Below are 57,671 nucleotides of genomic sequence, written 5' to 3'. Positions count from 1 at the left end.
CCATGAATAATGGTAAAGTGGAAGCAGCAGAAGTTGTAAAACCATAACATTAGAATAGTAGCTGAAATAGGGAATGAGCCTTTGACTCACTCCCTGTTTCGGTGTTTATGAACTTGTGAAAATTGAGAAATTTTCTAAAAATAACAATAGAAAAGAGTGAATGCTATGATCCAACAACTTGTGAATGGTTTAATTCTGGGTAGTGTTTATGCACTTTTGGCTCTGGGTTATACCATGGTTTATGGAATTATCAAACTCATCAACTTCGCCCACGGTGATATTTATATGATGGGAGCCTTTATTGGTTACTTTTTGATTAATTCTTTCCAAATGAATTTCTTTTTAGCTTTGATTATTTCAATGGCAGGAACCGCACTACTTGGTGTCGTGATTGAGTTTCTTGCCTACCGTCCTTTGCGACACTCTACACGTATTGCTGTTTTGATTACAGCTATCGGAGTGTCTTTTCTACTGGAATACGGGATGGTTTACTTAGTCGGTGCCAATACTCGTGCCTTTCCTCAAGCCATTCAAACAGTTCGCTATGATTTGGGGCCAATCAGCTTGACAAATGTTCAGTTAATGATTTTAGCAGTTTCCTTACTCCTGATGATTCTATTGCAAGTGATTGTTCAAAAAACAAAAATGGGGAAAGCCATGCGTGCTGTATCAGTTGATAGTGACGCGGCGCAATTGATGGGAATTAATGTAAATCGTACAATCAGTTTCACTTTTGCCTTGGGTTCAGCCCTTGCTGGAGCGGCAGGTGTCCTCATTGCGCTTTACTACAACTCTCTTGAACCGTTGATGGGCGTGACTCCAGGTCTAAAATCATTCGTTGCGGCCGTACTGGGTGGTATCGGGATTATTCCTGGTGCAGCTCTAGGGGGATTTGTGATTGGCTTGTTGGAAACTTTTGCTACTGCCTTCGGTATGTCTGATTTCCGTGATGCTATCGTATATGGAATCTTGCTTTTGATTCTGATTGTTCGACCTGCAGGTATCCTTGGTAAGAATGTGAAAGAGAAGGTGTAAACAATGAAGACAAATTTTAAAGTAAATATTCTATGGTTATTCCTTCTGTTAGCAGGTTATGGATTGATTAGCGTATTGGTTTCTGCTGGTGTTCTCAATCTATTCCATGTCCAAATTTTAGAACAAATTGGGATTAATATCATCCTTGCAGTAGGTCTGAACTTAATTGTTGGTTTTTCAGGACAATTCTCACTCGGTCATGCAGGTTTTATGGCGATTGGGGCTTATGCAGCAGCGATTATTGGTTCAAAATCACCAACCTATGGTGCTTTCTTTGGAGCAATGGTCTTGGGTGCCTTGATTTCTGGTGCAGTCGCTTTGCTCGTTGGGATTCCAACACTCCGTTTGAAGGGTGACTACCTGGCTGTTGCGACACTAGGTGTTTCAGAAATTATTCGTATCTTTATCATTAATGGTGGAAGCTTGACCAACGGTGCTGCTGGTATCTTGGGTATTCCAAACTTTACCAACTGGCAAATGGTGTATCTTTTTGTGGTGATCACAACTATTGCGACTCTTAACTTCTTACGTAGTCCAATTGGACGTTCTACTCTATCTGTTCGTGAGGATGAGATTGCCGCAGAGTCTGTTGGAGTAAATACTACAAAGATCAAGATTATCGCTTTTGTCTTTGGTGCTATTACAGCAAGTATTGCGGGTTCACTTCAGGCTGGTTTTATCGGATCTGTTGTCCCAAAAGATTACACCTTTATTAATTCCATCAATGTGTTGATTATCGTTGTATTTGGTGGACTTGGATCGATTACTGGTACCATCGTTTCAGCGATTGTTTTAGGAATTTTAAATATGCTCCTTCAGGATGTAGCAAGCGTACGTATGATTATCTACGCTTTGGCTCTTGTATTGGTCATGATTTTCAGACCAGGTGGACTTCTTGGGACATGGGAATTGAGTCTATCACGTTTCTTTAAAAAATCGAAGAAGGAGGGACAAAACTAATGGCATTACTTGAAGTTAAACAGTTAACCAAACATTTTGGCGGTCTAACAGCTGTTGGAGATGTCACTCTTGAATTGAACGAGGGAGAGTTGGTTGGTCTGATTGGACCAAACGGGGCTGGTAAAACAACTCTTTTCAATCTCTTGACGGGTGTTTATGAACCAAGTGAAGGTACGGTGACACTAGATGGTCACCTCCTAAATGGGAAAACTCCTTATAAGATTGCTTCACTTGGACTCAGTCGTACTTTCCAAAATATTCGTTTGTTCAAGAATCTGACAGTTTTAGAAAATGTTTTGATTGCATTTAGCAATCATCATAAACAACATGTCCTTGCGAGCTTCCTACGCCTACCAGCTTTTTATAAGAATGAGGAAGAATTAAAAAATAAAGCTTTGGACTTGCTGAAGATTTTTGATTTGGATGGTGACGCAGATACTCTAGCTAAGAATCTGGCCTATGGTCAACAACGTCGATTAGAAATCGTTCGTGCTCTGGCAACTGAACCTAAAATCCTCTTTTTGGATGAGCCTGCAGCTGGGATGAATCCACAAGAAACAGCTGAATTGACAGAATTGATCCGTCGTATCAAAGATGAATTTAAAATTACCATCATGCTCATCGAACACGACATGAATTTGGTTATGGAAGTCACTGAGCGTATCTATGTTCTTGAATATGGTCGGTTGATTGCTCATGGGACTCCGGATGAGATCAAGAACAACAAACGTGTTATCGAAGCTTATCTAGGAGGTGAAGCCTAATGTCTATGTTAAAAGTTGAAAACCTATCTGTACATTACGGTATGATCCAAGCAGTTCGTGATGTAAGTTTCGAGGTTAATGAAGGTGAAGTTGTTTCCTTGATTGGTGCCAATGGCGCTGGTAAAACAACCATTCTTCGCACCCTTTCAGGTTTGGTTCGTCCAAGTGCTGGTAAAATTCAGTTTTTAGGAAAAGAAATTCAAAAGATGCCAGCGCAAAAAATCGTGGCAGGTGGCCTTTCACAAGTCCCTGAGGGACGCCATGTTTTTCCAGGCTTGACTGTTATGGAAAACTTGGAAATGGGAGCCTTTTTAAAGAAGAATCGTGAAGAAAATCAAGCTAACTTGAAAAAAGTTTTCTCACGCTTCCCACGTCTTGAAGAACGCAAAAACCAAGATGCGGCGACCCTTTCAGGTGGTGAACAGCAGATGCTGGCTATGGGACGCGCTCTCATGTCTACGCCTAAGCTTCTTCTCTTGGACGAGCCATCAATGGGACTTGCTCCTATCTTTATCCAAGAAATTTTTGATATCATTCAAGATATTCAGAAGCAAGGAACAACGGTTCTCCTAATTGAACAGAACGCTAACAAGGCCCTTGCTATTTCTGACCGTGGCTATGTACTTGAAACAGGAAAGATTGTCCTATCAGGAACAGGAAAAGAACTCGCAGCATCAGATGAAGTCAGAAAAGCATACCTAGGTGGCTAAAACAATCCAGTGGATTGTTTTAGTCGGTGGATGAGAGTTGCGGAAGCAATTCCCCTATAGTCCGGGGGCCCTTTTTAGTCGGCGGATAAGAATTGCCCAAGCAATTCTCCTCTAGTCTGGGAGACTAGTTTAGGTTGCAGATGGAGATTGGGTAAGCAATTATCTAATTCAGTGGATTATTTTGTAGATGAATTTGAAGAGCTCCAAATTTGGGGCTCTTTTTTCGTTTGGTCCCTATTTTGATGGGCCTGATTTGAGCATCCGTTTTCTTAATATAGAATCTAACTTGACAAAAGCACGTGTTCATCATATAATTAAATAAACAAAAATATTGAACAAAGAGGCTGAAGATATGCTATCAGAAAAACAATTTAAACTTTTACGTTTTTTGTTGACTCACAAAGACGAAAACTTTACGCAGAGACAATTGGCTGAACAGCTAGATATCGCTTTGGGGACGGTAAATAATCTTCTCAAGGAATGTAAAGAAGAGAAGTGGATCAGTGAAGAAAATCACTTAACTGACTTAGGTGAGGAGGCTTTAGCTCCGTATCAGGTGAAGAATGCCATTATCATGGCTGCAGGTATGAGTAGCCGCTTTGCTCCTTTGTCTTATGAGCTACCTAAAGGGCTTCTCCAAGTTAAAGGTGAGCGTTTGATTGAGAGAGAAATCAAGCAATTACAAGAAGCTGGGATAGAGGATATTACAGTTATTGTAGGCTATCTGCAGGAAAAAATGTTCTATCTAGCAGAAAAATTTGGTGTTAAAATCGTTGTAAATAATGATTACTACAAGTACAACAACTGTTCTTCTCTCATGCTAGTCAGAGATCAACTTTCTAACACTTATATCTGCTCTTCGGATAATTATTTTGTAGAAAATCCGTTTGAGCGATACATTTACAGAGGTTACTATTCTACAATATTTGCAGAAGGAGACACAGACGAATACTGCTCTAAGGAAGACTCCAATCACACGATTATCGATATTCAAATCGGTGGGACGAATACTTGGGCTATGGTGGGGCACGTTTATTTTGATCGTGCATTTAGTGAAAAATTCGTAGACATTTTAGAAACTGAATTTAAGCACGAACCATATCGCGAACAGCTCTGGGAAGATTATTATAGTCGTCACGTCAAGGAGCTTCCTTTGGAAGCTCGGCATTATTCAGCAGATATTGTTAAGGAGTTTGATTCACTAGATGAGTTGCGTCAGTTTGATCAACACTATTTGGTGAATACTAATTCGGAAATCATTGATAATATCTGTAAGACATTAGGATGTGTGGCTTCAGATATTGTCAATATCAAACCTCTAAAAGATGGTCTGACCAACACTTCGTTTTCATTTGACTGCCTAGGAAAGAAATATGTTTACCGTCATCCGGGTAGGGGAACGGAGAATTATATCGATCGTGCTAGTGAAGCGGCTTCCATGGAAATTGCTGCAAAATTGAAGATTGACCGTACTTTTGTCGCTATGAACAAGGATGAGGGCTGGAAAATTTCAGAATTTATCCCTAACGCCAAGCAACTAGATTATGATAATTGGGATGATGTAGCAAAAGCAATGGAGCTCTTGAGACGCTTGCACCAATCTGGAGAAAAAACAGATCATTCCTTTAATCAATTTGAGGGAATTGATGATTTTAGACAAAAATTAAAGGCCAGCAATCGTTTTGAATTTGATGGACTTGAAGAGTTGGATAAGAATGTCTCAGTTCTCGAGAAGCTTTTACAAGAAGAACAAGCGAAAGAGGTTCTCTGCCATGGAGATTCTTATAGCCCAAATTTCTTGTTGAATGAAGCTGGAGAAATGAGCCTGATTGATTGGGAATATTCTGGTATGGGAGATCCAGCAGGAGATTTAGGAACCTTTATCGGGTGTTCAAATTATACAGTGGAAGAAGCTGAAAAGGTACTTGAAATCTATCTACAAGAAGTTCCAGATAAGAAAACCAAACGTCACTATTTTGCCTATGTATCAGTAACTTCATATTATTGGTTTTTGTGGGCCCTGTTCCAAGAAAGTGTTGGAAAACCCGTAGGTGAATTTCTTTATATCTGGTATCGTTATACCAAGCAGTATGGAAAACTTGCATTAGATTTATATTTGGAGGAGAATTGAGATGAAGCCGACATCTGAAATTGAAGAATTAATAGCAAATGAAACGAAAAGAAGGCTAGAAGAAATGGAATCACCAAACTATGTGTTTGCTCAGCCATTTCTAAAAAGTGATTTTACTATAGTCATTGGCTTGGTTCTAATTAACCTTATTCTGATTATTTTAGCCATGACAGGAGGTATTCAATAAAATGTCCAAGATGAATGACTTTATTCAACAGGAGACGATAACGGGAATTGTTCCCATGACCAATAAGGATCGTCAGTATTCTTTCTGGGATCTCTTTCTGTCAACAAGTGGTTTTGCCATTGCTACTTGGTGTTATACCCAAGGGGCTTATGTGGCTCAATATTTGACCTTTAATCAGATGTTGATTAATATTTTTAGTTTCAACATTATCTGGGTCTTTATTGAATGTCTCCCAATTCTGTTTGCGGTTAAATATGGAATTGATTTGTGGATTTGGTTGAGGGCTGTCCTCGGAAAAAAAGGAGTGGCCTTGCTATCAACCATTATTAGTTTGGCTAACTTTGGCTGGTATGCCGTTGCGGCCAATCTTTTTGCTAGCTCCATGATTCATTTGGCAAATAATTTCGGTCTTGGTTTGGACAAGGGAGTATGGGCACCTATTCTTGGTACACTCTGTGTTCTTCTTGGAACGCTGATTGCTCTTGGAGGCCCAGAAGTGATTAAATGGACCAATCGATTCTTGGTAATTGCCTTGTTGATTGTCGGTCTCATTATCGTTGGAATCTGCTTTGTAGCCGTGCCTATCACTGACATTATGAACATTCAACCGGCTACCCAAGGAGATTTGACGCCATTAGAACGCTTCATGCTTTCTGGAGAAGGAAATGTTGCCTTTGCCTTTTCTTGGTCTACACAGGCATTAGTTTTACCGCGTTTAGCAAAATCAGAACGTAGTGGCTATTGGGCTACAGCTTTATCATACGGAGTTGTTGCGCCATTCTTTGTTGCGACAGGTGGAGTCATGGCTCTAGCCATGTTTGTTAAAACAGGTGTTTATGAAAGTGATCCAACAACCATGCTTTCAACTCTAAGCACCCCGGCCTTTGCACTCTTAAGTTTACTACTAGTAGCCTTTGCCAATATTGGGACCCAAGGGACAGGATCATACGTGAACTGTATGATTGTAAAAAGTGGGATGCCCAAAGTAAGCTATAAACTAATGGTTTGGATTGCCATGGTATACGTGAGCCTACTTACAATCTGGGGGGGAGTGGAAGAGTACTTCGGTTCCTTCATCTCACTAGCTGCTTATATTCAGGGACCAATTATTGGTATGATCGTTGTTGACTACTTTATCTTAAGAAAACGAAAACTCGACTTGCGTTCAGCTTATTTCCTTGAAGGACACGATGCTTACGAGTTTACCAAAGGATTTAACGTGGTTGGCTTGTCTTGCGTATTTATCTCCTTGTTGGTTGCAGTACTATTTGTTTATAACCCTGTAACAGCACAGATTCAAAGCCCAATCTTTTTAATCACAACGGGTAGTGGCTTTACTGCGATTTTTGGAGGTTTATTGTACTGGTTAGCTAGCTTAACTCCGTTAAAACGCTATATGATCAATGATCGGGACTCTGTTACGATTTAAGGATAGAGGATTGATTAGAAACGTCCCCCTTACTAGAGAATTTAGAAAATCTTTATTGATACGGTAGAATAGGCTGAACAGGTATTTGAAATTTCTGTAGAAGAAATTCCAAACGTGAAAACGAAATACAGCTATCTAGCTCAGGCGTTTGGAACATCATACTATCACTCTTTTGTGAGGGTTATTTTAAGTAAATCTATTAGGAAAGTTTCTCTATATTTAGTACAACTATAGTGGGCAGTATGGTCAACTAAAATTAATTTTTAGTCGGAGGACTGACAAAATGAGAATTGGTATTGAACTTGAACAATTAGTTGTAGGTGAAACTAAAAAATGAAAGCCTTAATCTATGTGTATTTATCCCCCCTTTCTTAAAAGTTTATTTTACATAAGTAATTGATATGATTCTAGTCAATCATATTCTGATTATCCTAGCCATGACAGGAGGTATTCAATAAAATGTCCAAGATGAATGACTTCATTCAACAGGAGACCATAACGGGAATCGTTCCCATGACCAACAAGGATCGTCAGTATTCTTTCTGGGATCTCTTCTTATCGACAAGTGGTTTTGCTATCGCAACTTGGTGTTATACCCAAGGAGCTTATGTGGCTCAATATTTGACCTTTAATCAAATGTTGATTAATATTTTTAGTTTCAACATTATCTGGGTCTTTATTGAATGTCTCCCAATCTTGTTTGCGGTTAAATATGGAATTGATTTATGGATTTGGTTGAGAGCCGTTCTAGGTAGAAAAGGGGTGGCCGTTCTATCAACCGTGATTAGTCTGGCAAATTTTGGTTGGTACGCCGTTACCGCCAATCTTTTTGCCAGCTCCATGATTCATTTGGCAAATAATTTTGGACTTGGTTTGGACAAGGGAGTATGGGCACCGATTCTAGGCACTCTCTGTGTTCTCCTTGGAACGCTGATTGCTCTTGGGGGGCCAGAGGTGATTAAAGGCACTAATCGCTTCCTGGTGGTTGCCTTGTTATTTGTTGGGCTAATCATCGTTGGAATCTGTTTTGTTGCGGTTCCGATTAGGGATATTATGAATGTCCAACCTGCTATCCAAGAAAATTTGACACCGATTGAACGTTTTATGATGTCAGGGGAAGGAAATGTGGCCGTAGCCTTTTCTTGGTCTACACAAGCCTTTGTCTTACCACGTTTGGCAAAATCAGAACGCAGTGGCTATTGGGCTACAGCCTTGTCATACGGGGTTGTTGCGCCATTCTTTGCTGCGACAGGTGGAGTCATGGCTCTAGCCATGTTTGTCAAAACAGGTGTCTATGAAAGTGACCCAACAACCATGCTTTCAACTCTAAGCACACCAGCCTTTGCGCTTTTAAGTTTACTATTAGTAGCCTTTGCCAATATTGGAACTCAGGGTACAGGATCGTATGTGAACTGTATGATTGTAAAAAGCGGGATGCCCAAAGTAAGTTATAAACTAATGGTTTGGATTGCCATGGTTTATGTGAGCCTACTTACGATTTGGGGAGGAGTGGATGAATACTTCGGTTCCTTCATCTCGCTGGCGGCCTATATTCAAGGACCCATTATCGGAATGATCGTTGTTGACTATTTTATCTTAAGAAAACGAAAACTCGATTTGCGTTCAGCCTATTTCCTTGAAGGACATGACGCCTATGAGTTTACCAAAGGATTTAATCTGGTAGGATTATCTTGTGTAATCATTTCCTTGTTAGTTGCAGTACTATTTGTTTACAACCCTGTAACAAAGCATATCCAGAGTCCTATGTTCTTGCTCACAACTGGTAGTGGCTTTACTGCGATCTTTGGTGGTCTATTGTACTGGCTAGCTAGCTTAACTCCTTTAAAATGCTATATGATTAAGGATAGAGATTCAGTTACTATTTAAGGATAGAGGGAACTTTGGTTCTCTCTTTTTTGTGATTGAATGTTACAAAATCTTGAAAAAGAGATGAAAGCGTTTGATAGTTTTTGTAAGAAAGTGTATAATTATAGTAGCAATAAAGAAGGAGAAGTCTCATGGCAGTTAAAGATTTTATGACCCGCAAGGTAGTTTATATCAGTCCAGATACGACTGTAGCACATGCAGCAGATTTGATGCGCGAGCAAGGCTTGCACCGTTTGCCTGTTATCGAAAATGATCAATTGGTTGGTCTTGTAACAGAAGGAACCATTGCTGAGGCCAGTCCGTCTAAAGCAACCAGTCTCTCCATCTATGAGATGAATTATCTTCTCAATAAGACCAAAGTCAAAGACGTCATGATTCGGGATGTCATCACAGTGTCAGGTTATGCAAGTCTAGAAGATGCGACCTATCTCATGTTGAAGAATAAGATCGGTATTCTTCCAGTTGTGGACAACCAGCAGGTTTACGGTGTGATTACAGATCGTGATGTTTTTCAAGCCTTTCTAGAAATTGCTGGCTACGGCGAGGAAGGAATTCGTGTTCGGTTTATTACGGAAAATGAAGTCGGGGTTTTGGGCAAGATTGTGACCTTGATTGTAGAAGAAAATCTGAATATTTCACACACAGTCAATATTCCGCGCAAGGATGGTAAGGTCGTGATTGAAGTTCAAATTGATGGGATGATTGATTTAACCTTTCTGAAGGAGAAATTTGAAGCGCAAGGTATCCAAGTAGAGGAGATTGCTCGAACCTCTGCTAAAAAGTTATAAATATGGAGGGTGAAAGCCCTCTTTTTTGTATACAATTTGAAATAACAAGCAAAATATGGAAAGAAATGAGAGAATGTGGTATAATGAAACGATGTGAATAAAGGAGTATTTATGGACATTTCAGAAATTCGTCAAAAAATTGACGCAAATCGTGAAAAATTAGCTTCTTTTAGGGGGTCTCTTTGACCTCGAAGGCTTAGAGGAAGAAATTGCCATCTTGGAAAACAAGATGACAGAACCTGATTTTTGGAACGATAATATCGCGGCCCAAAAAACGTCGCAAGAATTAAATGAATTAAAAAACACCTACAACACCTTCCGTAAAATGGAAGAATTGCAGGATGAAGTTGAGATTTTATTGGACTTTTTAGCAGAAGATGAGTCAGTCCATGATGAACTGGTCGAACAGTTGACAGAACTGGATAAGATGATGACCAGCTACGAGATGACCCTTCTCTTGTCAGAACCTTATGACCATAATAATGCCATCTTGGAAATCCATCCAGGTTCTGGAGGTACAGAGGCTCAGGACTGGGGTGATATGTTGCTCCGTATGTACACTCGTTATGGGAATGCAAAAGGCTTTAAAGTAGAAGTCTTGGATTACCAAGCTGGTGATGAAGCGGGCATCAAGTCTGTGACCTTGTCCTTTGAAGGTCCTAATGCTTACGGTCTTCTCAAGTCGGAAATGGGTGTTCACCGTCTGGTACGTATTTCACCATTTGACTCTGCCAAACGCCGCCATACTTCATTTACATCCGTTGAGGTTATGCCTGAGTTGGACGATACCATCGAAGTGGAAATCCGTGAAGATGATATCAAAATGGATACCTTCCGTTCAGGTGGTGCTGGTGGACAAAACGTCAATAAAGTTTCAACAGGTGTGCGTTTGACACACATTCCTACGGGAACTGTCGTCCAATCAACGGTCGATCGTACCCAGTATGGAAATAGAGATCGTGCTATGAAGATGTTGCAAGCCAAGCTCTATCAGATGGAGCAAGAAAAGAAAGATGCGGAAGTCGACTCCCTCAAAGGTGAGAAAAAAGAAATCACATGGGGAAGTCAGATTCGTTCTTATGTCTTCACACCTTATACCATGGTAAAAGATCACCGTACGAGCTTTGAAGTTGCCCAGGTAGATAAGGTCATGGATGGAGATCTTGATGGTTTCATCGACGCCTATCTCAAGTGGCGAATCAGCTAAAAATAGAAAGGAACTCACATGTCAATCATTGAAATGCGAGATGTTGTCAAAAAATACGATAACGGAACGACTGCTCTTCGTGGAGTCTCTCTTAGTATTGAACCAGGAGAATTTGCCTATATCGTTGGGCCTTCTGGAGCAGGGAAGTCAACCTTTATTCGAGCTTTATATCGAGAAGTAAAGATTGAAAAAGGGAGCCTAACAGTTGCAGGCTTTAATTTGGTTAAAATCAAGAAGAAAGATATCCCTCTGCTCCGTCGCAGTGTTGGGGTAGTCTTCCAAGATTACAAACTCTTGCCCAAGAAAACCGTTTATGAAAATATTGCTTACGCAATGGAAGTTATCGGAGAGAACCGTCGCAACATCAAAAAACGTGTTATGGAAGTCTTGGACCTGGTTGGTTTGAAACATAAGGTTCGCTCTTTCCCTAACGAACTCTCAGGTGGAGAGCAGCAACGGATTGCCATTGCCCGTGCGATTGTCAACAATCCTAAGGTATTGATTGCCGATGAGCCGACAGGAAACTTGGACCCAGATAATTCATGGGAAATTATGAATCTGTTGGAACGCATCAATCTCCAAGGTACGACTGTCTTGATGGCGACTCACAATAGCCAGATTGTAAATACCTTGCGCCACCGTGTCATTGCCATTGAAAATGGCCGTGTCGTTCGTGACGAAGCTAAAGGAGAATATGGATACGATGATTAGTAGATTTTTTCGCCATTTATTTGAATCACTCAAAAGTTTAAAACGAAATGGCTGGATGACAGTGGCAGCAGTGAGTTCGGTTATGATTACCTTGACACTCGTTGCCCTGTTTGCATCTGTAATTTTTAATACAGCGAAACTGGCTACCGATATTGAAAACAATGTTCGTGTCATGGTTTACATTCGTAAGGATGTAGCAGATAATAGTGAAACGATTGAAAAAGAAGGTCAGACAGTTACCAATAATGACTATCACAAGGTTTATGATGCCTTAAAAGCCATGCAAGGTGTTAAGAGTGTCACTTTTTCAAGCAAGGAAGAGCAGTATCAAAAATTGACTGAAACGATGGGAGACGATTGGAAGGTCTTTGAAGGAGACGCTAATCCTCTCTATGATGCCTATATCGTTGATACCAATACTCCGAGTGATGTTCCTAAAGTAGCAGAAGAGGCCAAGAAAATTGAAGGGGTATCTGAGGTTCAAGACGGTGGTGCCAACACTCAACGACTTTTCGAACTGGCTTCCTTCATCCGTGTTTGGGGCTTAGTTATTGCAGGGCTTTTGATTTTCATTGCGGTTTTCTTGATTTCCAATACTATCCGTATTACCATTATTTCTCGGAGCCGTGAAATTCAAATCATGCGTCTAGTAGGAGCTAAAAACGGCTATATTAGAGGACCATTCTTGCTAGAGGGTGCCTTTATTGGCTTACTAGGTGCAGCGATTCCTTCAGTCCTTGTATTCTTTATCTACAATATGGTTTATCAATCTGTCAATAAATCCTTGGTGGGGCAAAACTTGTCAATGATTACACCAGATGTGTTTATTCCTTTGATGACAGTCCTATTGTTTGTGATTGGTATTTTCATTGGGGCAATCGGATCAGGTATTTCAATGCGTCGATTCTTGAAGATCTAGTTGGATATAAATGCAACTTGCAGACCAAATCAGAAATAATACAATTTTAAAAGAGAAGTTTTCTGGCTCTTTGTCAACTGTAGTGGGTTGAAGTCAGCTAAGATCGAGAAAGGACGAATTTCGTCCTTTCTTTTTTGATGTTGAGAGCGATGAAAATTCTTTTATTGAAGTTTTCAAAATTCCGAAAACCAAAGGCATTTCGTTTAATGAGTTTAATAAGATTATTCGTTGCTTCCAATTTGGCGTTGGAATAGGGTAATTGGAGAGTGTTGACGATCTTTTCTTTATCCTTGAGGAAGGTTTTAAAGACAGTCTGAAAAAGAGGATGGACCTGCTTTAGATTGTCCTCAATGAGTCCGAAGAATTTTTCAGCTTCCTTATTCTGAAAGTGAAAAAGCAAGAGTTGATAAAGATTATAGTGGTGTTTCAGGTCTTCTGAATAGCTAAAAAGCTTATCTAGAATCTCTTTTATCCTGTTGAATGAGCTTCTCGTAACGTTTGATAGCCTTGTATTCATGGGATTTTCGTTCAAATTGATTCATGATTTGGATACGCACACGACTCATGGCACGGCTTAGATGTTGAACGATGTGAAAGCGATCTAGTACAATTTTTGCATTTGGGAGTGAAACAGTCTGGTAGACTGTTTCAGCCTGAGCCTAGAAATTCGAAAGCGAAGTCGTTTAGCCAAGTCATAGTAAGGACTAAACATATCCATAGTAATAATTTTTACCTGACAGCGAATAGCTCTATCGTATCGAAGAAAGTGATTTCGGATGACAGCTTGTGTTCTTCCCTCAAGGACAGCGATGATATTGAGTTTTTCAAAGTCCTGAGCAATAAAGCTCATCTTCATCTCCCGATTGAAACAGTCACTCCCCTGACTGTTTCAACATCCCAAGACATAATCTCTGGAAGACGAGAAAAATCATGTTTAAAACGGAAGTCATTGAACTTTCGGAGAACAGTTGAAGTTGAAATGGAAAGCTGATGGGCAATATCGGTCATAGAAGTCTTTTCAATCAACTTTTGAGCAATCTTTTGATTGATAATACGAGGAATTTAGTGATTTTTCTTGACGAGAGAAGTCTCAGCCACCGCCATTTTCGAACAATGATAGCACTTGAAACGACGCTTTTTTCAGAAGAATTCTGGTAGGCATACCAGTCGTTTCAAGGTAAGGGATCTTAGACGGTTTCTGGAAGTCATATTTCTTCATTTGATATCCGCAATCGGTGCAAGATGGGGCCTCGTAATCCAGTTTAGCGATGATTTCCTTGTGTGTATCTCTATTGACGACATCTAGAATCTGGATATTGGGGTCTTTAATATCGAGTAGTTTTGTGATAAAATGTAATGGTTCCATATGATTCTTTCTAATGATGGTTTGGTCGCTTTTCATTATAGATCTTATGGGACTTTTTTCTACAACAAAATAGACTCCATCATATCTATAGGGGATTGACCCACTACAAATATTATAGAGCCAAATAAACAAGCAAGATCTGGGAAGACATTTCCAGATCTTTTTGATAGAATGAAATCAAAGAAAACGTTATTAAAAAGAGGTGTGTGATGGAGAAATTTTTTATATTATTGCTTTTATCACCCTACTTTTACTTTTTCCATTGGATTGAGAAGGCGGACAAAAATAGGAAATATTTCGCGTTTTTCTATTACTTTTACTGGATTTATCTTCCTCTGTGGGCTTTGTTCAGTATCGCTTTTACCGTTTTTTCATTTTTAATTTTCAATATTGTCTTGAAAAATCCTGCTGATTTAACAATTTGGGGGATATGGTTCCTTTTAGTTTTTTTGTCTCTTGTGAATGACTGGAAAATATATGCCTGTTTAAAGAGAATGTTCAAGCTGAAACAAGAGAACAAAACGAGGACATCCATCAACAGCTAAAGTTTAGAGGAGGTTCTGATGTTCAAAATAAAGCAGTTCATTCATCAATACTACAAAACCTACATTCTTACGATTTGCTTGTTATGGCTGCTGGTCTTTTGTCTTCCATGGGATTTGCAAATAGGAGGAGTTTCGGTTTATTTCTTCATCATGAAAAAACTCTTTGTCGTCTTTGGTGTATTGGCAATCTTTTTCTCAGTACTGACTAAAAAGATGAGTCTCTTCCTCTTTGGAGTGCTATTTTGCATGGCCTTCTGGATCAATCTTTTCCTGATTTTTGGAATTTTGCCAGCTCTGCTTGGCAATTAAATTTTTGTGTGAAGTGTAGTCCATAAAAAGCTAAGAGGCTGACCTAGAAGTCAGCCTCTTTTCCCTTTTGAAACGCGGATTCTTTCTTGAAAATTAAGAGCAAATGTGCTAGAATTAAAAGAACATTCTAAAATATTCAGAATCTAAAGTAAGGAAAATAATGGCTAATATTTTAAAAACGATTATCGAAAATGATAAAGGAGAACTTCGTCGTCTGGAAAAGATGGCAGACAAGGTTCTCAAATATGAAGATCAGATGGCAGCCTTGACGGATGACCAGCTAAAAGCAAAAACAGATGAATTTAAGGAACGTTACAATAAGGGTGAATCGCTGGATTCATTGCTCTATGAGGCTTTTGCGGTAGTTCGTGAAGCTGCAAAACGTGTCCTTGGACTTTTCCCTTATAAGGTTCAGGTCATGGGTGGGATTGTTCTTCACCATGGTGACGTTCCAGAGATGCGTACTGGTGAAGGGAAGACCTTGACAGCGACGATGCCTGTATACCTCAATGCCCTTGCAGGTGAAGGGGTTCACGTAGTAACGGTCAACGAGTATCTAACGGAACGTGATGCGACTGAGATGGGTGAATTGTACTCATGGCTTGGTTTGTCAGTAGGGATTAACTTGGCTGCTAAGTCACCAATGGAGAAGAAAGAAGCTTATCTTTGCGATATCACCTACTCAACCAACTCAGAGATTGGTTTCGACTACCTTCGTGACAACATGGTTGTTCGGGCAGAAAACATGGTACAGCGTCCGCTCAACTATGCTTTGGTCGATGAGGTTGACTCGATCTTGATTGATGAAGCTCGTACTCCTTTGATCGTTTCAGGAGCCAATGCTGTGGAGACTAGTCAGCTGTATCATATGGCGGATCACTTTGTCAAATCTTTGGACAAAGATGACTATATCATCGACATTCAGTCTAAGACCATTGGTTTGTCTGATTCAGGGATTGATAAGGCTGAAAGCTACTTCAAACTGGAAAATCTCTACGATATTGAAAATGTGGCTCTTACTCACTTTATCGACAATGCCCTCCGTGCCAACTATATCATGATTCTTGATATTGACTATGTGGTCAGCGAAGAGCAGGAAATCTTGATTGTTGATCAATTTACAGGTCGTACCATGGAAGGTCGCCGTTACTCTGATGGCTTGCACCAGGCGATTGAAGCCAAGGAAGGTGTGCCAATCCAAGACGAAACTAAGACTTCAGCTTCTATTACCTACCAAAACCTCTTCCGTATGTATAAGAAATTGGCAGGTATGACAGGTACTGGTAAAACAGAAGAAGAAGAATTCCGTGAAATCTATAACATTCGTGTCATCCCAATCCCAACCAACCGTCCAATCCAACGTATCGACCACTCAGACCTTCTCTATGCTAGCCTTGATGCAAAATTCAAGGCCGTGGTTGAAGATGTGAAGGCACGTTATCAAAAGGGTCAGCCAGTCTTGGTAGGTACTGTTGCCGTTGAAACGAGTGATTTCCTTTCTAAGAAATTGGTCGAAGCAGGTGTTCCTCACGAAGTCTTGAATGCGAAAAACCACTACAGAGAAGCTCAAATCATCATGAATGCTGGTCAGCGTGGTGCGGTTACCATCGCAACCAATATGGCCGGTCGTGGTACCGACATTAAGCTTGGTGAAGGCGTTCGTGAGCTTGGTGGACTTTGCGTCATTGGTACAGAACGCCACGAAAGTCGCCGGATCGATAATCAGCTTCGTGGACGTTCAGGACGCCAAGGAGATCCAGGTGAGTCGCAGTTCTACTTGTCTCTTGAAGATGATTTGATGAAACGTTTCGGTTCAGAACGTTTGAAAGGTGTTTTTGAACGTCTCAATATGTCTGACGAAGCCATCGAATCTCGCATGTTAACGCGTCAAGTTGAAGCAGCTCAAAAACGTGTCGAAGGAAACAACTACGACACTCGTAAACAGGTCCTTCAATACGACGACGTTATGCGTGAACAACGTGAAATCATCTATGCACAACGTTATGATGTCATTACTGCAGATCGTGACTTGGCCCCAGAAATCCATGCTATGATCCGTCGTACCATTGGCCGTATCGTGGATGCACATGCTCGTTCGAAAGAAGATGAAAAATTGGAAGCAATCTTGAACTTTGCTAAGTACAACTTACTTCCAGAAGATTCAATCAGCCGTTCAGATCTTACCGATCTGTCAGATCAGGCCATCAAAGATGAGCTGTATCAACGTGCATTGAAGGTTTATGATAGCCAAGTTGCTAAACTTCGTGATGAAGATGCAGTGAAAGAATTCCAAAAGGTCTTGATTCTACGTGTTGTAGATAACAAGTGGACAGATCATATTGATGCTCTTGACCAGTTGCGAAATGCTGTTGGTCTTCGTGGATATGCCCAAAACAACCCTGTTGTAGAATATCAAGCAGAAGGTTTCCGCATGTTTAACGACATGATTGGATCGATTGAGTTTGATGTGACCCGCTTGATGATGAAAGCACAAATCCACGAACAAGAACGTCCGCAAACGGAACACAATATCAGTACAACTGCGACTCGTAATATTGCAGCACAGCAGACTCATCTTCCAGCAGATGTGGACTTGAGCCAAATCGGACGAAATGACCAATGTCCATGTGGATCTGGTAAGAAATTCAAGAACTGTCATGGTAAGAGACAATAATATGTGATAAGATACAGGCGGATACCTGGTGAAAATACATTTTTGCTTGGTGTCCGTTTGCTTTATAAGGAGATGAATCATGGTATTTACAGCTAAAAGTCCTAAAATTAACATTGAAGAAGTTCGCGCCTTGTCTAAATTAGAAGGAGCAGCTCGTGCGAGAAAAAACCGACGTGATCAGGAATTAGAAGCCATCATTCGTGGGGAAGACCAGCGTATTCTCTTGGTGATTGGACCGTGTTCATCTGATAATGAAGAGGCAGTCCTCGAGTATGCCAAGCGCTTGTCTGCTTTGCAAGAAGAGGTCAAAGACCGTATTTTTATGGTCATGCGTGTTTATACGGCTAAACCTCGTACCAATGGAGATGGCTATAAGGGCTTGATTCATCAACCAAATGCGACAGAAGCTCCTAGCTTGATCAATGGGATTAAGGCTGTTCGTCAGCTACACTATCGTGTGATTACGGAGACAGGCATGACAACAGCTGATGAGATGCTTTATCCTGAAAATCTTCCGCTGGTAGATGATTTGATTTCTTATATGGCTGTCGGAGCTCGTTCTGTAGAGGATCAACAGCACCGTTTTGTAGCGAGTGGAGCAGATTTCTCAACGGGATTTAAAAATCCAACATCTGGAAATCTCAATGTCATGTTTAACGGGATTTATGCAGCGCAAAATAAACAGAGTTTCCTCTTTCTCGGTAAAGAGGTGGAAACAACAGGGAATCCATTGTCCCATGCCATTCTTCGTGGAGCCTTGAATGAATACGGGAAAAATATTCCTAACTACTACTATGACAATTTGATGGATACCATTGCCCAGTATGAAAAGATGGGCTTGGAAAATCCCTTTATCATCATCGATACCAATCATGACAATTCAGGCAAGCAGTACATGGATCAAATCCGTATCGTTCGTCAGACCTTGATTAACCGTGACTGGAATGAGAAAATCAAAAAATATGTTCGTGGTTTTATGATTGAGTCCTATCTAGAAGATGGACGTCAAAATGAGCCAGAAGTTTTTGGTAAGTCCATTACAGATCCGTGTCTCGGATGGGACAACACAGAAGCACTTGTTCGCGAAATTTACCAAACGCTAGGAGAATAAGATGGCATTTATCGAAAAAGGTCAAGAAATAGATATTGAAGCAATCAAGGCTGCAACTCAGCTGTCACCTGAAGTCTTGCGTTATAAGGAAGCACGAGATCGAGAGTTGGCAGCCATCATCTCGGGTGAGGATGACCGAATTCTTTTGGTGATGGGGCCTTGCTCTTCGGACAATGAGGAAGCTGTGCTCGAATATGCTCATCGCTTAGCAGACTTGCAGAAAAAAGTTGCGGATAAAATCTTTATTGTGATGCGTGTCTATACAGCAAAACCTCGTACCAATGGAGATGGCTATAAGGGCATGATTCATCAACCAAATACCAGCGAAGCGCCTAGTCTCATCAATGGTTTACAGGCTGTTCGTCAGCTTCACTACCGTGTGATTACGGAGACGGGCTTGACGACAGCTGATGAGATGCTTTACCCGTCAAATCTCGTTTTGGTTGACGATCTGGTCAGCTACCATGCTGTAGGGGCTCGTTCGGTAGAAGACCAGGAACACCGCTTTGTAGCCTCTGGGATTGATGCTCCAGTTGGGATGAAAAATCCAACATCTGGGAACCTTGGGGTCATGTTTAATGCCATCTATGCGGCTCAAAACAAGCAAACCTTCCTATACCACGGTCAAGAAGTAGAAACTTCAGGAAATTCTTTGGCCCACGTTATTCTTCGTGGTGCCATGAACGAATATGGTAAAAATGAACCCAATTTCTACTATGAAACCCTCTTAAATGCCATCAATCGCTATGAGACCATGGGGCTTGAAAATCCCTTCATTATCATCGATACCAATCATGACAATTCAGGCAAGCAGTATATGGAACAAATCCGCATTGTTCGCCAAGCCTTGCTGAATCGTGACTGGAATGAAAAGATTAAAAAGACCGTTCGAGGCTTTATGATCGAATCTTACCTAGCAGATGGTCGACAAAATCAACCAGAGGTCTTTGGTTGTTCCATAACTGACCCTTGTCTAGGTTGGGAAAATACAGTAGCCTTGGTAGAAGAAATTTATACTACCTTAACAAAATAAGTGAAAAGGATGGAGTTGGGGGAATCTCAGCTCCTTTTATGAGTATGATAGTTGGACACGGAATTGACATTGAAGAATTGGCTTCGATAGAAAGTGCAGTTACACGACGTGAGGGCTTTGCCAAGCGTGTGCTGACCGCTAAAGAAATGGAGCGCTTTACCAGCCTCAAAGGGCGCAGACAGATCGAATACTTGGCAGGCCGCTGGTCGGCTAAGGAAGCCTTTTCCAAGGCTCTAGGAACTGGTATTGGCAAACTGACCTTTCAGGATTTGGAAGTTTTGAATAATGAACGCGGGGCTCCCTATTTTAGTCAGGCACCATTTTCAGGAAATATTTGGCTATCTATCAGCCATACAGATCAGTTTGTGACAGCCAGTGTCATTTTGGAGGAAAATCATGAAAGCTAGTCCACATAGACCAACCAAGGCTCTGATTCATCTGGGAGCTATTCGACAAAATATTCAGCAAATGGGGGCTCATATCCCTGAAGGAACGCTCAAGTGGGGAGTGGTCAAGGCCAATGCTTATGGGCATGGAGCTGTTGCCGTTGCAACGGCGATCCAGGATGATGTTGATGGATTTTGCGTTTCCAATATTGATGAAGCTATTGAACTTCGTCAGGCTGGACTTAGCAAGAAAATTCTCATCTTAGGAGTTTCTGAAATCGAAGCTGTTTCTCTTGCTAAAGAATACGATATCACCTTGACAGTGGCTGGACTGGAATGGATTCAAGCACTGTTAGACAAGGAAGCAGATTTAACTGGCTTGACTGTCCATCTCAAGATTGACTCAGGAATGGGACGGATTGGTTTTAGAGAGGTTGGTGAAGCTGATCGGGCTCGAGACTTGCTCCAACAACATGGTGCTCGCGTTGAAGGAATTTTTACCCACTTTGCGACTGCAGATGAAGAATCAGATGCCTATTTTAATACCCAGTTAGAACGATTTAAAGCTATTTTGGCAAGTATGAAGGAAGTCCCAGAGCTGATTCATGCCAGCAACTCGGCAACGACCCTCTGGCATGCAGAGACTATTTTCAATGCGGTTCGTATGGGAGATGCCATGTATGGCCTGAATCCTAGTGGAGAGATCTTGGACTTGCCCTATGATTTGACTCCAGCCTTGAGTTTGGAGTCTGCCCTTGTTCATGTCAAGACAGTTTCAGCTGGAGCTTGCATGGGCTATGGAGCAACTTATCAAGCGAATAGTGAGCAAGTCATTGCGACGGTGCCAATCGGCTATGCGGATGGTTGGACACGTGATATGCAGAATTTCTCTGTCTTGGTAGATGGTCAAGCTTGCCCAATCGTCGGACGAGTATCTATGGACCAAATTACCATTCGTCTGCCTAAGGTTTACCCGCTAGGAACAAAAGTAACCCTGATCGGCACAAACGGGGACAAGGAAATCACGGCTACTCAGGTAGCGACCTACCGCGGGACTATTAACTATGAGGTGGTTTGTCTCCTCAGCGACCGCATTCCGAGAGAATATCATTAAACTAAAGAAAGGAGTGGAGCATGAATCTACATCAACCCTTGCATGTCTTGCCTGGTGTGGGACCAAAGTCAGCAGAAAAATACGCCAAACTAGGAATTGAAAACTTGCAAGACCTCTTGCTCTACTTTCCTTTCCGTTACGAAGATTTCAAGAGCAAACAGGTACTGGAGCTGGAAGACGGTGAAAAGGCGGTCCTGTCTGGTCAAGTTGTGACTCCTGCCAGTGTCCAGTATTATGGTTTTAAGCGCAATCGCCTGCGTTTTAGCCTCAAACAGGGAGAAGTCGTTTTTGTGGTGAATTTCTTTAACCAACCCTACCTAGCTGATAAGATAGAGTTGGGAGCAACCCTTGCTGTCTTTGGAAAATGGGACCGTGCCAAGGCCAGTCTGACAGGGATGAAGGTCCTGGCTCAGGTGGAAGATGACCTCCAGCCTGTCTATCGTCTGGCTCAGGGAATCAGTCAGGCCAGCCTGGTCAAGGTCATCAAGACGGCCTTTGATCAGGGGCTGGACCTCTTGATTGAGGAAAATCTTCCCCAGTCTTTGCTGGATAAATACAAACTCATGTCCCGCTGTCAGGCAGTTCGTGCTATGCATTTTCCTAAGGATTTGGCAGAATACAAGCAGGCCCTTCGCCGCATCAAGTTTGAGGAACTCTTTTACTTTCAAATGCAGTTACAGACGCTCAAGTCTGAAAATAGAGTTCAGGGAAGCGGTCTGGTTCTGAATTGGTCTAAGGAAAAGGTGACAGCTGCTAAAGAAAATCTGCCTTTTTCTCTGACCCCAGCTCAGGAAAAGAGTTTGCGGGAAATTTTGGCCGACATGAAGTCTGACCACCACATGAATCGTCTCCTGCAAGGAGATGTGGGGAGCGGAAAGACAGTTGTTGCAGGTCTAGCTATGTATGCTACTGTTACGGCTGGCTACCAGGCAGCCCTCATGGTGCCAACAGAAATCTTAGCAGAGCAGCATTATGAGAGTTTGAAGAGCCTTTTTCAGGGCTTGAAACTCGCTCTCTTGACAGGTTCCTTGAAAGCTGCAGAAAAAAGAGAAGTCTTGGAGACCATTGCCAAGGGTGAGGCTGATTTGATTATCGGAACCCATGCTTTGATACAAGATGGGGTGGATTATGCTCGTCTTGGTTTGATTATCATTGATGAGCAGCACCGTTTTGGTGTGGGGCAAAGGCGTATTTTACGGGAAAAAGGGGACAACCCTGACGTTCTCATGATGACAGCGACGCCCATTCCGCGAACACTGGCTATCACAGCCTTTGGAGATATGGATGTTTCCATTATTGACCAGATGCCAGCAGGGCGGAAGCCTATTGTGACTCGCTGGATTAAGCATGAACAGCTGCCTCAGGTTTTGACTTGGTTAGAGGGAGAAATTCACAAAGGTTCTCAAGCCTACGTCATCTCTCCCTTGATTGAAGAATCAGAAGCTCTGGATTTGAAAAATGCCGTTGCCTTATCTGAGGAGTTGACAGCTCATTTTGCAGGCAAGGCTGAAGCAGCTCTTCTACACGGTAAGATGAAGAGTGATGAAAAAGACCAGATTATGCAGGAGTTCAAAGAGCGAAAAACGGATATTCTGGTTTCGACGACGGTTATTGAGGTTGGGGTCAATGTTCCCAATGCAACCGTCATGATTATCATGGATGCCGATCGCTTTGGTCTTAGCCAGCTTCACCAGCTCAGAGGTCGTGTTGGTCGGGGGGACAAGCAGTCCTATGCTGTTCTCGTTGCCAATCCCAAGACTGAGTCTGGGAAAGATCGCATGCGCATCATGACAGAAACCACCAATGGTTTTGTCCTTGCGGAGGAAGATTTGAAAATGCGCGGTTCCGGTGAGATTTTTGGAACTAGACAGTCAGGGATCCCAGAGTTCCAAGTGGCTGATATCATCGAAGATTTTCCGATTTTAGAAGAAGCCAGAAAAGTTGCCAGCTACATTAGTTCGATAGAAGGTTGGCGAGAGGATCCAGAATGGCGCATGATTGCTCTTCATCTAGAAAAGAGAGAACATCTGGATTAAGACTTTTCTAAGAAATCTATAAGCTAGCTTTTAGGTTTGGGTCTTATACTAGAGTCATCAAAAAGAAACGAGGACTCTCACATGACTATTAAAGTAACCTACCAAAAGAAGTTTCAAACCGTCAAACAAGAGAAAGGAGCTAGCACTTATTGATTAAAAAAGAGCGGGAACGCTCTTTTGTTTTAAAACTACTTTCAGACGATAGGTTTGAGGAAAGAGAATCTAAAATCACTTTCTATTTAGCATTCTTTCTTGCATTGCTTTCCTAGATATGCTACAGTTGTGATAGCGATTACAAAACTAAAGGAGCATGCAATGAAAAATCCAGCTTTGTTAGAAGAAATTAAGACTTATAAAGGACGGGATGAGGTTCCAGAAGACTTTGATGCTTTCTGGGATGAGGAAATAAAAAAAGTTTCCCCTATTCCAGCCTACCAGTTGGAGGAAAGAGATTTCCATATTCCCCAAGTCAAGTGCTATGAGCTCACTTTTGAAGGAACCAATGAAGGCAAGGTTTATGCGCGCGTCGTCCTTCCAAAGAGTGAAGGTAAAGTTCCCCTAATCTTTCATTTCCATGGCTATATGGGACGTTGTTGGGATTGGGCCGATATGTTGTCCTTCACTGTGGCTGATTACGGTGTTGTTTCCATGGATGTTCGAGGCCAGTCGGGCTATTCTCAAGATGGTTTGTGCTCTCCTCTAGGAAATACCGTTAAGGGACATATTATCCGTGGTGCTGTGGAAGGTCGTGAGCATCTCTTTTATAAGGATGTCTATCTGGATATTTACCAGTTGATCGAAATTGTTGCCAGTCTGCCACAGGTAGATGAGGAAAGACTTTCTAGTTATGGTGCCTCACAAGGAGGGGCTTTAGCTTTGGTTGCAGCAGCGCTCAATCCTCGGATTCAGAAAACAGTGGCCATCTATCCTTTTTTGTCAGATTTTAGACGGGTACTTGAGATTGGCAATACCAGTGAAGCCTATGATGAACTCTTCCGTTATTTCAAGTTTCACGATCCCTTCCATGAAACAGAGGAGGAAATCATGGCGACCCTTGCCTATATCGATGTGAAGAACCTTGCCCATCGTATCAAGGGAGAGGTCAAGATGATAACGGGCTTGGATGACGATGTTTGCTATCCCATTACCCAGTTTGCGATTTACAACCGTCTGACCTGTGACAAGGCCTATCGCATCATGCCAGAGTATGCTCACGAAGCCATGAATGTTTTTGTCAATGACCAAGTATACAACTGGCTCTGTGGTAGTGAGATTCCTTTCTCCTATGTAAAAAAATAAGTTTAAGAGAGCCTTGAGCTCCCTTTTTGTTTTCCAAAATCGAAAAGTACTTTCAGGAAACTTGAAACATTAAAATAGTTTTAAAAGTGGAATCTATTCTATATCATTTAGCTATAAAGTTCAGAGTTTATTGTATAATAAGGGAAAGACATTATGCGAAAGGAGGGAACTTTCCGCTGTTTGGTCAAAGAGTAAGAGCAGTGGACGTTTGAAGAATGGGAGGTCTCATTCAGTCGGTTACTTTCTTTTTACTTGTTTAGTTGGAGGAACTAAAAATTTTAAGAAAAAAAGAAAGCGCTTTATTTTATGAAAAACGAAAGGACAAACATGAATTACAAATCTTTAGATCGGAAACAGCGATACGGAATTCGAAAATTTGCAGTTGGGGCGGCATCTGTAGTGATTGGTACAGTGGTATTTGGAGCAAATCCAGTCTTAGCTCAAGAGCAAGCCAATGCAGCAGGGGCCAATACAGAAACTGTCGAACCTGGTCAAGGTTTATCAGAATTGCCAAAAGAAGCGTCCTCGGGAGATCTTGCTCATTTGGATAAGGATTTGGCTGGTAAATTGGCAGCAGCTCAAGACAACGGCGTTGAGGTGGACCAAGATCATTTGAAAAAAAATGAGAGTGCAGAGTCAGAAACCCCATCCTCTACGGAAACCCCTGCAGAAGAAGCAAATAAGGAAGAGGAATCAGAGGATCAGGGGGCTATTCCTCGTGACTATTACTCAAGAGATTTAAAAAATGCCAATCCTGTCCTTGAAAAAGAAGATGTTGAAACCAATGTGGCAAATGGTCAGAGAGTTGATTTATCAAGTGAACTAGATAAACTAAAGCAACTAAAAAATGCTACAGTTCACATGGAGTTCAAACCAGATGCATCAGCTCCACGCTTTTACAATCTCTTCTCTGTATCCAGTGACACCAAGGAAAATGAGTACTTTACTATGTCGGTCCTTGATAATACAGCTCTTATTGAAGGGCGTGGCGCTAACGGGGAACAGTTCTATGATAAGTATACAGATGCTCCTTTGAAAGTTCGCCCAGGACAATGGAATTCCGTGACTTTTACTGTCGAACAACCGACAGCGGAGTTACCTCATGGTCGAGTTCGTCTCTATGTGAATGGTGTCTTATCTCGAACAAGTCTAAAATCTGGGAACTTCATCAAAGATATGCCAGATGTTAATCAAGCTCAACTTGGAGCAACCAAACGGGGCAAGAAAACAGTTTGGTCCTCAAATCTACAAGTTCGAAACCTAACCGTTTATGATCGTGCTTTAAGCCCAGATGAAGTTCAAACACGGAGTCAATTATTTGAAAGAGGTGAATTGGAACAGAAACTTCCTGAGGGAGCAAAAGTTACTGAGAAAGAAGACGTCTTTGAAGGTGGTAGGAACAATCAACCAAATAAAGATGGTATCAAGAGTTATCGTATCCCAGCTCTTCTCAAGACTGATAAAGGAACGCTGATTGCTGGAACGGATGAAAGACGTTTGCACCATTCTGACTGGGGAGATATTGGGATGGTTGTTCGTCGTAGCTCAGATAATGGAAAAACATGGGGAGACCGAATCGTAATCTCAAATCCTCGTGACAATGAGCACGCTAAACATGCAGATTGGCCATCTCCAGTTAATATTGATATGGCCTTGGTGCAAGACCCTGAAACAAAGAGAATTTTTGCAATTTACGACATGTTCCTTGAAAGTAAGGCAGTATTTTCATTGCCAGGGCAAGCTCCGAAAGCTTATGAACAAGTGGGAGATAAAGTTTATCAAGTTTTATATAAGCAAGGAGAATCAGGTCGCTATACGATTCGAGAAAACGGAGAGGTTTTCGACCCTCAAAACAGAAAGACAGATTATCGCGTCGTCGTTGACCCTAAAAAACCAGCCTACAGCGATAAGGGGGATTTGTATAAAGGGAATGAGCTAATCGGGAATATTTATTTTGAGTATAGCGAGAAGAATATTTTTAGAGTTTCCAATACCAACTACCTATGGATGTCCTACAGTGATGACGATGGGAAGACTTGGTCTGCACCAAAAGATATTACACATGGGATTCGGAAAGATTGGATGCACTTCCTAGGAACTGGACCTGGTACTGGGATTGCCTTGCGTACAGGACCTCATAAGGGAAGACTGGTGATTCCAGTTTATACAACAAACAACGTTTCCTACCTAAGTGGTTCTCAATCATCTCGTGTAATTTATTCAGATGATCATGGAGAAACATGGCAAGCAGGGGAAGCAGTTAATGATAACCGTCCAGTAGGCAACCAAACCATTCACTCTTCAACCATGAATAATCCAGGTGCCCAAAATACGGAGTCAACTGTTGTTCAGTTGAATAATGGGGATCTCAAGCTCTTTATGCGTGGGTTGACTGGCGATCTTCAGGTTGCGACCAGTCATGATGGGGGAGCAACGTGGGATAAGGAAATCAAACGTTATCCTCAAGTAAAAGACGTTTATGTTCAAATGTCCGCTATTCACACCATGCATGAAGGAAAGGAATACATTCTACTCAGCAATGCTGGTGGTCCTGGACGCAACAATGGTTTGGTTCACCTGGCTCGTGTTGAGGAGAATGGTGAGTTGACATGGCTGAAACACAATCCTATACAAAGTGGTAAGTTTGCTTACAACTCACTCCAAGAACTCGGAAATGGCGAATATGGTTTGCTTTATGAGCATGCGGATGGCAATCAAAACGATTATACTTTATCCTATAAAAAATTCAACTGGGATTTCTTGACCAAGGATTGGATTTCTCCTAAAGAGGCAAAAGTGAAATATGCGATTGAAAAATGGCCAGGCATCCTTGCTATGGAGTTTGATTCGGAAGTATTGGTCAACAAGGCACCAACCCTTCAATTGGCAAACGGTAAAACAGCACGCTTCATGACCCAGTATGACACAAAAACTCTCCTATTTACGGTGGATTCAGAGGATATGGGTCAAAAAGTTACAGGTCTGGCAGAAGGTGCTATTGAAAGTATGCATAATTTACCAGTCTCTGTAGCGGGCACTAAGCTTTCGAATGGAATGAACGGAAGTGAAGCCGCAGTTCATGAAGTGCCAGAATATACAGGTCCATTAGGCACAGCGGGTGAAGAGGCAGCTCCGACAGTCGAGAAGCCAGAATATACAGGCCCACTAGGAACAGCGGGTGAGGAACCAGCACCAACAGTTGAAAAACCAGAATTTACAGGCGGTGTGAATGGTGAAGAGGCCTCAGTTCATGAAGTCCCAGAGTACACAGGTTCATTAGGCACAGCAGGTGAGGAACCAGCACCAACAGTTGAAAAACCAGAATTTACAGGCGGTGTGAATGGTGAAGAGGCCGCAGTTCATGAAGTCCCAGAGTACACAGGTCCACTAGGGACAGCGGGTGAGGAACCAGCACCAACAGTTGAAAAACCAGAATTTACAGGCGGGGTTAATGCTGTTGAGGCCGCAGTCCATGAAGTCCCAGAGCACACAGGCCCACTAGGGACATCCGGCGAAGAGCCAGCCCCAACAGTCGAGAAGCCAGAATACACAGGCGGGGTTAATGCTGTTGAGGCCGCAGTTCATGAAGTCCCAGAGTATACAGACCCATTAGGCACAGCGGGTGAAGAGGCCGCTCCGACAGTTGAAAAGCCAGAATTTACAGGCGGGGTTAATGCTGTTGAAGCCGCAGTCCATGAAGTACCAGAGTACAAAGGTGGTGTGAATGGCGCTGAGGCAGCTGTGCATGAAATCGCAGAATACAAGGAAATTGATTCACTTGTAACTCTTACTAAAAAAGAAGATTATACTTACAAAGCTCCTCTTGCTCAGCAGACACTTCCTGATACAGGGAACAAGGAGAGTAGCCTCCTTGCCTCACTAGGATTAACAGCTTTCTTCCTTAGCTTGTTTGCGCTAGGGAAAAAGAGAGAAGAATAAGAGAATAATTCTAATCATTTTACTTTGTAAAAATAGAAGGAGATAGCAGGTTTTTCAGCCTGTTATCTTTTTCTTTCGTCTCAAGGTGTGCTAATAAGAAATTCTAAGATGTCTGAAACTACTTTCAGGATAGTCTGTTCTATAAAATAGTTTTGAAACTGAAATCTATTCCACTACAAACTATTGAAAGCGCTTAACAAATGATATATAATAAGCCCATAAGAACAAGAAAGGGAGGAAAGAGGATGCCACAGATTAGCAAAGAAGCCTTGATTGAACAAATCAAAGATGGAATCATTGTCTCTTGCCAGGCACTTCCTCATGAACCGCTTTATACAGAAGCGGGAGGGGTTATCCCCTTGCTAGTCAAAGCGGCTGAGCAAGGTGGAGCAGTCGGTATCCGAGCAAACAGTGTTCGCGATATCAAGGAGATTAAGGAGGTTACGAAACTCCCGATTATCGGGATTATCAAACGTGACTATCCGCCGCAGGAGCCATTCATTACAGCTACTATGAAAGAAGTTGATGAGCTGGCTGAACTAGACATTGAGGTCATTGCTCTGGATTGTACCAAACGTGAACGTTATGATGGTTTGGAAATTCAGGACTTTATCCGACAAGTCAAAGAAAAATATCCGCATCAACTCTTGATGGCTGATACCAGTACTTTTGAAGAGGGAATAGCTGCAGTCGAAGCAGGGATTGATTTTGTTGGAACAACTCTATCAGGTTATACTTCTTACAGTCCAAAAGTAGATGGACCAGACTTTGAACTGATCAAAAAACTGTGTGAAGCAGGCGTGGATGTCATCGCTGAAGGGAAAATTCATACACCAGAACAAGCCAAACAAATCCTTGAATATGGGGTGCGAGGCATTGTTGTTGGTGGAGCTATTACTAGACCAAAAGAGATTACGGAACGCTTTGTTGCCGGTCTTAAATAGCACAATCTCAAAACAGAGGAGAGTGGTCGATGCGTCGGACAAAATGAAAACGTATACAAACAGAAACTTACTAACTATCCAATATGGACACGCTTATCAATTAGGAGAATACAAATGAAATTTAGAAAACTAGCTTGTACAGTACTTGCGGGTGCTGCGATTCTTGGCCTTGCTGCTTGTGGGAATTCTGGTGGAAGTAAAGATGCTGGAAAATCAGGAAGCGATAGCGGAAAAACAGAAATCACTTGGTGGGCATTCCCAGTCTTCACACAAGAAAAAAGTGGAGACGGTGTTGGAACATATGAAAAATCAATCATCGAAGCTTTTGAAAAAGCAAATCCAGATGTAAAAGTGAAATTGGAAACCATTGACTTCAAGTCAGGTCCTGAAAAGATTACAACAGCCATCGAAGCAGGAACAGCGCCAGACGTACTCTTTGACGCACCAGGGCGTATCATCCAATACGGTAAAAATGGTAAATTGGCTGAGTTGAACGACCTCTTCACAGACGAATTCGTCAAAGATGTCAATAATGAAAACATCGTACAAGCAAGTAAGGCTGGTGACAAAGCTTACATGTATCCAATCAGTTCTGCTCCATTCTATATGGCTATGAACAAGAAAATGTTGGAAGATGCTGGAGTTGCAAACCTTGTAAAAGAAGGTTGGACAACTGATGACTTTGAAAAAGTTTTGAAAGCGCTTAAAGATAAAGGATATACACCAGGTTCATTGTTCAGTTCTGGTCAAGGGGGAGACCAAGGAACACGTGCCTTCATCGCAAACCTTTATGGCGGTTCTGTAACAGACAAAGACGTAACCAAATATACAACAGACGATCCTAAATTCGTCAAAGGTCTTGAAAAAGCTGCTAGCTGGATCAAAGACGGTTTATTGAACAATGGTTCACAATTTGACGGTGGGGCAGATATCCAAAACTTTGCCAACGGTCAAACTTCATACACAATCCTTTGGGCACCAGCTCAAAACGGTATCCAAGCGAAACTCTTGGAAGCAAGTAAGGTAGACGTGGTAGAAGTACCATTCCCATCAGACTCTGGTAAACCAGCTCTTGAATACCTTGTAAATGGATTTGCAGTATTTAACAACAAAGACGACAAGAAAGTCGCAGCAGCTAAGAAATTCGTTCAATTCATCGCAGATGACAAAGAATGGGGTCCTAAAGACGTTGTTCGTACAGGTGCCTTCCCAGTTCGTACTTCATTTGGTAAACTTTATGAAGACAAACGTATGGAAACAATCAGTGGCTGGACTAAATACTACTCACCATACTACAACACTATCGATGGATTTGCTGAAATGAGAACACTTTGGTTCCCAATGTTGCAATCTGTATCAAATGGTGACGAAAAACCAGCGGATGCTTTGAAAGCCTTCACTGAAAAAGCTAACGAAACAATCAAAAAAGCTACAAAACAATAAGCACTAAGTCAGATTGATTCCCCCTTTTCCCTGAGCACTATGGTGTAAGAAAAGGGGGACTTTTGTTTGAAATGGTAGGAACTGTCACGAAATTAAAATGAAGTTCTTACATAAGCGAATCTTAAAAAATTTCATTTTGATTTTAAAACAGTTCAAGAAAATCAAAAAAATTCTATTTGAAAGAGAGGTGCCGACTGTGAAAGTCAATAAAATTCGCATGCGGGAAACAGTGATTTCCTATGCTTTCTTAGCACCAGTATTGTTCTTCTTTGTGATCTTTGTCTTGGCTCCTATGATTATGGGATTCATTACAAGTTTCTTTAACTACTCCATGACCAGCTTTGAGTTTGTTGGCTTGGATAACTACATTCGCATGTTTAAAGATCCTGTCTTTACCAAGTCTTTGATCAATACCGTTATCCTAGTTATTGGATCAGTACCAATTGTTGTACTCTTCTCGCTCTTTGTAGCATCTCAAACCTATCATCAAAATGCGATTGCTCGTTCTTTCTATCGTTTCGTATTCTTCCTTCCTGTAGTTACAGGTAGTGTTGCCGTAACGGTTGTATGGAAATGGATTTACGATCCCCTATCAGGGATTCTGAACTTTGTCCTTAAGTCAAGCCATATCATCAGCCAAAACATTTCTTGGTTGGGAGATAAAAACTGGGCTTTGATGGCGATTATGATCATCCTTTTGACAACATCTGTTGGTCAACCGATTATCCTTTATATCGCTGCCATGGGAAATATTGATAACTCACTAGTTGAAGCTGCGCGTGTTGACGGTGCGACTGAGTTCCAAGTCTTCTGGAAGATAAAATGGCCTAGCCTTCTTCCAACAACTCTTTACATCGCAATTATTACGACCATCAACTCATTCCAATGTTTCGCCTTGATTCAGCTCTTGACATCTGGTGGTCCAAACTACTCAACAAGTACCTTGATGTACTACCTTTACGAAAAAGCCTTCCAATTGACAGAATATGGCTACGCAAACACTATCGGTGTCTTCTTGGCAGTGATGATTGCCATTGTCAGCTTTGCTCAATTCAAGATCCTTGGAAACGACGTAGAATACTAAAGAAAGGAGACAGCTATGCAATCTACACAAAAGAAACCCTTAACAGCTTTCACTGTTATTTCAACGATTATCTTGCTCTTGTTGACCGTGCTGTTCATCTTTCCATTCTACTGGATTTTGACAGGGGCCTTCAAATCACAACCGGATACCATTATGATTCCACCACAATGGTTCCCTAAAGCTCCAACAATGGAGAACTTCCAACAACTCATGGTGCAAAACCCTGCCATGCAGTGGATGTGGAACTCTGTATTTATTTCATTGGTAACTATGTTCTTGGTTTGTGCAACCTCTTCTCTAGCAGGTTATGTATTGGCTAAAAAACGTTTCTATGGTCAACGCATCCTCTTTGCAGTCTTTATCGCTGCCATGGCACTTCCAAAACAAGTTGTCCTTGTACCATTGGTACGTATCGTCAACTTCATGGGAATTCATGACACTCTTTGGGCAGTTATCTTGCCTTTGATTGGATGGCCATTTGGGGTCTTCCTCATGAAACAGTTCAGTGAAAATATTCCAACAGAATTGCTTGAATCAGCTAAAATCGACGGTTGTGGTGAAATTCGTACTTTCTGGAGCGTAGCCTTCCCTATCGTGAAACCAGGATTTGCAGCTCTTGCGATCTTTACCTTCATCAATACTTGGAACGACTACTTTATGCAGTTGGTTATGTTGACTTCACGTCAAAACTTGACTATCTCACTCGGGGTTGCGACCATGCAGGCCGAAATGGCAACCAACTATGGTTTGATCATGGCTGGTGCAGCTCTTGCAGCCGTGCCAATCGTAACCGTCTTCCTTGTCTTCCAAAAATCCTTCACTCAAGGGATTACTATGGGAGCGGTTAAGGGATAAGAAAAGTAAACTAGTATATCAAGGCTGCGGAAGTGGTCTTGACATGCTATGGAAATATAGAGTTATAAGTGTCTACAAAATGGAGAGTATACAGTTACTTCGTGAAGTTTTGTCAGACACTTATCAACTTAATTTACGATTATAGTTAACTATCAGAAACGAAGGAAACAGTATGATTTTTGATGATTTGAAAAACATCGCCTCTTACAAGGGGATCCATCCCAATCTAGACAAGGCTATCGACTATCTCTATCAGCACCGTAAGGATTCTTTCAAACTCGGTAAGTATGAGATTGACGGGGACAAGGTCTTTCTAGTTGTTCAGGAAAATGTCCTCAATCAAGCTGAAAATGATCAGTTTGAGCACCATAAACACTATGCAGATTTGCATTTACTGGTAGAAGGACATGAATATTCGAGCTACGGTTCACGTATCAAAGACGAGGCGGTAGCATTCGATGAAGCGAGTGACATTGGTTTTGTCCATTGTCATGAACGATACCCGCTATTGCTGGGCTATCACAATTTTGCGATTTTCTTCCCTGGAGAACCGCACCAGCCAAATGGCTATGCAGGTATGGAAGAGAAGGTTCGCAAATATCTCTTTAAAATTTTGATTGATTAAAAGAATCAGGAGGAGTAAACATGGCACAAAAAGGAGTAAACCTAATCAAGGCAGCATTTGACACAGATAACTTTCTCATGCGTTTCAGTGAGAAGGTCTTGGATATCGTGACAGCCAATCTTCTTTTTGTTGTCTCTTGTTTGCCCATCGTGACGATTGGAGTGGCGAAAATCAGCCTCTATGAGACTATGTTCGAGATTAAGAGAAGCAGACGGGTACCAGTCTTTAGAACTTATATAAGGGCCTTCAAGCAAAATCTGAAACTGGGGCTTCAGTTGGGTTTGTTAGAGTTGGGCGTTGTGTCATTAAGCTTTCTAGATCTCTATCTCTTCTGGGGCCAGACAGCTTTGCCTTTTCAGATTGTGAAAGCAATTTGTTTGGGAATTCTCATCTTCCTCACTCTGGTGATGCTGGCTAGTTATCCCATCGCTGCGCGCTATGATTTGTCTTGGAAAGAAGTGCTGCAAAAAGGGCTTATCTTGGCAAGTTTTAACTTTCCATGGTTCTTCCTCATGTTAGCCATTCTCTTTCTTATTGTGATGGTTCTTTATCTATCCGCCTTCACTCTCCTTTTGGGTGGGTCAGCCTTTATCCTCTTTGGTTTTGGTTTGCTAGTCTTTCTCCAAGCAGGTTTGATGGAGAAAATTTTCGCCAAATACCAGTAGGATGGCTTGTTTCTGAAACTACTTTCAATCGTTACAGTTTCTAAAATACAAGTAGAAACTAAAATCTAAGTGTATACAAGATATTGAAAGCGATTTTCACAAGGTGTATACTAAACTTGTAAAAAATAGAACTGCTCTCAGCAGAAAAAAGAAATCTTAGGAGAAAATCTATGTCAGATTTGAAAAAATACGAAGGTGTCATTCCAGCCTTCTACGCATGTTATGATGATCAAGGAGAAGTAAGTCCAGAGCGTACGCGTGCCTTGGTTCAATACTTCATTGATAAGGGAGTTCAAGGTCTCTATGTCAATGGTTCCTCTGGTGAATGTATCTACCAAAGCGTTGAAGACCGCAAGTTGATTTTGGAAGAAGTCATGGCAGTTGCTAAGGGCAAATTGACCATCATCGCTCACGTAGCTTGCAACAATACAAAGGATAGTATGGAACTTGCTCGCCACGCAGAAAGTTTGGGTGTAGATGCCATTGCAACGATTCCACCGATTTACTTCCGCTTGCCTGAGTACTCAGTTGCTAAATACTGGAATGACATTAGTGCTGCAGCTCCAAACACAGACTACGTAATTTATAATATTCCTCAGTTAGCAGGTGTTGCTTTGACTCCAAGTCTCTACACTGAAATGTTGAAGAATCCACGTGTTATCGGTGTTAAGAACTCTTCTATGCCAGTTCAAGATATCCAAACCTTTGTCAGCCTTGGTGGAGAAGACCACATCGTATTCAATGGTCCAGATGAACAGTTCCTAGGTGGACGCCTCATGGGGGCCAAAGCTGGTATCGGTGGTACTTATGGAGCTATGCCAGAACTCTTCTTGAAACTTAATCAGTTGATTGCTGAGAAAAACTTGGAAACAGCGCGTGAATTGCAATACGCTATCAACGCAATCATTGGCAAATTGACTGCTGCACATGGAAATATGTACGGTGTCATCAAAGAAGTTTTGAAGATCAATGAAGGTTTGAACATTGGTTCAGTTCGTTCACCATTGACGCCAGTAACTGAAGAAGATCGCCCAGTTGTAGAAGCAGCTGCAGCCTTGATTCGTGAAACCAAGGAGCGCTTCCTCTAATCCATAAGGAGGTATTTATGACACACTACGTTGCAATTGATATTGGTGGAACCAACATCAAATATGGTTTGATTGACCAAGAAGGCCAACTTGTTGAATCGCATGAAATGCCAACTGAGGCGCAAAAGGGTGGACCCCATATCTTACAAAAGACAAAAGATATCGTTTCCAGCTATTTAGAAAAAGGCCCAGTAGCAGGTGTTGCCATTTCTTCTGCAGGAATGGTGGATCCTGACGAGGGTGAAATCTTCTATGCTGGTCCTCAAATTCCTAACTACGCAGGAACTCAGTTCAAAAAGGAAATCGAGACTAGCTTTAATATTCCTTGTGAAATTGAAAATGATGTCAACTGCGCAGGTCTTGCTGAAGCAGTTTCTGGTTCAGGTAAGGGAGCGAGTGTCGCTCTTTGCTTGACCATTGGAACAGGCATCGGTGGTTGCTTGATTATGGATGGGAAAGTCTTCCATGGTTTTAGCAATTCAGCCTGTGAAGTCGGTTATATGCACATGCAGGATGGAGCTTTCCAAGACTTAGCTTCTACGACAGCCTTGGTAGAATATGTGGCAGCAGCTCATGGAGATCCAGTTGACCAGTGGAATGGGCGACGCATCTTCAAGGAGGCCACGGAAGGAAACAAGGTTTGCATGGCTGGCATTGACCGCATGGTAGATTACCTCGGGAAAGGTCTGGCAAATATTTGCTACGTTGCCAATCCAGAAGTGGTTATTCTCGGCGGCGGTATCATGGGGCAAGAGGCCATCCTCAAACCGAAGATCCGTACAGCCTTGAAGGCGGCCTTGGTACCAAGTCTAGCTGAAAAAACACGATTGGAATTTGCCCATCACCAAAATACAGCAGGGATGCTAGGTGCATATTACCATTTCAAAACAAAACAATCCTAGTTTGGAACTATAGAATTAAGAAGAACACTTAATCACTACTTGAGTGAAAACTGTTTTGCTTAATTCTTTTTTTATTGAAAAATTTGAGCGAAAGGAGGTAATCGTGAGAAACTAGGAGAAAATAACCGCCTTGCATGAGAAGTTAAGGCGAGGGCAATTCTATCAACCATTTAATTGATATTTAGCTTGAGTAAATGAGAAAATATTGAAAAGTGATATAATGAAATGGACGAGAAATTGACAAATTAGAATTTGTAAAGGTGAGAAAAATGCAATGGCAACATATTCACCTTAAATCAAAATACTATAAAATTACGAGGAGATGGTAAGATGAACAATTATATAAAATTAAATGAAGATAGATGGAATAATGTAAAAAATGACTACACTGAGCCGTTGACACATGAAGAATTAGAAGAAGTTAGAAAACATCCAATTTCTGTTGCCTTAACTGTTGGGGAAAAGGTTCCAACAGAATGGTTTGAAAAAGCCAAGGGAAAAAAGATATTAGGTTTAGCTTGTGGAGGCGGACAGCAGGGTCCAGTTTTTGCTGCAAAAGGTTATGATGTCACCATAATGGATTTTTCTAAATCACAATTAGAAAGAGATGAGATGGTTGCTAAAAGAGAAGGCTTAAAGATCACTACCGTTCAAAGCGATATGACAAAACCATTTCCATTTGAAGATGAAACGTTTGATATTATTTTTAATCCGGTTTCAAATGTATATATAGAAGATCTAGAAAACATGTATAAAGAAGCCTCTCGCGTATTGAAAAAGGGCGGTTTGTTAATGGTCGGATTTATGAACCCTTGGATATACATGTATGATGCTGACACTGTATGGGACAAACCTGATGAGGAATTACTTTTAAAGTTTTCACTACCTTTTAATTCAAGAGAGCTTGAAGAGGAAGGCAAAATCACCATCAATCCAGAATATGGATATGAATTTAGCCATACCTTAGAAAGTCAGATTAGAGGACAACTGAAAAATGGTCTCGCTATGATCGATTTTTATGAATCGTGTGATAAAAGAAATAGATTATCACGTTATGGAAATGACTATATAGCTACACTTTGCATTAAACTATAATGTTATGGAACATATTTCAGGAGAATAGCCCGTTTTATTTTCCTTAAGGGTTAAAATCTAAATCTTAGTTTGTCAAAGTAAAACAATTAAATAAAATTAGAGAGAGGAAGTAAAAGCAAATAGCCGATACTTCCTTTTTTGTTGTCAAGAATTTAAAAAAGGAAAGGGGAATTTATGGAAGGACTGAAAAACACAGATAAAGAAGGCATTAGCACAAAGAGAAAGATTGGAAAAACCACCTATGAGCCTATTATCATTTCAAAACAAAACAATCCTAGTTTGGCTGGACCAAACTAGGATTTTCTAGCGCGTTTTTGTCTACGATAGCCGTTGAGTTTTTTATTTTCCCAATAGCTGTTAAAAATTTTTTCCTTGCTCTCACGATTGATTTCTAAAAAATAGGCATAAATCAAGTCTATTAAGATGAGCATAGGGAGCTGAGCGGAAATACGCTGGATGTAAGAAGATTGGCTATGACTTGCGACAAGGACTGTTTCGGTGTAGGCCTGACAGTCTTTGCTAGGAGAACCGGTAAAGAGAATGGTTTTGGCACCCATGTCCTTGGCATCCAGCAAACTATCTAGGACGGATTGGGTAGTGCCAGATAGGGAAAAACCAAGCACCAAACAGTTTTCATCCATGATACTGGTCGTCCATGCAAAGCCATCCTGATCGGTCAAAGCTTCACAGACCACACCTAGACGCATAAAACGCAGTTTCATCTCACGGGCAATCAGACCGGAACTGCCTGTTCCAAAGAAGTAGACACGCTCAGCATCTTCGATTAACTGGGCGACTCGTTCCAGTTGTTCTTCGTCGATCAAATCCTGTGTTTGTTCCCGTAGGTTACTGTAGCTTCGAAGCACACGTTTGGTCAAGGGACTGTGTTTGTGAGAATGAGTGTCCTGTTTGCTAGCCTGGTGTTGGTATTGAAAAACAAATTCCCGATAGCCAGTAAAGCCACATTTTTTTGCAAAACGGGTAAGGGCAGCTTGGGAGACATGCAGTTTTTGAGTAACTTGTTGAGATGATAAATCATCCACAATCGTATCTACCTGCAAGAAATAACGAGCGATTTCCTGCTCTAACTCTGTTAATTCTTCAAAATGAAGATCAATAATAGTTGCGATATCCTGCTTTTTCATGGAGCTCCTTTTCATGAGTCAAACTCTTAAAAGTTGACGATTGCCTGCTTATTAACATCATTATATCATAGAAGATAGGATAACTAAATAAAAAGGCATTTTCAGATAAAAGTCAAAAAATGCTTCTCCTTTTCCAAGAGTTTCTCCGTAAAATATGGTACAATGAAGAGTACTGGTTTCTAGTCAAATCCTAGATTTTTTAGGTGGATTTGTCAGGGAAAACTGGAATTTTTCTAGAAAAGAGACTTAGTTGTATGAGAAAATTCAATAGCCATTCGATTCCGATTCGGCTTAATTTACTGTTTGCGATTGTTATCCTGCTGTTTATGGCTATTATTGGTCGACTTTTATACATGCAGGTACTGAATAAAGATTTCTATGAAGCAAAGTTGGCTTCAGCCAGCCAGACTAGGGTGACAACCAGTTCGGCTCGTGGACAGATCTATGATGCGGCAGGGAAACCCTTGGTAGAAAACACTGTCAAGCAGGTTGTTTCTTTCACACGAAACAATAAAATGACGGCAGCTGAATTGAAGGAGACAGCCAAGAAACTTCTCACATATGTAAATGTAACCTCCCCTGATCTGACAGATCGACAGATTGCAGACTACTACTTGGCGGACCAGGACGTTTACAAAAAAATAGTCGAATCCTTGCCAAGCGATAAACGCCTGGATTCTGATGGGAACCGCTTATCGGAAGCGACACTTTACAATAATGCGGTTGAAAGCATTGACGTGAGTCAACTTAATTATACAGATGATCAGAAAAAGGAAATATATCTCTTTAGTCAGCTCAATGCCGTTGAAAATTTTGCAACGGGCACTATTTCTACGGATGCCTTAGACGATACCCAAGTTGCTCTCGTTGCATCAGCGTCCAAGGAATTACCAGGTATCAGCATTTCAACCTCATGGGATCGTAAAGTCTTGGACACTTCTTTATCAACAATCGTTGGTAGCGTTTCAAATGAAAAGTCAGGACTTCCGGCAGAGGAAGTTGATGCTTATCTCAAAAAAGGCTATTCTCTCAATGACCGAGTGGGAACTTCCTATCTTGAAAAGCAATATGAAGATGTTCTTCAAGGCAAACGTTCCGTCAAGGAAATCCACCTCGACAAACACGGAAATATGGAAAGTGTGGAAAATGTCGAGGAAGGAAGCAAAGGAAACAATATCAAACTAACGATTGACTTAGCTTTCCAGAATGGTGTGGATGACCTGCTTAAGAGCTACTTTAACTCGGAGTTGAGTAATGGTGGCGCTAAATATTCGGAAGGAGTCTACGCAGTCGCTCTCAATCCTAAAACAGGTGCAGTTCTAGCCATGTCAGGTGTCAAGCATGATGTCCAATCAGGGAAATTAAGTCCAGACTCCCTAGGGACAGTTACCAATGTCTTTGTACCAGGATCTGTCGTCAAGGCAGCAACCATCAGCTCTGGCTGGGAAAATGGAGTTTTGTCAGGCAATCAAACCTTGACAGACCAGCCGATTGTTTTCCAAGGGTCGGCTCCTATCAATTCATGGTATACCTTGTCCTATGGCTCTTTCCCTATCACAGCGGTTGAAGCCTTGGAATATTCTTCAAATACCTACATGGTGCAAACAGCTCTGGGAATTATGGGACAGACCTATAAACCCAATATGATGGTAGCGACGAGTCAATTAGATACAGCTATGGGCAAATTGCGGTCAACCTTTGGAGAATACGGACTCGGGGCTTCAACGGGAATTGATCTTCCAGATGAATCAACAGGTTTTATACCAAAAGAGTTTGATTTGGCCAACTATCTAAATAATGCCTTTGGTCAGTTTGATAACTACACCCCTATGCAGTTAGCCCAGTATGTTGCAACAATCGCAAACAATGGTGTGCGTTTGGCTCCCCACATCGTTGAAGGGGTTTATGGCAACAATGACCAAGGAGGTTTAGGTAGTCTGGTTCAGGAGACAGCTGCCAAGGAAATGAACAAGGTTAATATATCAGAAGCAGATATGGCTATCTTGCAGCAAGGTTTCTATCAAGTTTCTCATGGAACGAGCGCTCTGACAACCGGTCGTGCATTCTCAAATGGCGCAGCCGTATCCATCAGTGGGAAAACGGGTACTGCCGAAAGTTACGTTAATGGCGGTCAAAAGGCCAATAATACCAACGCAGTTGCTTATGCTCCGTCCGATAATCCTCAAATCGCGGTCGCAGTCGTCTTTCCTCATAACACCAATCTTACAAATGGTGTCGGACCTTCCATTGCACGCGACATTATCAACCTCTATAACCAACACCATCCAATGAATTAGAAAGGAACTTATGCTGTATCCAACACCTATTGCCAAGCTGATTGATAGCTATTCAAAGCTTCCGGGTATCGGGATTAAAACGGCTACCCGCCTAGCCTTCTATACTATTGGAATGTCTGATGACGATGTCAATGAATTTGCTAAAAATCTCCTATCTGCCAAGCGGGAATTAACCTATTGTTCCATCTGTGGCCGTTTGACCGATGATGATCCTTGCTCTATCTGTACGGACCCGACTCGAGATCAGACAACCATCTTGGTGCTAGAGGATAGTCGCGATGTGGCTGCTATGGAAAATATCCAAGAATACCACGGACTCTATCATGTCTTGCATGGACTCATTTCTCCGATGAATGGTATCAGCCCAGATGATATCAATCTCAAGAGCCTCATGACCCGTCTCATGGATAGTGAGGTTTCAGAGGTCATCGTAGCAACCAATGCTACAGCAGATGGGGAAGCGACCTCTATGTATCTCTCTCGTCTCCTCAAGCCAGCTGGGATCAAGGTCACTCGCCTGGCACGAGGCCTAGCCGTGGGAGCAGATATAGAGTATGCGGACGAAGTCACACTCTTACGAGCCATTGAAAATCGGACAGAGTTGTAAGTGTCAGTAAAAACTTAGTTTATTTTGACGTATAAGACAAGCCCTAGGAATTTTTCTAGGGTTTATCTTTTTCTGTTTCTAATGTGATAAGGACAAACCTTGCTAATAAGAACGTTCCCAGTAAACACAAAATATAAGGCATCAGAAAACGGACCTCCAAAATCACTAGTGCCGTCTCTATCAAACTCATTAACCAAATGATAGAGTTTAACCTAAGGTGATAGGCGCATTAGTTCCTTATGATTTGTTTTGAAATCGTACTATTTTTGTGTTATGATATGGTCAATATATAATTAATAAGGGGAGTTTGAGATATGGGTGGAAAGATAAAATCTAGTACGATAGCAGCAGAGGCGGCTATTAATGAGTTGGTTGGGTATGACACGAGTGACAAGCAAAATCAGCAGGTAGAATTTTCATATACTTCTGAAATCGCTGGGATGGAAGCTGGACGTCAGGCCTGCAATCAAATGCTTCAGGCGGTCAGTGATTTTAGTTCAGCTGTTTTGACCCAAGCAAATAAGTTTCCAGAAATTGCTCATAGGATTGAAAAACGTGATATAGAGCAAGCTAAGAGATGGAGTCACTAAGGAATGGCAGATAAGAACGAAGAAAAGCGCTACAAACTTTGGCGAGAGATTGTCAAGATTGACGATAAGGCAGAAAGTCTTCAGACTCTAAAAAGACAATATGAACAGCAGCTAACTCACTTTCACTCAGAAATCCAGAGTATCCACCATCGTATGGCGACTCTATTGTCTCACTCACCCAATTCTCGTCAGGTGATAGAGCAAATTGAAAGTGAAAATAGAACCATTCAGCGACAGGTCAACTCTTATGTAGATGAGGAACTGGATGCCTTGGAAAAACAAACGAAGAAGGCTCGTCGAACTTTCGATGAAGCTAGAGAAGAACTGATAGCGGAAAGGAATCGGCTACCATGGGAGTAAAATACAGCGCACAAGAATCCCAAGAATTGATTCAGGCCATGACTAATAATCTCCAAGTCGCAAATGAAGTCACGGACCGCTTATCTAGTGGATGTGACCACCTGATTTTCTCTTTAGACTCAGGTGAGCTGACAGGAGCAGCCTACACAGCTGGGAAGGGTCTCTTTACAGAGATTATCATCCCCAGCATCAAGAAGTTACAAGCAGCGATAGATGATATCCAACTAGAGTTGACCTCCTACAAAAATGCAGATGCTCAGGTCTCAGGATATGGAGATTTGGACCTGGACCAGCTCAAGGAACTGAAAAAATTGAGGGAAGAGCAGTTAGCTATCGTAGAAGCTCAGATTCAAGCGAGGGAGAATTGGTTAAATCAAATCAAAGATTTCTTTAGTCTCAATTGGGGGAAAGCCTTCTCTGAGAAGACCATCCTCTACAATACCAAGTCTCAAATCGAGTCAGGTATTCAGGATTTGGATGATAAGATTGAAAAACTAGAATTCTTTGTCTCACAGGTTTCCCAGTATTTCAACGATAGCCTAGAAGTCCTTAGCTTAGCCATCAAAGGAGCTACGCAACTAAGTAAAGTCATTGTCGATAGCGATGGTAACTACTATGCGGACGGTCTGGACATGAGCTGGGTGCAAAAGATGAAGGATGTGAAGATTGAGAGTGCAAAATATGATTCTTCTAAGAAAACTAAGGATTTGCATAAAGAATACCAGAAAATCTTAGATAAGTTGGAAAATGGAAAAGAACTTAGCGATAAGGAGTTCCAAATTTTAGAATCTTATGTACATCACCATCCTCAAATACAATTTCCTCAAGTTGTAACAGAAAAATTGAAAGCGGAGGCTACCAATAGAGCTAATCCAGAGAAACTACAGGAAAAGGTTGAGAAAATTAAAAAGAGTGATAAAATTTCGACCGAAAAAGCAGACCTAATCGTTAAGGCTTATGAGGATTATCTGTTTTATAATAATAGAGAAGCGTTTGAGGAGTATTGGAAGAAGAGAAAAAAGATGGGTGATGATTGGGGAAAAGAAGATCCAATAATCCAGGATAAGATGAATGATATAGAAAAAGAATTTTACAAATCGTTAACATCAAAAATTAATATAAAAGTAGTAACGCAAAATATGGGAAACGATGTATTAGATGTTAAAAATTTAGAGGATGTAAAAAAGGGTGAATTAATTCAGAGAGGTAGAAGTATATGGAAAAGCCCTGGTGATAATGGAAGAATTGATAGTTCGATTGCTATAGGAAATAAGATTGGAGATAATGGAACATTTATAGATTTAGTTAATTCTAATAAACCCCTAGACCTAAAAAATCGAGTTTATAGAGAAGATTACCCTTTTTCAATTTGGGGTCGACAATGGGAAGAAGGAATGGAGTCTGATTACCTTGGAAATTATCTTTTTGGCTATGTTGGTAAAGGTTATTTAGAATCTAGTGATGAGTACTTGAAAATAGGAGCCGGAGCAGCTCAAGGGCTGTCTGATAAAGATGCTATAAAATATATAAACAATGTTATCAATGGAAATTATGGAGATAATCCAGGAGATGCTAAGATGATTCAAGACGGAATTAACGACTATAAGGAGAGTTACAAATGAGCATGACGAAAAAATCGAATTGGAATTTAGGTTGTAGTTTAGTACTTGTTGTAGTCCTAGCAGCTAGTTTTCTATTTTATCTATGGGCACAAAATCTTGGTAAGTATACTCTGCAACCAGGAGAGTCGGCTAACTTTACAGTAAATCCTCGGACACATGATGTAGAATACTACTCAGAATTAATCTTGAAAAAAAATGATACTAATAAGCTTAAATTATCAGGTAAAAAAGTTTGGTTTGAGATGCATGGCGATATTTTTTATGATGTTGAAGGGCAAAAACTTGTTCGAAGCCATCATTCAGAAGATGTTGATGAAGAGTTACCCAATAATCAAAAAGATATCCATTTAGTCCAGGATGGAATTGTTGTCAGTTACCAGGGGGAAAAAGTTTTTAATGTAACTAATAACAAGTCCTACACGATCACCATCACCAATGTAGACGACAAGCCAGCTCACTTTGAAGCTCAAGTGGTGGATAGGTAAAATTTCAGCTCTCAAATGAGGGCTTTTTTAGATACAAGTTTCAAAAAAGAAGCAAATATGATATACTAAAGGATGAGTATTCTATTAGAATTAGGACAAGCAATATGAAACAAACGATTATTCTTTTATACGGCGGGCGTAGTGCAGAGCGTGAAGTCTCTGTCCTTTCAGCTGAGAGTGTCATGCGTGCGGTCAACTACGATCGTTTCACAGTCAAGACTTTCTTTATCAGCCAGTCAGGTGATTTTATCAAAACGCAAGAATTTAGCCAGACTCCAGGTCAAGAGGATCGTCTTATGACCAATGCAACCGTTGATTGGGACAAGAAAATCGCACCAAGTGCCATCTACGAAGAAGGCGCTGTGGTCTTTCCAGTCCTTCATGGTCCGATGGGAGAAGATGGCTCTGTTCAAGGGTTTTTGGAAGTTTTGAAAATGCCATACGTTGGTTGTGATATCTTGTCATCAAGTCTTGCTATGGATAAAATCACTACTAAGCGTGTTTTGGAGTCTGCTGGGATTACCCAAGTTCCTTATGTGGCCATTGTCGAAGGGGATGATGTAACTTCTAAAATCGCTGAAGTTGAAGAAAAGTTGACTTATCCAGTCTTCACTAAACCATCAAACATGGGTTCCAGTGTCGGTATTTCTAAATCTGAAAACCAAGAGGAACTCCGTCAAGCTCTAGAACTTGCTTTCCGATATGACAGCCGTGTCTTGGTAGAACAAGGAGTGAATGCGCGTGAAATTGAGGTTGGTCTCTTGGGTAACTACGATGTCAAGAGCACGCTTCCTGGTGAAGTGGTCAAGGATGTTGCCTTCTATGACTATGATGCCAAGTATATCGACAACAAGATTACCATGGACATTCCAGCTAAAATCAGTGATGACGTGGTTGCTGTTATGCGTCAAAATGCTGAAACAGCCTTCCGTGCGATTGGTGGCCTCGGTCTCTCTCGTTGCGATTTCTTCTATACGGATAAGGGCGAGATTTTCCTAAACGAGCTCAATACCATGCCAGGTTTCACCCAGTGGTCTATGTATCCACTACTGTGGGACAATATGGGAATCAGCTACCCAGAACTAATCGAGCGTTTGGTTGATCTTGCTAAAGAAAGTTTTGACAAGCGCGAAGCGCATTTGCTATAAAAATGAAAGAGAGGGTAGGAGCCAGAACCATCACCGCAAGGTGACTAGAGTTCTCGGACTTCAACCCTTTTTAAAGGAGTAGAAATGAAATTAACAATCTATGAAGTGGCTCAAGTTGTCGGAGCTAAAAATGATATCAGCATTTTTGAGGATACCAAGTTAGAAAAGGCCGAGTTTGATAGTCGCTTAATTGCGATAGGGGATTTATTTGTTCCGCTCAAGGGCGCGCGTGACGGTCATGACTTTATCGAAACAGCCTTTGAAAATGGCGCTGCTGTAACCCTGTCTGAGAAAGAAATTGCAAACCATCCCTACATTCTAGTAGACGACGTCTTGACTGCCTTTCAAACCCTGGCTGCTTACTATCTTGAAAAAATGGGAGTTGATGTCTTTGCTGTCACAGGTTCAAACGGCAAGACAACGACCAAGGATATGCTGGCGCATTTACTGTCAACAACCTACAAAACTTACAAGACACAAGGCAACTACAATAATGAGATTGGTCTTCCCTACACAGTTCTCCATATGCCTGAAGGAACAGAAAAGTTGGTCTTGGAGATGGGGCAGGATCACCTTGGTGATATCCATCTTTTGTCTGAATTAGCTCATCCAAAGACAGCCATCGTGACCTTGGTTGGAGAAGCTCATTTGGCTTTTTTCAAAGATCGTTCAGAGATTGCTAAAGGAAAAATGCAAATTGCTGATGGCATGGCGTCTGGTTCCTTGCTTTTGGCACCAGCAGATCCGATTGTAGAGGACTACTTGCCAACTGATAAAAAGGTGGTTCGTTTTGGTCAAGGAGCAGAGCTGGAAATTACAGACTTGGTTGAGCGCAAAGATAGTCTGACCTTTAAGGCCAATTTTTTGGAGCAAGCCCTTGATTTACCGGTGACTGGTAAGTACAATGCCACCAATGCCATGATAGCTGCTTACGTGGCTCTCAAAGAAGGAGTTTCAGAGGAGCAAATTCGTTTGGCTTTTCAAAATCTTGAATTGACTCGTAACCGTACCGAGTGGAAGAAAGCCGCTAATGGAGCAGATATCCTGTCAGATGTGTACAATGCCAATCCAACAGCGATGAAGTTGATTTTGGAGACTTTTTCGGCTATTCCAGCCAATGAAGGTGGCAAGAAAATTGCTGTACTAGCAGATATGAAAGAACTCGGAGACCAATCTGTTCAACTCCATAACCAGATGATTTTGAGCCTCTCACCAGATGTGCTTGATACCGTTATTTTCTATGGAGCAGACATCGCTGAATTGGCCCAACTTGCTAGTCAAATGTTCCCAATCGGCCACGTTTACTACTTCAAGAAGACAGCTGACGAAGACCAATTTGAAAATCTAGTCAAGCAGGTCAAGGAAAGCCTCGGTGCCAATGACCAAATTCTGCTCAAAGGCTCGAACTCTATGAATCTAGCTAAGTTGGTAGAAAGTTTAGAGAATGAATGCAAGTGATTTTACCAAGTATCTGCAAAGAATGCTAGCTATTACGGATACTGGATTAACCTTTACAAAAGATCCTTTTGACCGCGAGCGCTACGAGGACTTGCGTGCGATCTTATCTGATATTTTGAGAGAAACTACAGAACTAAAGCAAGAGGAAGTAACAGAGCTCCTGAGACCAACTTCCGCTTACGCAACTCCTCTGATGGACGTCCGTGCCTGGATTGTTGAGGATGAAAAAGTATGTCTAGTCAGAGGACAAGGAGAGGAAAGTTGGGCTTTGCCAGGTGGATTTGGTGAAGTCGGCTACTCTCCAACCGAAAATATTCTCAAAGAAATTAAAGAAGAAACCGGTTTTACAGCAAAGGCTGAAAGGTTACTTGCAGTTTTTGACACCAATCGTTTCCAACTACAGAGCAAACAATATGCAAAGCTTGTCTTTGAATGTCAACTTCTTGACGGACAATTTCAAGAAAATCAAGAAATTGCTGACCTTCAATTTTTTTCCATTGACCAACTACCAGCCTTGTCTGAAAAACGCATTACCAAGGATCAGATGGAGATTCTTTGGCAGGTTCATCATGGACAAAGAGAGCAATATATTGATTAGGTTATGCTAGAGAAGTCTGCAAATCAAAAAAGGGTGTTTGTAAGATGCATTTCTTCGATACAAATGATATAATAGGTTGCGAATTTAAGACGCAAGTGTTCTATGCATGGCATGGAATCAAGCTTTTTCAAAAAAATTTTAAAAGCTAGAATAGTGAGCTTTCTACTACGCTGGCTAGATGAACGAGGAATAGAATATGAATTTGTGGGAACAATTATTTACCACACAGATATCAGAACCGCCCCAGTTTGAACTCCACTGGTATATTGGTTTGTTATGTTTACTGGCTCTTACTTTCTATCTTTCTTATCGTTACCGTGACAAGGTGGCTTACCAGCGCTTTATTCAGATCCTTCAGTCTCTTCAACTGATTGTTCTGTATAGCTGGTATTGGGGGAATCAAATGCCCTTATCAGAAAGTTTGCCCTTCTATCATTGCCGTATCGCCATGTTTGTTATGCTCTTGATTCCAGGGACTTCCAAGTACAAGCAATACTTTGCACTTCTAGGAACCTTTGGAGCAACCGCTGCTCTGGCATACCCACTCTTTGACCCTTATCCGTTTCCGCACGTGACCATCCTGTCCTTTATCATCGGGCACGTGGCACTTTTGGGGAATGCGCTCCTATACTTGTTTAAGAATTATGAAGCTTCCCTGCTCAATTTAAAAAATGTGACAGTGATTACATTTTCTCTAAATGCCTTGATAGGAGTTGTCAATTTGGTTGTAGGTGGAGATTATGGGTTTTTAAATAAACCACCATTAGTGGGGAATCACGGACTATTGGCGAATTACATCATCGTGTCCAGTGTGTTGATAGCAGCAATCAGCTTGACTGCAAAAGTACTAGAGGTCTTTTTGCAACAAAGAGCAGAAAAAATGATTCAAGAGAAAGCTTAAGAAGGCCTTCTCTTTTTTTGATTAAATATGCAAAATATAGCTGTAAGGATATAAAAATAATGATTGCTCCTGAGAAAAATTGTTTAAAAGACTTTTACAAAAAACCTAGAGGAAATTTATGAAAAACTAAGCACGATTGGATTTTTTGTGTTATAATATTTTGTGAATAGCTGTGTCTCGTCACAGTTATTGAAAATAGAAGTGAGAAACTTGGAAGACAGAGAGGACGCAATGTAATGACTAGAGATGGTTTTTTTACAGGCTTAGATATCGGAACTAGCTCCATCAAAGTGCTGGTTGCCGAACATAGAGATGGTGAAGTAAATGTAATTGGCGTTAGCAATGCCAAGAGTAAAGGTGTCAAAGACGGGATTATCGTTGATATTGAGGCTGCAGCTTCAGCAATTAAATCCGCAATTTCCCAGGCAGAAGAGAAGGCAGGAATTTCAATCAAGTCTGTCAATGTTGGTTTACCAGCAAATCTCTTGCAGGTTGAACCAACTCAAGGAATGATTCCTGTAACATCAGATACAAAAGAAATTACAGATCAAGACGTAGAGAATGTTGTCAAATCGGCTTTGACAAAGAGCATGACGCCTGATCGTGAAGTGATTACTTTCATTCCAGAAGAATTTATTGTAGATGGCTTCCAAGGTATTCGTGACCCTCGTGGCATGATGGGGGTGCGTTTGGAAATGCGTGGTTTACTTTACACAGGACCTCGTACTATTCTTCATAACCTTCGTAAAACCGTGGAGCGTGTGGGAATCCATGTTGACAACGTCATCATCTCACCATTAGCGATTGTGAATTCAGTTCTCAATGAGGGAGAACGTGAGTTTGGCGCGACAGTGATTGATATGGGTGGTGGACAGACTACAGTTGCAACCATTCGCAATCAAGAATTGCAATTTACAAATATCTACCAAGAAGGTGGAGAATATGTCACTAAAGACATTTCCAAAGTCTTAAAAACTTCCCAAAAAATCGCAGAAAGTTTGAAACTCAACTATGGTGAAGCTTATGTTCCACTAGCAAGTAACGAGACTTTCCAAGTTGAAGTCATTGGTGAAGTAGAGCCCGTTGAAGTGACAGAAAGTTACTTAGCAGAAATTATTTCAGCACGTATCAAACATATTTTTGATCAAATTAAACAGGAGTTAGACAGAAGACACTTGTTGGATCTACCAGGTGGTATCGTTCTGATCGGCGGGAATGCGATTTTACCAGGAGTTGTCGAATTGGCGCAAGAAGTGTTTGGTGTTCGAGTGAAACTCTATGTGCCAAATCAAGTGGGAATTCGCAACCCTGCTTTTGCCCATGTAATCAGCTTGTCTGAGTTTGCAGGTAAATTGACAGAAGTGAATCTTCTGGCTCAAAAGGCAGTCAGAGGAGATGAATTCCTTCGCCAAAAACCAATTAATTTTGGTGTTTCAAATCAGAGTGTGACACCAATTATACAATCAACTCCAGTGCAACCAGCTACTGCAGCAACTGAAATCACACCTGACAGTGGCCTTGCTCCAAGAGACGAATTCCAAGTAAGTTCTCAAGATAAACCGAAATTAACAGACCGTTTCCGCAGCTTGATCGGAAGCATGTTTGATGAATAAAAGAGGAAAAGAAATTATGACATTTTCATTTGATACAGCAGCTGCTCAAGGTGCAGTTATTAAAGTAATTGGTGTCGGTGGAGGCGGTGGTAATGCTATTAACCGCATGATCGACGAAGGTGTTTCAGGCGTAGAATTCATTGCGGCGAACACAGACGTACAAGCCTTAAGTAGTACAAAAGCTGAAACAGTTATCCAACTCGGACCAAAGTTGACTCGTGGTTTGGGTGCTGGAGGTCGACCTGAGGTTGGTCGTAAGGCTGCTGAAGAAAGCGAAGAAGCATTGACAGCAGCAATTAGCGGGGCAGACATGGTCTTTATCACTGCTGGTATGGGTGGAGGATCTGGTACAGGTGCTGCCCCAGTGATAGCGCGTATTGCTAAAGATCTTGGTGCCCTTACAGTAGGTGTTGTGACACGTCCTTTTGGATTTGAAGGAAGCAAACGTGGTCAGTACGCTGTAGAAGGAATCAACGAACTTCGTGAACATGTAGATACTCTATTGATCATTTCAAACAACAACTTGCTTGAAATTGTTGATAAGAAGACACCGCTTCTTGAAGCTCTTAGTGAAGCAGATAACGTCCTTCGCCAAGGTGTTCAAGGGATCACTGACTTGATCACGAACCCAGGATTGATTAACCTTGACTTTGCTGACGTGAAAACGGTTATGGCAAACAAAGGGAATGCCCTCATGGGTATCGGTATTGGCAGTGGAGAAGAGCGTGTCGTTGAAGCGGCTCGTAAAGCGATTTACTCACCACTTCTTGAAACAACCATTGACGGTGCTGAAGATGTCATTGTCAACGTTACTGGTGGTCTTGATTTGACCTTGATTGAAGCAGAAGAAGCTTCTGAAATCGTCAATCAAGCAGCAGGTCAAGGAGTGAATATCTGGCTTGGAACCTCTATTGACGAAAGCATGAAGGATGAAATTCGTGTAACAGTTGTAGCGACTGGTGTTCGTCAAGAACGTGTAGAAAAAGTTGTTGGTTCTCCAGTAAAACAAGCGGCTCGTCGTGAAGCCTCAAGACAACCGCACCCTCAAAATTTTGATCGTCATTTTGACCTAGAAGATACAGCAGAATTACCAAAACAAAGCCAACGACGTTTTGAAACAAGTCAATCTTCTGCTTTTGGTGATTGGGACTTACGTCGTGAATCAATCGTTCGTCAAACTGATTCAGTCGTATCACCTGTAGAACGTTTCGAAGCACCGACTTATCAGGACGAAGATGAGTTGGACACACCTCCATTCTTCAAGAATCGTTAATCAATGGATTTGAAAAAAAATACAGAGTTCGTTTTTCAGCAGGTCGCTGAAGCTAGCCGAGAAGCTAATCGTGATCCAGCTTCTGTTTCAATTATTGCAGTGACGAAATATGTGGACGTAAAAACAGCGGAAGCCCTGCTTCCCCTGGGTGTTCATCATATTGGTGAAAATCGTGTTGATAAATTTTTAGAAAAATATCAGACGTTAAAAGAATTCCCTGTCACTTGGCATTTGATTGGAACGCTACAAAGACGGAAGGTCAAAGAAGTAATCCCTTTTGTGGATTACTTTCATGCTTTAGATTCCTTAAAATTGGCGCAGGAGATTCAAAAAAGAACAGATCATGTTATCAAGTGTTTCCTACAGGTCAATATTTCAGGAGAAGAAAGCAAGCACGGTTTTTCAAAAGAAGAATTACTAGAACTTTTGCCAGACTTGGCTCAGCTAGATCAGATTGAGTATGTTGGTTTGATGACCATGGCTCCTTTTGAGGCAGATTCTGATGAATTGAAACAAATTTTCAAGAAAACTCAGGAACTGCAAGCAGAAATTAGAGAAAAACAAATTCCTAATATGCCGATGACAGAGTTGAGCATGGGCATGAGTCGTGACTATAAGGAAGCGATCCAATTTGGTTCTACCTTTGTTCGAATCGGCACAGCATTTTTTAAATAGGAGAGATCTATGTCTTTAAAAGATAGATTTGATAAATTTATAGATTATTTTACAGAAGATGGGGAAGAAACAACTGCGACTTATCAACCTCAGGATGAACAGATGATTGCTTCATCGAGTTCAGCTTCTAAAGAACTGTCAGCGCAGTTTCAATCAACCACTTCAAAAGATGCCAACATCACTCGCTTACATGCTCGTCAACAAGAATTGGCTATGCAAAGTCATCGTACAGATGAAAAAGTAACGATTGATGTTCGTTATCCTAGAAAATATGAGGATGCAACAGAGATTGTGAATTTATTGGCTGGAAATGAAAGTATCTTGATTGACTTCCAGTACATGACAGAGGTTCAGGCTCGTCGTTGTCTAGACTATCTGGACGGTGCCCGTCATGTTTTGGCAGGTAATCTGAAAAAAGTTGCGAGTACAATGTATTTGTTGACACCAGTCAATGTGGTTGTGAATATTGAAGATATCAAGTTGCCTGATGATTCTCAAAGTGCGGAATTTGGTTTTGATATTAAACGAAGTAGAGCGAAATAATGATTTTTCTGATTCGTCTAATCCAAAATGCAGTGAATATCTATTCCCTGCTTTTGTTAATCTATGCACTCCTCTCTTGGTTTCCAAATTCTTATGGTAGTTCACTAGAACGTTTACTGGAAAAACTGATTAGACCGATTGTTGATCCACTTCGCCGTTTACCTTTACAATTTGGAGGTTTGGATTTATCCATTTGGCTAGCAATCCTAATCGTTCGTTTTTTGGGTGACAGCTTGATTCGTTTCTTGTTGATACTATGATGACAAATAAAGCGATTTACCAGCACTTTTCCCTTGATGATGCTCCCTTTATTGATAAGGGATTAGAGTGGATCAAGCGAGTGGAAGATACTTATGCTCCTGTTCTCACTGCTTTTGTCAACCTGCATCAGGAACATATACTGAGGGTTTTGGCTGGGACCTATGGACTGGGCTGTGTGAGTAGCGGAGAATATATCCATACGGAATTTGTCCGTGTCCTTCTGTATCCGGACTATTTCAGTCCGACACTGTCAGATTTTGAAATGGCATTGTTAGAGATCCGTTATCCAAGTAGGTTTGAACAGCTAACACATGCAAAGATTTTGGGGACAATCATCAATCAACTAGGAATTGATCGTAAGCTCTTTGGTGATATCTTGGTAGATGAAAAGAGAGCACAGATTTTTGTCAATCGTGATTTTATCCCTCTGTTTCAGGACGGGATACAAAAGATTGCCAGACTACCTGTGTCGCTGGAGGAATGTCCTTTCACCGATAAAATCATATCTGAGATCAATTATCAAGAACAAGAGATTTTGATTTCCAGTTTTCGTTTGGATGCCCTCTTATCAAGTGCCTTGAAATTATCCAGAAAGCAGGCTGGTCAACTGATAGAGAAAAAATCTGTTCAGGTAAACTACCACCCCATTGAAAAATTAGATTATCTAGTAGCTGTAGGGGATTTGATTAGTGTGAGAAAGTTTGGTCGTCTGAAGATTGTCAAAGAAAATGGGCAAACTAAAAGGGATAAGATAAAACTGACTATCCAATTATTATTAAGTAAGTGAGGAAAAGTATGCCAATTACATCATTAGAAATTAAAGATAAAACCTTTTCTACGAAATTCAGAGGGTTTGATCCAGAAGAAGTAGATGAATTTCTTGATATTGTTGTTCGTGATTACGAGGACTTAGTTCGCAATAATCACGAAATGGAAAGACACATTAGAAGTTTAGAAGAGCGCTTATCTTACTTTGATGAGATGAAGGATTCGTTGAGCCAGTCTGTTTTGATTGCTCAAGATACGGCTGAACGTGTAAAGCAAGCTGCTCAAGAGCGCTCAAACAATATTATTCAACAGGCTGAGCAAGATGCCCAGCGCCTCCTTGAAGAGGCAAAATACAAGGCTAATGAAATCCTACGTCAGGCAACAGATAATGCTAAGAAAGTAGCTGTTGAGACAGAAGAGTTGAAGAACAAGAGTCGTGTATTCCATCAACGCCTCAAGTCTACGATTGAGAGCCAGTTGGCAATTGTCGAATCTTCAGATTGGGAAGATATTCTTCGTCCGACTGCGACTTATCTCCAAACAAGTGATGAAGCCTTCAAGGAAGTCGTAGGTGAGGTCTTGGGAGAAGCTGTTCCTTCGCAACCAGAAGAAGAGCCGATTGATGTGACTCGCCAATTTTCACCTGAAGAAATGGCTGAGTTACAAGCCCGCATCGAAGCAGGTAACAAAGAATTAGCTGAGTTTGAAGCTCAGCAGGCTAACAGTCAAGCGGAAAGTCATGTGTTAGACATCAATACGGTTGTAGAAGAGATACAGTCTCATTCAGTTGAACCACAACATGAGGATTCAGAAATGATGACAGAGTATTTCTCAGTATCGCCATCAGCAACTGGAACTGCTTCTTCAACTACTAGACATGAAGCACAACAAGAATCCGTTACAATATTATAAGAAATAGATGTGAGAACAATATCTGACTAACTATATTTTCAGCGAGTAGGAGATGGTGTGAGTCCTGCAATCCCTAGTGGTCAGATTATCCTCTCAAGCAATCCAGTCTGAAAAGAGTAAGATTGGACGTTGCCCACGTTACGGGACAAGAGGGGAAAAGACAAAGTCTTTTTCCGAACAAAGGTGGTACCACGATTTTCGTCCTTTTTAGCGATTCGTGGTTTTTAATTTGTCTATATAATAAAGGAGATATAATGAAACTCAAAGATACCCTAAATCTTGGAAAAACTGAATTTCCAATGCGTGCTGGACTTCCTACTAAAGAACCACTATGGCAAAAAGAGTGGGACGAAGCGAAACTTTACCAACGTCGTCAAGAATTGAACCAAGGAAAACCGCATTTCACCTTGCATGATGGACCTCCCTATGCCAACGGAAATATCCACGTTGGGCACGCCATGAACAAGATTTCTAAAGATATTATTGTTCGTTCTAAATCTATGTCAGGATTTTACGCACCTTATATTCCAGGTTGGGATACACATGGTCTGCCAATCGAGCAAGTTTTGGCAAAACAAGGTGTCAAACGCAAAGAAATGGACTTGGTTGAGTACTTGAAACTTTGCCGCGAGTACGCTCTTTCTCAAGTTGATAAACAACGTGAAGACTTTAAACGTTTAGGTGTTTCTGGTGACTGGGAAAATCCTTATGTGACTTTGACTCCAGACTATGAAGCAGCTCAAATTCGTGTCTTTGGTGAAATGGCTAAAAAAGGCTATATCTACCGTGGTGCCAAGCCAGTTTACTGGTCATGGTCATCTGAGTCAGCCCTTGCAGAAGCTGAAATTGAATACCATGACTTGGTTTCAACTTCTCTTTACTATGCCAACAAGGTAAAAGATGGTAAAGGTGTCCTAGATACAGATACTTATATTGTTGTTTGGACAACAACTCCATTTACCATCACAGCTTCTCGTGGATTGACAGTTGGAGCGGATATTGATTATGTATTGGTACAACCAGCTGGCGAAGCTCGTAAGTTTGTAGTTGCTTCAGAATTGTTGACTAGTCTCTCTGAGAAATTTGGTTGGACTGATGTCCAAGTCTTGGCGACTTATCGTGGTCAAGAACTCAACCACATCGTGACAGTTCACCCATGGGATACAGCTGTAGATGAACTGGTGATCCTTGGTGACCACGTTACGACTGACTCAGGTACTGGTATCGTCCATACAGCCCCTGGTTTTGGTGAGGACGACTACAATGTCGGTGTTGCCAACGGTCTTGAAGTTGCAGTAACGGTTAATGAACGCGGTATTATGATGGCCAATGCAGGTGCTGAGTTCGAAGGTCAATTCTACGACAAGGTTGTACCAACTGTTATCGAGAAACTTGGTAATCTTCTCCTTGCCCAAGAAGAAATCTCTCACTCATATCCATTTGACTGGCGTACCAAGAAACCAATCATCTGGCGTGCAGTACCACAATGGTTTGCCTCCGTATCAAAATTCCGCCAAGAAATCTTGGACGAAATTGAAAAAGTGAAGTTCCACTCAGAATGGGGCAAAGTGCGTCTTTACAACATGATTCGTGACCGTGGCGACTGGGTTATCTCTCGTCAGCGTGCTTGGGGAGTTCCTCTCCCTATCTTCTACGCAGAAGACGGAACACCAATCATGACAGCTGAAACCATTGAACATGTGGCTCAACTCTTTGAAGAGCACGGTTCTATCATCTGGTGGGAACGTGATGCTAAAGACCTCTTGCCAGAAGGATTTAGCCACCCAGGTTCACCAAATGGTGAGTTCAAGAAAGAAACAGACATCATGGACGTTTGGTTTGACTCAGGTTCATCATGGAATGGAGTTGTGGTAAACCGTCCAGAACTCAAATATCCAGCAGACCTCTACCTTGAAGGTTCTGACCAATACCGTGGTTGGTTCAACTCATCACTTATCACATCAGTTGCCAACCATGGCGTAGCGCCTTACAAACAAATCTTGTCACAAGGTTTTGCCCTTGACGGTAAAGGTGAGAAGATGTCTAAATCTCTTGGAAATACCATTGCTCCAAGCGATGTTGAAAAACAATTTGGTGCGGAAATCTTGCGTCTCTGGGTAACAAGTGTAGACTCAAGCAACGACGTGCGTATCTCTATGGATATCTTGAGCCAAGTCTCTGAAACTTACCGTAAGATCCGTAACACCCTTCGTTTCTTGATTGCCAATACGTCTGACTTTAATCCAGCTGAGGATGTCGTAGCTTATGAAGAACTACGTTCAGTTGATAAGTACATGACTATTCGCTTTAACCAACTTGTTAAGACCATTCGTGATGCTTATGCCAACTTCGAATTCTTGACAATTTACAAGGGCTTGGTGAACTTTATCAACGTTGATTTGTCAGCCTTCTACCTTGATTTTGCTAAAGATGTTGTCTACATCGAGGGTGCTAAATCACTGGAACGTCGTCAAATGCAGACTGTTTTCTATGACATCCTTGTCAAAATCACGAAACTCTTGACACCAATCCTTCCTCACACTGCGGAAGAAATCTGGTCATATCTTGAGTTTGAAGCGGAAGACTTCGTTCAATTGTCAGAATTACCAGAAGCGGAAACTTTTGCTAATCAAGAAGAAATCTTGGATACATGGGCTGCCTTCATGGACTTCCGTGGACAAGCTCAAAAAGCCTTGGAAGAAGCTCGTAATGCAAAAGTAATCGGTAAATCACTCGAAGCTCATCTAACAGTTTATCCAAATGAAGTGGTGAAAACTCTACTCGAAGCAGTAAATAGCAATGTAGCTCAACTTTTAATCGTGTCTGAATTAACCATCGCAGAAGGTGCAGCTCCAGAGAGTGCAGTTAACTTTGAGGATGTAGCTTTCACAGTTGACCGTGCAGCAGGTGAAGTTTGTGACCGTTGCCGTCGTATCGATCCAACTACTGCAGAACGTAGCTACCATGCAGTCATCTGTGACCACTGTGCAAGCATCGTAGAAGAAAACTTTGCGGACGCGGTCGCAGAAGGATTTGAAGCGAAATAATCAGAAAGAGACTGAGAAAGGTCGCTAAAATCATAAAAACGCATAATATCAAGAGTTCAAGTGCCTTAATATTATGCGTTTTATCATGGAAAAATTTACTAGTCTATTTCCTCAAATGAAGTTTTTC

52 protein-coding genes and 1 pseudogene (1 of these 53 running past the window's edge) are annotated in these 57,671 nt (G+C 41.4%); 51 read left to right on the top strand and 2 right to left on the bottom strand.

The genetic code is table 11. The features are described 5' to 3' along the window. The 13 genes from I6G42_RS09040 to ftsX form a co-directional block, all read left to right on the top strand. A protein-coding gene (locus I6G42_RS09040) for an ABC transporter substrate-binding protein (protein ID WP_000726138.1) crosses the window boundary here: on the top strand, positions 1–47 show its final stretch. 1,114 nt of this gene lie to the left of the window's left edge; the window shows 47 of its 1,161 coding nt (coding positions 1,115–1,161); its start codon lies beyond the left edge, outside the window; the stop codon is at positions 45–47. 118 nt (positions 48–165) lie between these two features. Further along, positions 166–1,035, top strand: a complete 870-nt coding sequence (locus I6G42_RS09035) for a branched-chain amino acid ABC transporter permease (protein ID WP_038805587.1) — start codon at positions 166–168, stop codon at positions 1,033–1,035. Positions 1,036–1,038: 3 nt separating this feature from the next. Next, complete coding sequence (locus I6G42_RS09030; RefSeq protein WP_038805586.1) at positions 1,039–1,995, top strand: branched-chain amino acid ABC transporter permease; 957 nt, start codon at positions 1,039–1,041, stop codon at positions 1,993–1,995. Further along, positions 1,995–2,759, top strand: coding sequence for an ABC transporter ATP-binding protein (locus I6G42_RS09025; protein ID WP_038805585.1), 765 nt, complete (start codon positions 1,995–1,997; stop codon positions 2,757–2,759). The genes I6G42_RS09030 and I6G42_RS09025 overlap by 1 nt, the downstream gene beginning before the upstream one ends. Next, positions 2,759–3,469: an ABC transporter ATP-binding protein gene (locus tag I6G42_RS09020; RefSeq protein WP_000062210.1), complete on the top strand. Its 711-nt coding sequence runs from the start codon at positions 2,759–2,761 to the stop codon at positions 3,467–3,469. Before I6G42_RS09025 ends, I6G42_RS09020 begins: the two co-directional genes overlap by 1 nt. Positions 3,470–3,821: 352 nt before the next feature. Next, positions 3,822–5,600 carry a phosphotransferase gene (locus I6G42_RS09015; protein WP_038805584.1) on the top strand — a complete coding sequence of 593 codons (1,779 nt, stop codon included), beginning with the start codon at positions 3,822–3,824 and terminating at the stop codon, positions 5,598–5,600. A gap of 1 nt (position 5,601) precedes the next feature. Beyond that, positions 5,602–5,787: a hypothetical protein gene (locus tag I6G42_RS09010; protein ID WP_038805583.1), complete on the top strand. Its 186-nt coding sequence runs from the start codon at positions 5,602–5,604 to the stop codon at positions 5,785–5,787. Between the two features lies 1 nt (position 5,788). Further along, positions 5,789–7,216 carry a cytosine permease gene (locus I6G42_RS09005; RefSeq protein WP_038805582.1) on the top strand — a complete coding sequence of 476 codons (1,428 nt, stop codon included), beginning with the start codon at positions 5,789–5,791 and terminating at the stop codon, positions 7,214–7,216. Positions 7,217–7,675: 459 nt separating this feature from the next. After that, positions 7,676–9,103, top strand: coding sequence for a cytosine permease (locus tag I6G42_RS09000; RefSeq protein ID WP_038805581.1), 1,428 nt, complete (start codon positions 7,676–7,678; stop codon positions 9,101–9,103). A 131-nt stretch (positions 9,104–9,234) separates the two neighbouring features. Continuing rightward, the gene (locus tag I6G42_RS08995; RefSeq protein ID WP_000268640.1) at positions 9,235–9,891 is read left to right on the top strand and encodes a CBS domain-containing protein; all 657 of its coding nucleotides are present in this window, start codon (positions 9,235–9,237) and stop codon (positions 9,889–9,891) included. A 111-nt stretch (positions 9,892–10,002) separates the two neighbouring features. Continuing rightward, a protein-coding gene (prfB, locus tag I6G42_RS08990) for a peptide chain release factor 2 (protein WP_125453345.1) occupies positions 10,003–11,098 on the top strand; the annotation gives its coding sequence in 2 pieces (ribosomal slippage) (positions 10,003–10,074 and positions 10,076–11,098; 1,095 coding nt in all). Positions 11,099–11,116: 18 nt separating this feature from the next. Further along, entirely contained in the window at positions 11,117–11,809 is a 693-nt protein-coding gene (gene ftsE / locus I6G42_RS08985; RefSeq protein ID WP_000022257.1) for a cell division ATP-binding protein FtsE, read from the top strand. Further along, a complete protein-coding gene (ftsX, locus tag I6G42_RS08980) occupies positions 11,802–12,728 on the top strand; it encodes a permease-like cell division protein FtsX (RefSeq protein ID WP_038805578.1) in 927 nt (308 codons plus the stop codon). The genes ftsE and ftsX overlap by 8 nt, the downstream gene beginning before the upstream one ends. Before the next feature lie 97 nt (positions 12,729–12,825). On the opposite strand, the pseudogene I6G42_RS08975 reads toward ftsX, so the two are convergent. Next, positions 12,826–14,094 (bottom strand): annotated as a pseudogene (locus I6G42_RS08975) (transposase). 209 nt (positions 14,095–14,303) lie between these two features. On the opposite strand from I6G42_RS08975, the gene I6G42_RS10080 reads away from it, so the two are divergent. The 20 genes from I6G42_RS10080 to I6G42_RS10170 all read left to right on the top strand — a co-directional run bounded on the left by I6G42_RS10080 (position 14,304) and on the right by I6G42_RS10170 (position 37,538). Continuing rightward, a complete protein-coding gene (locus I6G42_RS10080) occupies positions 14,304–14,639 on the top strand; it encodes a hypothetical protein (RefSeq protein ID WP_038805575.1) in 336 nt (111 codons plus the stop codon). 18 nt (positions 14,640–14,657) lie between these two features. Then, complete coding sequence (locus I6G42_RS08970; RefSeq protein WP_038805574.1) at positions 14,658–14,948, top strand: hypothetical protein; 291 nt, start codon at positions 14,658–14,660, stop codon at positions 14,946–14,948. Positions 14,949–15,108: 160 nt separating this feature from the next. Continuing rightward, positions 15,109–17,622 carry a preprotein translocase subunit SecA gene (gene secA / locus I6G42_RS08965; protein ID WP_038805573.1) on the top strand — a complete coding sequence of 838 codons (2,514 nt, stop codon included), beginning with the start codon at positions 15,109–15,111 and terminating at the stop codon, positions 17,620–17,622. 79 nt (positions 17,623–17,701) lie between these two features. Beyond that, positions 17,702–18,733: a 3-deoxy-7-phosphoheptulonate synthase gene (locus I6G42_RS08960; protein ID WP_038805572.1), complete on the top strand. Its 1,032-nt coding sequence runs from the start codon at positions 17,702–17,704 to the stop codon at positions 18,731–18,733. 1 nt (position 18,734) lies between these two features. Beyond that, positions 18,735–19,766, top strand: coding sequence for a 3-deoxy-7-phosphoheptulonate synthase (locus I6G42_RS08955; protein ID WP_038805571.1), 1,032 nt, complete (start codon positions 18,735–18,737; stop codon positions 19,764–19,766). Positions 19,767–19,810: 44 nt separating this feature from the next. Further along, a complete protein-coding gene (acpS, locus tag I6G42_RS08950; protein WP_038805669.1) occupies positions 19,811–20,173 on the top strand; it encodes a holo-ACP synthase in 363 nt (120 codons plus the stop codon). Next, the gene (gene alr, locus I6G42_RS08945; RefSeq protein WP_038805570.1) at positions 20,163–21,266 is read left to right on the top strand and encodes an alanine racemase; all 1,104 of its coding nucleotides are present in this window, start codon (positions 20,163–20,165) and stop codon (positions 21,264–21,266) included. Before acpS ends, alr begins: the two co-directional genes overlap by 11 nt. Before the next feature lie 20 nt (positions 21,267–21,286). After that, positions 21,287–23,302, top strand: a complete 2,016-nt coding sequence (recG, locus tag I6G42_RS08940) for an ATP-dependent DNA helicase RecG (protein WP_038805569.1) — start codon at positions 21,287–21,289, stop codon at positions 23,300–23,302. 315 nt (positions 23,303–23,617) lie between these two features. After that, a complete protein-coding gene (locus I6G42_RS08935; RefSeq protein WP_038805568.1) occupies positions 23,618–24,601 on the top strand; it encodes an acetylxylan esterase in 984 nt (327 codons plus the stop codon). A gap of 327 nt (positions 24,602–24,928) precedes the next feature. Beyond that, positions 24,929–28,540, top strand: coding sequence for an SIALI-17 repeat-containing surface protein (locus I6G42_RS08930; RefSeq protein WP_038805668.1), 3,612 nt, complete (start codon positions 24,929–24,931; stop codon positions 28,538–28,540). A gap of 245 nt (positions 28,541–28,785) precedes the next feature. Then, the gene (locus I6G42_RS08925; RefSeq protein WP_001135645.1) at positions 28,786–29,484 is read left to right on the top strand and encodes an N-acetylmannosamine-6-phosphate 2-epimerase; all 699 of its coding nucleotides are present in this window, start codon (positions 28,786–28,788) and stop codon (positions 29,482–29,484) included. Between the two features lie 114 nt (positions 29,485–29,598). Next, positions 29,599–30,927, top strand: coding sequence for an ABC transporter substrate-binding protein (locus I6G42_RS08920; protein WP_038805567.1), 1,329 nt, complete (start codon positions 29,599–29,601; stop codon positions 30,925–30,927). Positions 30,928–31,144: 217 nt separating this feature from the next. Then, positions 31,145–32,011 (top strand): carbohydrate ABC transporter permease, encoded by an 867-nt coding sequence (locus I6G42_RS08915; protein ID WP_068981926.1) that lies wholly within the window; start codon positions 31,145–31,147, stop codon positions 32,009–32,011. A 15-nt stretch (positions 32,012–32,026) separates the two neighbouring features. Next, positions 32,027–32,866, top strand: a complete 840-nt coding sequence (locus I6G42_RS08910) for a carbohydrate ABC transporter permease (RefSeq protein WP_001192118.1) — start codon at positions 32,027–32,029, stop codon at positions 32,864–32,866. Between the two features lie 172 nt (positions 32,867–33,038). Further along, positions 33,039–33,491, top strand: a complete 453-nt coding sequence (locus I6G42_RS08905) for a YhcH/YjgK/YiaL family protein (RefSeq protein WP_038805566.1) — start codon at positions 33,039–33,041, stop codon at positions 33,489–33,491. Between the two features lie 20 nt (positions 33,492–33,511). Further along, a complete protein-coding gene (locus I6G42_RS08900) occupies positions 33,512–34,156 on the top strand; it encodes a YesL family protein (RefSeq protein ID WP_038805565.1) in 645 nt (214 codons plus the stop codon). Positions 34,157–34,326: 170 nt separating this feature from the next. Further along, on the top strand, positions 34,327–35,244 hold the full coding sequence (locus tag I6G42_RS08895) for a dihydrodipicolinate synthase family protein (RefSeq protein ID WP_038805564.1): 918 nt from the start codon (positions 34,327–34,329) through the stop codon (positions 35,242–35,244). 17 nt (positions 35,245–35,261) lie between these two features. Beyond that, entirely contained in the window at positions 35,262–36,146 is an 885-nt protein-coding gene (locus I6G42_RS08890; protein WP_038805563.1) for an ROK family protein, read from the top strand. Between the two features lie 330 nt (positions 36,147–36,476). Then, entirely contained in the window at positions 36,477–37,241 is a 765-nt protein-coding gene (locus I6G42_RS08885; RefSeq protein ID WP_038805562.1) for a class I SAM-dependent methyltransferase, read from the top strand. A gap of 174 nt (positions 37,242–37,415) precedes the next feature. Then, complete coding sequence (locus I6G42_RS10170) at positions 37,416–37,538, top strand: hypothetical protein (protein ID WP_265101011.1); 123 nt, start codon at positions 37,416–37,418, stop codon at positions 37,536–37,538. Here the strand turns inward: I6G42_RS10170 and I6G42_RS08880 are convergent. Further along, a complete protein-coding gene (locus I6G42_RS08880; protein ID WP_038805561.1) occupies positions 37,535–38,386 on the bottom strand; it encodes a MurR/RpiR family transcriptional regulator in 852 nt (283 codons plus the stop codon). The genes I6G42_RS10170 and I6G42_RS08880 overlap by 4 nt on opposite strands. 254 nt (positions 38,387–38,640) lie before the next feature. On the opposite strand from I6G42_RS08880, the gene pbp2b reads away from it, so the two are divergent. The 18 genes from pbp2b to ileS all read left to right on the top strand — a co-directional run bounded on the left by pbp2b (position 38,641) and on the right by ileS (position 57,544). Then, positions 38,641–40,683: a penicillin-binding protein PBP2B gene (pbp2b, locus tag I6G42_RS08875; RefSeq protein ID WP_038805560.1), complete on the top strand. Its 2,043-nt coding sequence runs from the start codon at positions 38,641–38,643 to the stop codon at positions 40,681–40,683. Between the two features lie 10 nt (positions 40,684–40,693). After that, positions 40,694–41,290, top strand: a complete 597-nt coding sequence (gene recR / locus I6G42_RS08870; RefSeq protein ID WP_000966754.1) for a recombination mediator RecR — start codon at positions 40,694–40,696, stop codon at positions 41,288–41,290. Between the two features lie 314 nt (positions 41,291–41,604). Beyond that, complete coding sequence (locus I6G42_RS08865; protein WP_038805559.1) at positions 41,605–41,880, top strand: hypothetical protein; 276 nt, start codon at positions 41,605–41,607, stop codon at positions 41,878–41,880. A gap of 3 nt (positions 41,881–41,883) precedes the next feature. After that, entirely contained in the window at positions 41,884–42,240 is a 357-nt protein-coding gene (locus I6G42_RS08860; protein WP_038805558.1) for a hypothetical protein, read from the top strand. Beyond that, positions 42,231–43,862 carry a polymorphic toxin type 44 domain-containing protein gene (locus I6G42_RS08855; protein WP_038805557.1) on the top strand — a complete coding sequence of 544 codons (1,632 nt, stop codon included), beginning with the start codon at positions 42,231–42,233 and terminating at the stop codon, positions 43,860–43,862. Before I6G42_RS08860 ends, I6G42_RS08855 begins: the two co-directional genes overlap by 10 nt. Beyond that, positions 43,859–44,347 carry a hypothetical protein gene (locus I6G42_RS08850; RefSeq protein WP_038805556.1) on the top strand — a complete coding sequence of 163 codons (489 nt, stop codon included), beginning with the start codon at positions 43,859–43,861 and terminating at the stop codon, positions 44,345–44,347. Before I6G42_RS08855 ends, I6G42_RS08850 begins: the two co-directional genes overlap by 4 nt. Before the next feature lie 104 nt (positions 44,348–44,451). After that, a complete protein-coding gene (locus I6G42_RS08845; protein ID WP_038805555.1) occupies positions 44,452–45,495 on the top strand; it encodes a D-alanine--D-alanine ligase in 1,044 nt (347 codons plus the stop codon). A gap of 84 nt (positions 45,496–45,579) precedes the next feature. Continuing rightward, positions 45,580–46,953 carry a UDP-N-acetylmuramoyl-tripeptide--D-alanyl-D-alanine ligase gene (locus I6G42_RS08840; protein ID WP_038805554.1) on the top strand — a complete coding sequence of 458 codons (1,374 nt, stop codon included), beginning with the start codon at positions 45,580–45,582 and terminating at the stop codon, positions 46,951–46,953. Further along, positions 46,940–47,551, top strand: a complete 612-nt coding sequence (locus I6G42_RS08835) for an NUDIX hydrolase (protein WP_038805553.1) — start codon at positions 46,940–46,942, stop codon at positions 47,549–47,551. The genes I6G42_RS08840 and I6G42_RS08835 overlap by 14 nt, the downstream gene beginning before the upstream one ends. Before the next feature lie 196 nt (positions 47,552–47,747). Next, a complete protein-coding gene (locus tag I6G42_RS08830; protein WP_038805552.1) occupies positions 47,748–48,452 on the top strand; it encodes a TIGR02206 family membrane protein in 705 nt (234 codons plus the stop codon). Positions 48,453–48,688: 236 nt separating this feature from the next. Further along, positions 48,689–50,065 carry a cell division protein FtsA gene (ftsA, locus tag I6G42_RS08825; RefSeq protein ID WP_038805551.1) on the top strand — a complete coding sequence of 459 codons (1,377 nt, stop codon included), beginning with the start codon at positions 48,689–48,691 and terminating at the stop codon, positions 50,063–50,065. 16 nt (positions 50,066–50,081) lie between these two features. After that, positions 50,082–51,338: a cell division protein FtsZ gene (ftsZ, locus tag I6G42_RS08820; protein ID WP_004243484.1), complete on the top strand. Its 1,257-nt coding sequence runs from the start codon at positions 50,082–50,084 to the stop codon at positions 51,336–51,338. A gap of 3 nt (positions 51,339–51,341) precedes the next feature. Continuing rightward, positions 51,342–52,013, top strand: coding sequence for a YggS family pyridoxal phosphate-dependent enzyme (locus tag I6G42_RS08815; protein ID WP_000364414.1), 672 nt, complete (start codon positions 51,342–51,344; stop codon positions 52,011–52,013). A gap of 9 nt (positions 52,014–52,022) precedes the next feature. Next, on the top strand, positions 52,023–52,556 hold the full coding sequence (locus tag I6G42_RS08810) for a cell division protein SepF (protein ID WP_038805550.1): 534 nt from the start codon (positions 52,023–52,025) through the stop codon (positions 52,554–52,556). Next, complete coding sequence (locus I6G42_RS08805) at positions 52,556–52,816, top strand: YggT family protein (RefSeq protein ID WP_000576497.1); 261 nt, start codon at positions 52,556–52,558, stop codon at positions 52,814–52,816. Before I6G42_RS08810 ends, I6G42_RS08805 begins: the two co-directional genes overlap by 1 nt. Beyond that, a complete protein-coding gene (locus I6G42_RS08800; protein ID WP_038805549.1) occupies positions 52,813–53,604 on the top strand; it encodes an RNA-binding protein in 792 nt (263 codons plus the stop codon). Before I6G42_RS08805 ends, I6G42_RS08800 begins: the two co-directional genes overlap by 4 nt. An 8-nt stretch (positions 53,605–53,612) precedes the next feature. Then, on the top strand, positions 53,613–54,497 hold the full coding sequence (locus tag I6G42_RS08795) for a DivIVA domain-containing protein (protein WP_038805548.1): 885 nt from the start codon (positions 53,613–53,615) through the stop codon (positions 54,495–54,497). 254 nt (positions 54,498–54,751) lie between these two features. Beyond that, a complete protein-coding gene (gene ileS / locus I6G42_RS08790; RefSeq protein WP_038805547.1) occupies positions 54,752–57,544 on the top strand; it encodes an isoleucine--tRNA ligase in 2,793 nt (930 codons plus the stop codon). Positions 57,545–57,671: the final 127 nt, after the last annotated feature.

It is taken from the genome of Streptococcus oralis, from assembly GCF_016028255.1.
Classification (GTDB): Bacteria; Bacillota; Bacilli; order Lactobacillales; family Streptococcaceae; genus Streptococcus; species Streptococcus oralis_AC.
The sequence above is the reverse complement of the archived record's forward strand: the minus strand, read 5'-3'. Positions and strand labels throughout refer to the sequence as shown.

Bases quoted from the DNA above. Each gene is read 5' to 3' on its own strand.
- recG (WP_038805569.1), top strand. From the start codon at position 21,287: ATGAATCTACATCAACCCTTGCATGTCTTGCCTGGTGTGGGACCAAAG.
- I6G42_RS09010 (WP_038805583.1), top strand. From the start codon at position 5,602: ATGAAGCCGACATCTGAAATTGAAGAATTAATAGCAAATGAAACGAAA.
- I6G42_RS08900 (WP_038805565.1), top strand. From the start codon at position 33,512: ATGGCACAAAAAGGAGTAAACCTAATCAAGGCAGCATTTGACACAGAT.
- I6G42_RS08810 (WP_038805550.1), top strand. From the start codon at position 52,023: ATGTCTTTAAAAGATAGATTTGATAAATTTATAGATTATTTTACAGAA.
- recR (WP_000966754.1), top strand. From the start codon at position 40,694: ATGCTGTATCCAACACCTATTGCCAAGCTGATTGATAGCTATTCAAAG.
- I6G42_RS08830 (WP_038805552.1), top strand. From the start codon at position 47,748: ATGAATTTGTGGGAACAATTATTTACCACACAGATATCAGAACCGCCC.
- I6G42_RS09000 (WP_038805581.1), top strand. From the start codon at position 7,676: ATGTCCAAGATGAATGACTTCATTCAACAGGAGACCATAACGGGAATC.
- secA (WP_038805573.1), top strand. From the start codon at position 15,109: ATGGCTAATATTTTAAAAACGATTATCGAAAATGATAAAGGAGAACTT.
- I6G42_RS09030 (WP_038805586.1), top strand. From the start codon at position 1,039: ATGAAGACAAATTTTAAAGTAAATATTCTATGGTTATTCCTTCTGTTA.
- I6G42_RS08835 (WP_038805553.1), top strand. From the start codon at position 46,940: ATGAATGCAAGTGATTTTACCAAGTATCTGCAAAGAATGCTAGCTATT.
- I6G42_RS09015 (WP_038805584.1), top strand. From the start codon at position 3,822: ATGCTATCAGAAAAACAATTTAAACTTTTACGTTTTTTGTTGACTCAC.
- pbp2b (WP_038805560.1), top strand. From the start codon at position 38,641: ATGAGAAAATTCAATAGCCATTCGATTCCGATTCGGCTTAATTTACTG.
- I6G42_RS10080 (WP_038805575.1), top strand. From the start codon at position 14,304: ATGGAGAAATTTTTTATATTATTGCTTTTATCACCCTACTTTTACTTT.
- ftsX (WP_038805578.1), top strand. From the start codon at position 11,802: ATGATTAGTAGATTTTTTCGCCATTTATTTGAATCACTCAAAAGTTTA.
- I6G42_RS08840 (WP_038805554.1), top strand. From the start codon at position 45,580: ATGAAATTAACAATCTATGAAGTGGCTCAAGTTGTCGGAGCTAAAAAT.
- ftsA (WP_038805551.1), top strand. From the start codon at position 48,689: ATGACTAGAGATGGTTTTTTTACAGGCTTAGATATCGGAACTAGCTCC.
- alr (WP_038805570.1), top strand. From the start codon at position 20,163: ATGAAAGCTAGTCCACATAGACCAACCAAGGCTCTGATTCATCTGGGA.
- I6G42_RS08815 (WP_000364414.1), top strand. From the start codon at position 51,342: ATGGATTTGAAAAAAAATACAGAGTTCGTTTTTCAGCAGGTCGCTGAA.
- I6G42_RS09035 (WP_038805587.1), top strand. From the start codon at position 166: ATGATCCAACAACTTGTGAATGGTTTAATTCTGGGTAGTGTTTATGCA.
- I6G42_RS08955 (WP_038805571.1), top strand. From the start codon at position 18,735: ATGGCATTTATCGAAAAAGGTCAAGAAATAGATATTGAAGCAATCAAG.
- I6G42_RS08905 (WP_038805566.1), top strand. From the start codon at position 33,039: ATGATTTTTGATGATTTGAAAAACATCGCCTCTTACAAGGGGATCCAT.
- I6G42_RS08935 (WP_038805568.1), top strand. From the start codon at position 23,618: ATGAAAAATCCAGCTTTGTTAGAAGAAATTAAGACTTATAAAGGACGG.
- I6G42_RS08910 (WP_001192118.1), top strand. From the start codon at position 32,027: ATGCAATCTACACAAAAGAAACCCTTAACAGCTTTCACTGTTATTTCA.
- I6G42_RS08915 (WP_068981926.1), top strand. From the start codon at position 31,145: ATGCGGGAAACAGTGATTTCCTATGCTTTCTTAGCACCAGTATTGTTC.
- ftsE (WP_000022257.1), top strand. From the start codon at position 11,117: ATGTCAATCATTGAAATGCGAGATGTTGTCAAAAAATACGATAACGGA.
- I6G42_RS09005 (WP_038805582.1), top strand. From the start codon at position 5,789: ATGTCCAAGATGAATGACTTTATTCAACAGGAGACGATAACGGGAATT.
- I6G42_RS08925 (WP_001135645.1), top strand. From the start codon at position 28,786: ATGCCACAGATTAGCAAAGAAGCCTTGATTGAACAAATCAAAGATGGA.
- ileS (WP_038805547.1), top strand. From the start codon at position 54,752: ATGAAACTCAAAGATACCCTAAATCTTGGAAAAACTGAATTTCCAATG.
- I6G42_RS08855 (WP_038805557.1), top strand. From the start codon at position 42,231: ATGGGAGTAAAATACAGCGCACAAGAATCCCAAGAATTGATTCAGGCC.
- I6G42_RS08805 (WP_000576497.1), top strand. From the start codon at position 52,556: ATGATTTTTCTGATTCGTCTAATCCAAAATGCAGTGAATATCTATTCC.
- I6G42_RS08800 (WP_038805549.1), top strand. From the start codon at position 52,813: ATGATGACAAATAAAGCGATTTACCAGCACTTTTCCCTTGATGATGCT.
- I6G42_RS08960 (WP_038805572.1), top strand. From the start codon at position 17,702: ATGGTATTTACAGCTAAAAGTCCTAAAATTAACATTGAAGAAGTTCGC.
- I6G42_RS08860 (WP_038805558.1), top strand. From the start codon at position 41,884: ATGGCAGATAAGAACGAAGAAAAGCGCTACAAACTTTGGCGAGAGATT.
- I6G42_RS08795 (WP_038805548.1), top strand. From the start codon at position 53,613: ATGCCAATTACATCATTAGAAATTAAAGATAAAACCTTTTCTACGAAA.
- I6G42_RS08865 (WP_038805559.1), top strand. From the start codon at position 41,605: ATGGGTGGAAAGATAAAATCTAGTACGATAGCAGCAGAGGCGGCTATT.
- I6G42_RS08880 (WP_038805561.1), bottom strand. From the start codon at position 38,386: ATGAAAAAGCAGGATATCGCAACTATTATTGATCTTCATTTTGAAGAA.
- I6G42_RS09025 (WP_038805585.1), top strand. From the start codon at position 1,995: ATGGCATTACTTGAAGTTAAACAGTTAACCAAACATTTTGGCGGTCTA.
- I6G42_RS08930 (WP_038805668.1), top strand. From the start codon at position 24,929: ATGAATTACAAATCTTTAGATCGGAAACAGCGATACGGAATTCGAAAA.
- I6G42_RS08970 (WP_038805574.1), top strand. From the start codon at position 14,658: ATGTTCAAAATAAAGCAGTTCATTCATCAATACTACAAAACCTACATT.
- ftsZ (WP_004243484.1), top strand. From the start codon at position 50,082: ATGACATTTTCATTTGATACAGCAGCTGCTCAAGGTGCAGTTATTAAA.
- I6G42_RS08995 (WP_000268640.1), top strand. From the start codon at position 9,235: ATGGCAGTTAAAGATTTTATGACCCGCAAGGTAGTTTATATCAGTCCA.
- I6G42_RS08895 (WP_038805564.1), top strand. From the start codon at position 34,327: ATGTCAGATTTGAAAAAATACGAAGGTGTCATTCCAGCCTTCTACGCA.
- I6G42_RS08890 (WP_038805563.1), top strand. From the start codon at position 35,262: ATGACACACTACGTTGCAATTGATATTGGTGGAACCAACATCAAATAT.
- I6G42_RS09020 (WP_000062210.1), top strand. From the start codon at position 2,759: ATGTCTATGTTAAAAGTTGAAAACCTATCTGTACATTACGGTATGATC.
- I6G42_RS08885 (WP_038805562.1), top strand. From the start codon at position 36,477: ATGAACAATTATATAAAATTAAATGAAGATAGATGGAATAATGTAAAA.
- acpS (WP_038805669.1), top strand. From the start codon at position 19,811: ATGATAGTTGGACACGGAATTGACATTGAAGAATTGGCTTCGATAGAA.
- I6G42_RS08850 (WP_038805556.1), top strand. From the start codon at position 43,859: ATGAGCATGACGAAAAAATCGAATTGGAATTTAGGTTGTAGTTTAGTA.
- I6G42_RS08845 (WP_038805555.1), top strand. From the start codon at position 44,452: ATGAAACAAACGATTATTCTTTTATACGGCGGGCGTAGTGCAGAGCGT.
- I6G42_RS10170 (WP_265101011.1), top strand. From the start codon at position 37,416: ATGGAAGGACTGAAAAACACAGATAAAGAAGGCATTAGCACAAAGAGA.
- I6G42_RS08920 (WP_038805567.1), top strand. From the start codon at position 29,599: ATGAAATTTAGAAAACTAGCTTGTACAGTACTTGCGGGTGCTGCGATT.